Raw genomic sequence first — 57,499 nt, forward strand, 5'->3', positions numbered from 1 at the left:
GGGGGAGAGGGGCGGGGCTTCCGTGCACTTCCGACGCTTCGCCCCTCTCCCTAGCCCTCTCCCATGAATGGGAGAGGGGATTGGTCCGTGCGGACGGTCAGGTCCACGCGGTGCTGCTGGCCGCTTTGCTCCCCTCTCCCATTTATGGGAGAGGGGCCGGGGGAGAGGGCCGGGGCTTCCGTGCACCTCCGACGCCTCGCCCCTCTCCCTAGCCCTCTCCCATGAATGGGAGAGGGGACTGTCCGGTGTTGCGGGTGAGCACTACGGCTGCGCTCACCTCCGTACCGCTTTGCTCCCCTCTCCCTCCGGGAGAGGGGCCGGGGGAGAGGGGCCGGGTTCCGTGCACCTCCGACGCCTCGCCCCTCTCCCTAGCCCTCTCTCATGAATGGGAGAGGGGACTGGCCCGTGCGAACGGTCAGGTCCGCGCAGGGCTACGTGGCCGCGCCCTCCCCTCAAAACAAACTGCTCAACCCCAGGCTCGCCAACGCCGCGCTGGAGGCCTTGGCCGCCAGGCGTTCGCGGTTCTGGTGGTAGACCATGTACAAATGCCCGCCCTTGTCGCCGAAGCCGAGGTCGTTGATGTTGAGCACGCGCATGCCCAGGTTGATGCGCGCGCGGATCGGGTTGAGGTTGACGTCGAAGGCTTCCTCGACGATGGAAAAGTCGGTGATGCGCACCGGCAGCACGCGCTCGCGGCTCCACACGAACAGCGACAGCGGCGCCTGCACCGGGACGATCTCCAGGGTGCCGGCCATGGCCAGGGTGTTGTTGCGGATCAGCGCGCCGCTGTCCGGGTAGACGATGGTTTCCAGCGCCGCCAGTTGCGGGTGGATGCCCACCTCGACGGCGCTGCTGTTCTGCTCGGGGAACGCCAACTGGTCGGTGGCGTCGATCTCGGCGTCCAGCTTGATGGTTTCCACCGGCGGCCCCTTGAGGCGCAGGGGCTCGCTCTGCGTGGCGGTCCCGCCGACGCCCTGAGGTTGCAGGCTGCGGGTCAGCATGTCGGGGTTGTATTGCAGGGCGATCACCCGCTGCACCGCGCCGCTCTCCGGGTCGATGAGGATCAGGCCGCCCTTGAGCACCTTGGGCGACTGGCTGTAGCCGGTCATGCCTCGCGCTCCTCTGTCTTGGCCTTGCCGAACAGGTTGCCGAGCAGGCTCTGCGGGTCCAGGGCGAGCGTGGCGGGTTCGGGCTTGATGTCGGACAGGCTGGGCATGCGGAAGCCCTCGACGCTGTCGTAGTGCAGCGGCATCCGTGCGCCGAAGCGCAGCCCGGTGTCGAACTCGCCGCCGGCCAGCTTCCAGGTCTTCTCGGTGCGCACCTTGAACTTCCACACCCCGGCCTCGGCGTAGACCCGCGCGTTGAGGGCGGCGGCGATGACCACCGCGGCGCCGATGTAGGCGCTGGCGTCGACGCTGAACTTGTCCTTGGAGTAGGCGATCTCGCCGCCCAGCTCGGCCTTGCCCTCCAGGCCGGCGCTGGCCGTGACGTTGAGGCCGCCGCCGATCTCGGCGATGTAGGCGTCGATCACCACGTCGGCGCCGACCTTGCCGCGAATGCCGCCGCCCGCCGGGATGCTGGCCTTGGCCTTGAGGTTGAAGCTGAAGTCGGGGTTGTCCTCGAACGGGCTGAACCTGACCGCCGCCTTGACGCCGGTGAGCTTGCCCGGGCCGACGTAGTAGTAGTAACCGAGGCTGCCCCACAGCCTGACCTTGAGGCCGATGGGGCCGATGGAAGCACCGGGGATGGGGATGCTGCCGGACGCCTTGAAGATGGTGTTGTCCTTCTCCACCTCGGGGAAGCGCTTGAACAGCAGGATGTCGGGGAAGCTCAGTTCGCCGTCGAAGGTGATCCGCTGGTTCTCGTCCACGGTGATGCCGGCGCTGGCCACCAGGTCCTTCTTGATCTCGTAGGAGAGCTTGCCGGTGCCGGTGATCTTCTGGCTGGGATGCAGGACGATGCTGATGCTGCCCTTGGCGCGGCCCTTGTCGATCTTGATGTCGCCCTTGCCGTGGACCGTCTCCTTGTCGCCCTTGCGCTCGTAGGTGGCGTCCAGCGTGCCATCCAGGCCGGAGAAGGCGAAGCCGGCCTTGCCGGTGGCGCGGAACAGTTCGCCGTCGTACCAGATGCCGGCCTCGATCGGCTTGAGGTAGGGACTCTTGACCTTGATCCTGCCGCGCCCGCTGAACACCCAGCGGCTCTGCGCGTACTTCAGCTCCAGGTCCGCCTCGTTGCCGCCCGGCAGCTCCAGCTTGACCTTGCCGCTGGCGTCGATCCGGCCCTTGGCGAGGAACACGTCGACCGAACCGCTCTTCACGTAGGGAATCTTGCCGGCCATCTGCCCGGACTCGATGTGCACCCCGCCGCTCCACTCGCCGCCCTTCCAGGTCACGTTGCCCTTGGCCTCGTCCACGCCGGGCAGGTAGGCGAACAGGTCGCCGCTCAGCAGCAGGCCGTTCTCGTCGGCGCTGACTTCCACCTTGGCGGCGGCCACCTTGCGCGCCCCGCCGAACTCGAAGGCGATGGTGCCCACCGGCTTGAGCTTGGGCGCCAGTTCGAGGGCCAGCGAGGCTTCGGTGAGCTTCGCGCCGGGGAACGGCGGTTGCAGCTTGCTCTTGTCCAGCGGCGCCTTGAGGCGGAAGTACTCCGGCGAGAAGGCCACGTCCAGGCGCTTGAGGAAGGGCACCTTGCTCGGCGTGATGAAGCCCTCGCCGGCCAGCCCGCCGGGCACCAGCTCCAGGCTGGTGAAGCGGCCGGGGCTGAGGTAGTCGTAGGTGAAGGCGACGCCGGCGTTCTTGCGCGCCGCCTCGGACAGTTTCAGGCTGCCGTCCTCGGCGACGTTGAGGATGATCCCGGTGCCCTTGCCCGGCATGCTGATCGGCAGGCGCGAGCGGTCGCGGTTGTCGACCACCGCGCTGATGGTGTCCTTGCCCTTGCCGACCCGGCGCAGGGTCATCAGCAGCAGGCCGGGGATGATCTCCGCGCCGGCCTTGTTCTCCGGCACGTCCGACTCGAAGATCGCCGGGGTCCTGGTCTTCTCGCTGATGCGCAGCACCACGGTGTTGCCGCCGGCCATGATCGGGTAGTCGATGAGGATTTCGGTGGACTTGTCGGCCTTGCCCTCCTGGGTCGGCTTGCCGAGCTTCTGGGCGGTCTTGCAGCAGGCCTCGCAGACCGGTGCGCTGGGCATCCGCGCTTCCTTGAACACCAGGCGGATCTGCTGCGGCAGCGGCTCGCCCGCCTCGTCCATCTTGCCGGCGATGCTCTGCGCCAGGCCGAACACCTGCTGCTTGATCAGGCTGCCGCTCATGCCGTTCTCGGTGCGGTCGAGAATCTGGATGTTGTCCTGGGTGTTGTCGCCGCCCACCTGCAACTCGATGATGTGGTCCATCTCGCAGGCGCGGCCGTTGGCGCGGGGAAATCCGTCGGCATCGGCAGCGGTCTCGCCGGTGGCTTTCTGGAAGGCCTGCTTCCAGGCTTCGTCGAGGGCGTCGCCGGTCTTCCAGCCGCGCTTGTTGACCCAGCGGTTGCGCAGCTCCTCGGAACTCACCCGCACCTGCCACAACCCGGCTTCCTGGGCCTTGGTGCCCTGCATGGTGACGATGGCGCGCAACGCCCTGGCCCGCGCCTTGGCCTGCCATTCCTTGAGCACCGGCCCCTTCACCTCGTGGAGCTCCAGGTAGTCCACCTCGAAGGAAGCCAGCTCGGCGTCCTTGCCCTTCTGCTTGCCGACGAAGGTCTTCTCCGGCTTGACCTGGTGGCCGGTCTCCACCTCGACATCCTTGTAGCGCGCGCCGACCCGGTGTTCCTCGGACTTGCCGGCCTCCTCGCCCGGCTTCGCCGGCTGCCGCGACAGGCGCCGGCCGCCCTGGCTGAGCGCCCCGCCGGGCAGCGGCTGGCCGCGCATCACCCGCTCGGCGGCGTGGTCGGCCTCGCGCTCCAGGCGCTGGTACTCCGGGCCCTGGTCGGCCAGGTTGCTGGTGCCGGCGCGCTGCAAGCCCTGTTGCTGCACGGTGTGCGCCAGCTCGTGGGCGAGCAGGTGGCGGCCATCCGCGCTGTGCGGCCGGTACTGGCCGTCGGCGAAGACGATGTGCTGGCCCACGGTGTAGGCGTGCGCGTCGACCTCCCGCGCGGAGGCCGCCGCGGCGCTGTCGTCGTGGATGCGCACGCCGGAGAAGTCGTTGTCGAAACGCTGCTCCATGAAGCCACGGGTCTCGGCGTCCAGCGGCCGGCCGGGACGCGCCAGGGTGTCGTCGACCGACGTCGGCAGGCCGTCCAGCTTCCGTGCCGGCGCGGCGGCATGGCGTTGCAGGCGCCCGGCCGCGCAGCTCTCGCACTCGCCGCCGGGGCCGGCGTTGCCGCCGCAGGCGCACTTGCGTTGCAGCAGCAGGCCACGCGCGGCGCTCCTGGCGGGCGGCGGCTCGCGCTCGGCTCGCGGGGTGACGGCGCGCTCGACCATGGCCTCAGTCCCCCAACCGTTCGGCGATCAGCCGCGCCAGGCGCCGGCCGGTGAGTTCCGGGCGCTCGCCGGGCTGGCGGCGGAAGCGCGGGATCTGCAACGCCTCGGCGTGGAAGCCCTGGCTCGGCAAGGGTTGCGCGGCCAGCAGGCGGCCCAGCTCGCGCTCGAAGGCGCCGGCCAGCCGTGCGCCGTCGCGGGGCGAGTAGCCCGGCAGGGCCAGGCTGCCGATGTGCAGGGACAGCGACGGCTGGGCCTTCATGACCAGTCCCCCATGTCGGCCGGCGCCAGCGGTTTCTCCAGCTTGGCGAACTCGGCTTCGGCGGCGCAGCGCAGGTGACGCATGGACACCGGGCGGTCCTCGTCGGCGGCCAGGAAGGCGGCGTTCAGCGCCAGGTTGCGGATGTGTCCGCCGGACAGCGACAGGCGCGCCAGTTTGCCGAGGTCCAGCCCGGCCAGCGGCGTGTCGGCCGGGAACACCCGCGCCCAGATCGCGCCGCGCGCCTCGGCGTCGGGGAAGGGAAACTGCACGATGAAGCGCAGGCGGCGCTGGAAAGCGTTGTCGATGGATTGCTTGAGGTTGCTGGTGAGGATCGCCAGGCCCCGGTAGGTCTCGATCCGTTGCAGCAGGTAGCTGACTTCCAGGTTGGCGTAGCGGTCGTGGCTGTCGCGCACCTCGCTGCGCTTGCCGAACAGCGCGTCGGCCTCGTCGAACAGCAGGATCGCGCCGCTGCGTTCGGCGGCGGCGAACAGCCGGGCGAGGTTCTTCTCGGTCTCGCCGATGTACTTGCTGACCAGCGCGGCCAGGTCGATGCGGTAGAGGTCCAGGCGCAGCTCGCCGGCCAGCACCTCGGCGGCCAGGGTCTTGCCGGTGCCGCTACCGCCGACGAACAGCGCGCTGATGCCGAGCCCGCGCGCCCCACGCGCGGCGAAGCCCCAGTCGCGGTACACCCGGGTCCGCTGGCGAACCTGGGCGGCCAGGGTGCGCAGGCTGGCCAGCGCCGGCTCGGGCAGCACCAGGTCGTCCCAGCCGGCGTGGCTGTCGACCCGCTGGGCGAGCTGGTCGAGGTCGCGCCGCGCCTCGCGGCGGCAGGCGTCCCAGAGTTGTTCCGGGGTGCCGTTCCAGTCGCCGGCGATACGCGCGATGCTCGCGGCGGACAACTGGAACTGCTCGGCGATGGCGCCCAGGCGGCCGTTCATGCCCGCGCCCCGCTCGCCCATCGCCTGCTCCCACAGCGCCTGGCGACCGGCCGCGTCGCCGGCCCGCCAGTCCACCCGCCATTGCCCGCGGCGCAGCGCCAGGCTGCCTTCGCCACTGAGCAGCACCAGCCCTTGCAGGCCGTCGAGGAAGTCTGCCAGGCGCCGCGCCCGGTCCGGCTCGGGGTGCTCGACCTCGACCCACAGCAAGGCGCCGCGCAGCAGCGCCTCGCGTTCCCACAGGCGCGCCAGTTGCTCGCGTTCCTCGCGCGCGGCCGGCAACTCGCTGCCGTGCAGGCGGTACAGGCGCAGCTCCAGTTGCGCGGCCAGGGACCTGGCGAAGGCTTCGCCGTCGCCCTCTTCGAGCCGTGCGATGGGTGTCGCGGCCAGGTTCGGCGCGGCCTGCCACTGCTCGGCGAGCCGCGCGATGTCCGGGTCGCCGCCGTTCGCCACGGTGCCCGGCACGGGCCGGAACCAGGGCTCCAGGCGCGGGTCCGGGTAACTCAGCCCGGCCACCTGGTGGAGGATGCATTCGTCCACCACCAGCCGCGCCTGCAACGGCCCGCCGCCACCGGCCAGTTCCAGCAGGCACCAGCGGCGCAGGCGGCCCACCGGGGTCACCGCGCCCCAGTCAGGGTCGGGGAGCAGCGCCAGGGCCAGGTCGAAGCTCGCCCAGGGCTTGCCTTCGTCGCCCTGGGCCTGGGCCAGCAGGATGCGGAAGCGCGCGTCCAGCTCGCTCGCCACGACCAGCAGCAGCACGTCCTGCTCGAAGCGGTTGAGGCCCAGGCGCTGGCTCAGGGCGGCCAGCGCCGGCGGGGTTTCCAGGTAGGTGCCGAGCGGCGTCGGCTCACCGGCCAGGGCCCGCGCCAGGTAATCGGCGAAGGCATCCAGCGCCGTGGCGAGCAGGCGCCGGTTGTCGGCCAGTTCGCGGCGCGTGCTCATGGCTGCACCTCCGGCCCGGCGAAGCGTCCGTCGGCGCCGAGCTGCAAGGGGCTGATGCCGGCGTCCACCTGCACCCGCGCCAGGTAGTTGCCCTGCGCCACGTTGCGGTATTCCACGCTGACCTGGGCGGTGCTCTCGGCCGGCGCGACGATGCCGTTGCCGTCGCTGGCGGAGAAGCTGTAGGCGCGCGCCGGGCGGTTGGCCGGCGGGTCCTTCTCGTTGAGCAGCAGGCGCACCCGCTGGCGAGTGCCGATGCGCGGCACGCAGTCGATGGCGATCGCCCCGCTGCGGTAGGTGACGCCATCCACCACCGTGCTGTTGGCGCCGGGCAGGACGTTGAAGGTCGCCTCGGGGTTGAGCACGAAGGCCGCCAGGTTGGACTCCTGCCCGCCGTGGGGCTGCGGCGGCGAGCCCATCAGTTGCGGATGCACCAGTTGCAGGGTGCAGACGCCGGCGCGCAGGGAATCGGGAATGGCCGGCGGATTGCCGAGGGCGAAGGCGAATTCCAGTTCGTCCTTCTCCAGGCGCTGCACACCGCCGGCGAATTCCTCGCCGTTGACCAGCAGGCGGACCTGCGGCGCCGCCAGGTTGGCGCCGCTGGCCCGCACCAGGCCGCCGGGCAGGATCGGCGCGCCGAGGCCGGCGGCGGACTCCACGCGGTCCAGGCGCGGGGCGCGCAGCGGCACCACGTAGAGGTTGCGCCCCAGCACCGGCAGCGGCGTGCGCTGGCTCTTCGTCGACTGCTGGAGGAGCACGCTGACCAGATAGGCGGCGCTCGGCCGCGCCGGGGTCTGCAAGGCCGCCCAGATGCGCGACACCTCGTCGGTGTTGTGGTTGAGCGGGGTGATGCGCAGTTGCTCGACCTGATCGGCGAGGCCGGCGAGCTGCAACTGGTTGGGCAGGTTGGGCTTGGTCGGCGCCGGCATCAGGGCCTCGCGGATCGCCTCGCGGCCGAGCCCGGGCGTGTCGTGGAGAATCTGCATGGCGGCGCCGAGCATGATCTCGGCATGGAAATCGGCCACCCCGTAGGCGGCGATCAGGAAGTGCAGGTCGAGGGCCAGCGCCGGGTTGGCGATGCGCTCGCCACGGCTGTCGCGGCTCGGCAGGTCGAGGTTGGTCCAGCCGGGGTTGCGGGTCTGGTTGTAGAGGAACAGGTTGAGCTGGCTGGCGGCGCTGTCCGCCGGGATGCGCTCGGGCGGGATGCAGGTGACGGCCACCGCGTTGGCGCCCAGCACGTCCTCCAGCTTGAGGGCGGCGAAACCGCTCTGCAGCAGTTGCTGCAACACCGCGGCGGTGGCGGCGATGCCCAGGGCGGTGCTCATTTCCGCCCTCCCCGTTCGCGCAGGTAGTCGTCCAGCGATTGCGCCGCCTGCCGTCTCGGCGCCTCGTCACGGCGCGGCGCGGCCGTGCCTTCCAGCGGCAGCACTTCGATACGGCCGATGCTGATCTCCACCTTCGGCGCCGCCATCCGCGGCGGCTCCGCGCGGGCGGCGGCCGGCCCAGGCGCGATGCCCGGGACGGGCGCGGCCTGCGGCGGGGTTGGCATGTCCAGCGGGACGAGTCGTTCGATCCGCCGCTCGAGCACTTCCTGCAAGGTCTCCCGGCTTTCCAGGCGTTCCTGGCGCAGCTCGACACGCTCATGCACCTCGCGCTCGCTGTGCAGGCGCTCCACCCACTCCAGGCGCGGCTCGGGCTGGCGTTCGGCGGGAGGCGGTGGCAGCGGCTCGCGGGTCGGGACGGCGGCTTGCGGCAATGGCGGCTCCGCTCGCACTGGTTCGCGCAGCGGGGTTGGCACGGGCGGTGCCGGGGCTGGTTCCCGGCTGCGCGCAAATGGCGGCGGCTCGGCCTGGCGCGGCGTGGGGAGCAGCGGCTCCAGCGGCGCGGGCATGTCCGGCCGGGGCATCACGACGGGCTGTGCCACCACCGGTTCGAGCGGCACGCCGGGCTGTTCGTGCGCAAGCTCCGGGCCGAGCGGCGCCAGTGCGTCGCTCTCGAAGCGCGACTGCCCGCGCGGGCGGATGCGCGCCGGTTGCAGGGCGCGGCGCGCCAGGGTCGCCAGATGGTCGCTCATGCCAGCACCCGCGCCAGGTAGCGGGCCCGCCGCGCCGGGCCGAGGGCGAGGATCTGTGCCTCGCTCCAGCCGTAGGCCGAGGCCAGCAGGTGGACCTGGTCGAACAGTCGCTCGGCCCATTGGCCGAAGGCTTCGTCGAGGTAGGCGCCGATGTCGAACAGCTCGCTCCACTGCTCGCCGCAGGCCGGGCAGCTCAAGGCCAGTTCGGTGGCGGCCTGCGGATCGGCCTCGGCCATGGCGCGGGCCAGCTCGGCCTGCAAGTCGGCCGGCAGGTCATCGGCCCAGTCGCTGCCCAGGCAACGGCGCAACAGCAGCGCGCGGGCCTGGTCGAGGTCGCCGGCGCGGGCCATGGCGGCGAGGTCGCGGCTGTCCGGCAGGCGGTAATGGAAGGTCCGCCCCTGCCAGGCGACGGCCTGCGCCTGCGGGTCCGGCTCCGGCGCGTCCAGGCGCAGCGCGTGGCAATCCAGCGCCAGCTCCAGGCGCTCGCCGCAGGCCGGGCAATCCGCCGTGGCGCTCAGTCGAGGGCCGAACAGGGCGCCGTGCAGCGCCAGCAACTGGCTGTCGCGGCGGCCCAGCGGCAGGCGCTCGGCGGCCTCCGCGCCACCCTCCAGCAGCGGCGCCAGCAGCGCGCAGGGACGCAGGGGTGGCGGCAAGCCCTGGCTGTGTTCCCAGGCCTGTAGCCAGTCGGCGGCGGTGAGTGCGCTCAAGGTCGATCTCCCTGTGGCGCGGGAAGCCCGCGCAGGCCATCAGTCCATGCGGGTCAGCTAGGCTCGGTGAAGCTCGGTTCGCTGGGCTCGGCCACTTCGTAGTCGCGTTCCCAGCCCTCGTTCTCCAGCTTGAGCCGGGCGATGGCCACGGCGTTGGCGTTGGCGTCCAGGTCCGGCAGCGACTGGAACTCGCTGACCCAGCAGCGGAACACCTTGTAGGCCAGGACCAGTTGGCCGGCCTCGTTGTAGAGCTCGAGGATCAGGTCCTTGCGGAAGTCCTTGAGGGAGACTTCCGCGCCCAGCCCGGAGCCGAAGTTCCAGACCTTGTTGGCCCACTTCTCGAACTCGCTGTCGTGGGTCACCCCGCGCTCCAGGGTGATGGCCTCGAACTCGGTGCGCCCCGGCGACTTGCGGCTGGTGCTGGGGTCGCCGCCTTCGCGGTGCTTGACCACCTCGGTGGTGCGCTTGAGGGCCGAGACCTTGCTGATCCCGGCGACGTAGCGGCCGTCCCATTTCACGCGGAATTTGAAGTTCTTGTACGGATCGAAACGCTGGGCGTTGACGGTGAACTGGGCCATCTGTGTTCTCCCTCGAGTGGCTTGCGGCAGGCGTGCCCCGGCGGGGCACGGGTTCTCCTCGCGTTACACCTGGATCTGCCCGGCCAGTTGCTGGATCTTGATCACCACGAATTCCGCCGGCTTGAGCGGCGCGAAGGCCACCAGGATGTTCACCACGCCCCGGTTGATGTCGTCCTGGGTGGTGGTCTCGCGGTCGCACTTGACCAGATAGGCTTCGCGCGGCGTGCGGCCCTGGAACGCGCCCTGGCGGAACAGGCCGTTCATGAAGGCGCCGAGGTTGAGGCGGATCTGCGCCCACAGCGGCTCGTCGTTGGGCTCGAAGACCACCCACTGGGTGCCCCGGTACAGGCTCTCATCGAGGAACAGGGCGAGGCGGCGCACCGGCACGTACTTGTACTCGGAGGTCATCTGGTCGGCGCCGCGCAGGGTGCGCGCGCCCCAGGACACCGCGCCGAACACCGGGAAGGTGCGCAGGCAGTTGACCCCCAGCGGGTTGAGGCTGCCGTTCTCGCCGTCGGTCAGCGCGTAGCCGAGCGCCTGCGCGCCCACCAGGGTCGCCTCGGTGCCGGCCGGCGCCTTCCACACGCCACGGTCGCCGTCGGTGCGCGCGTACAGGCCGGCGATGGTGCCCGAGGGCGGGGTCAGGCGCAGCTTGCCGTTCTTCAGCGGGTCGGCGATGTACATCCAGGGGTAGTAGACCGCCGCGTGGTCGGACTTCGGCAGCGCGGTGCCGGAGACCGCCGCGACCATCTGCTCGGGCGTCACGGCGGCGGGCGGCGCGTCGATGACGAAGAAGGCGCGGCGCTCCTCGCAGTAGGCGGCGGCGTCCATCAGCACGCCGGTGTCGGTGACGCCGGGCAGGCAGAGGATGTTGAACAGGTCCACCGATTCCAGGGCGTAGAGCCCCTTGCGGCTGGCGCGGTCGGCGATGAACGCCGGGTAGACGTCCGCCTCGCCGTAGGGGGTTTCCGTGCCGCCCTGCAGGGTCAGGTTGACCGGCTGGGAAGTGGTCGAGCCGGCCAGCAGGTGCAGTTCGGCGGCGATGCTGTTCAGCGGCGCGGCGGTGACCACGATGCTCGAAGCGCCGCCCTGGGTACCGGTGGCCAGGACCAGGCGGTTGCCGCCCTGCACGCTGGCGGTGAAGTGCTGGTAGGCCGGGTTGGACGGCTTCAGGGCGCGCACCGCGGCTTGCAGGCGCGCCGCCACGTCGCCCAGCTTGGCCGCCAGGTTGGCACCGGCCGCCAGCGCGTCGCCGATGCCGACCACGTCCGGGCCGTAGCCGTCGAGGCTGATGCGCAGGCTGGTGTGGGTGGCGTCGGGCAAGGCGTTCAGGTCGGCGGCGGCGAACACGTCGCTGGTCAGGGTGGCGGGATCGGGCACCGGCCGGGGACGGATCGCGGCCACCCCGTCGATCTCGCTGCCGCCCGCGTCGCTGCCCAACTTGAGCACCACGCTGGCGTTGTTCTTCTGCCCCGGCAGCACCCGCACGCTGGAGAACTCGCCGGCCACGCCGGACTGCATGCGGATGACCTGGGTGCTGGCCGGCCGCTCGCAGACGAAGGTGTCGTAGGCCGCCTGGCTGTTGGCCTGGGCGCGCACCTTGGCCTGGATCGCCGCGCACAGGCTGTCGAGCCGCTGGGTCGCCGTGCCGCCGGCGATGTCCGCCGGCAGCGCGATCACCACCTTGACCGGCGGCAGGCCGTTGACGCTGACGCGCAGTTCGTTGTGGTTGGCGTCCAGCAAGGTGGCGACGTCGGCCAGGCTGCCGCCGAGCGATACGCCGTTGGGCAGGGCGTCGAGAGCCGCCTGGTTCGGCAGGCGGGTCAGCTTGACCAATTGCGACACGCCGTTGACCAGGTCGAGCGCATAGCGGCTGTCCGCCGAGTTCATCGACAGGTTCTCGTAGACCTCGGCGACATTGTCGGCGGCGCGGATGAACGCGATGTTGAAGGTGCTGCCCGGGTTGCCGGTGCGGTGGTCGACGCGCACCTCGATGCCGTTGCCGGCCGTGCCGGCGTCCAGCGCCTCGACCTTCAGCACGTCGACCGCCGCCGCGCTGGCCAGGGTGGCCTCGGCGGCGGTGGCGTCCTTGACGATGCGCACCGCATAGGCCTCGGTGCCGCCGTTCTGGAAGAACTGGCGCACCGCGTAGCCCATCTCGGAATCGACGGCCAGCCCGCCGAAGCGGCGCTCGTAATCGGCAAAGCTGAACAGGCGCACCGCCCTGTCGATCGGCCCGCGCGGCGCCGAGCCGAGGAAGGCCGCCACCGACGTGGCGACCCCGGTGATGGTGCGCACGCCGCTGGGCAGTTCTTCGATATAGACGCCGGGGTAGCTGAGTTGGGCAGGCATGGGGAAGCCTCCTTGCAGGATGAGGCCGCTGTCGGCTGATGGCTGAGTTCCCTTCAGAGGCAAGCAATGACTGCCGCCTTGCCACACGCCCAACGCGACTGCATCCGGAGTGCAACCCGCCCGGAAACTGTTGATGACCACCGAACATATCGCGAAGCGAACGGTGATCCGAGGGATATGAGAAAGCTATAGATCGGTTTGCCGATTACGCCAGTGCGCGGCTTATTAATTTTCATGACTTCGAAGTCCGGAAAATCAATACGCCATTATTGAGCCATTACCTGGCCAGCAGTCGCGACGCAGTGCATGACAGGCCCGAGGCAGAGCAGGAAAACCGGGACTGACGTGCAAGAATCGCCACTTCAGGAAAGATTCAGGACGCCAGAAAAATACAACTTTCCGACATCCAAAAGTGTGAACTACCGGAACTCTTAAAGTCATCTCCCGACAACTTCCAACATATATGCAAACAATCGGAATCCATTGAATCGACAGAGACTAGTAACACTTTCAGCGCATCCCGAAACACCGTCATTCCCGCGAACGCGGGACGGTGCTTGCACCGTACGCCCTTCAGGGCGGCCCGAAGGGTGAGCGAAGCGAGTAACCCAAAAACCAGATTACATCCGGCCGACAAGTACAACCTCGAAGTGCTTCTACAGAGTCTCCCAACGAAGCCGGATCGAGACATCGAAACATCCCCGCATATTCCATAAATGAATATAAATATATAAATCAATTATTTTTTGAAATAACCAATCCCCTCCTATAAAGACCACCTGCCCCGGGTGACCACATCCGCGATCTGTTGCCACGGCAACAGCGAATCAACTGTTCGCCCAGCAACAGCGGATCAACAGATAAGTCCCGAAAGCAACAAGCCGGATTTCTCACGAAAACCCTATCTATCTGATTCATAACGAATTCATGGCTTGGTACGGCGATTGCTCCTGATCCTGCACACCAAGCAACAGGAACACCTCACATGAGCACTCCCCTGAAAGTCGTCGCCGTCTCCGGTGGCACCTCCCGCCCCTCCCGCACCCTGGCGCTGACCCAGGCGCTGGTCGCCGAACTCGGCCAGCACCTGGCGATCGACAGCCACATCATCGAGCTGGGCGACATCGCCCGGCCGCTGGGCGGCGCGCTGTGGCGCAAGGAGTTGCCGGAAACCGTCGAACACGAGCTGCGCCGCATCGAATCCGCCGATCTGCTGGTGGTCGCCGCACCGGTCTATCGCGGCACCTACCCCGGCCAGTTCAAGCACCTGTTCGACCTGATCGGACAGGATGCGCTGATCGGCACCCCGGTGCTGCTCGCCGCCACCGGCGGCAGCGATCGCCACGCGCTGGTGATCGACCACCAGTTGCGCCCGCTGTTCAGCTTCTTCCAGTCGGTCACCCTGCCGCTCGGCGTGTACGCCTCGGAGGCCGATTTCCAGGACTACCAGATCGTCAGCGAAGCGCTCCAGGCACGCATCCGCCTGGCCGCCGAACGCGCCCTGCCGCTGTTCGCCGGGCAGCGGCTGCTGCGCAAGATCGCCTGAGGAGCCGGCATGAGCCACCCCATCTTCCGCACGCAGGCAGCCGCCCCAGGACCAACGAGGATTTCCGCGTGAGCGCCCATCAACAACAACCCGCCGTACTGAATCCCCTGCAGACCGCCCGCCGGCTGGCCGCCGATTTCGCCGAAACCGCCGCCGAGCGCGACCAGCGCGGCGGCACGCCGAAAGCCGAGCGCGACGCCATCCGCAACAGCGGCCTGCTGGCCCTGAGCATTCCCACCCAGTACGGCGGGCTCGGCGCGAGCTGGAGCGAGACCCTGGACATCGTCCGCGAGTTCGCCAAGGTCGACAGTTCCATCGCCCACGTGTTCGGCTTCCAGCACCTGATGCTGGCCACCGTGCGCCTGTTCTCCCGGCCGGACCAGTGGCAGCCCTGGTTCGAGCAGACCGCGCGCAAGAATTGGTTCTGGGGCAACGCCCTGAATCCGTTGGACACCCGCACCGTGGTCAAGAAGTTCGACGGCTGGCGCGAGTTCTCCGGCAAGAAGAGCTTCTGCTCCGGCGCCAGCGACTCGGAGATGCTGATCGCCTCGGCCATCGACGAAAGCGCCGGCGGCAAGCTGCTGATCGCCGCCATCCCCAGCGGCCGCACCGGCATCACCCTGCACGGCGACTGGGACAACATGGGCCAGCGCCAGACCGACAGTGGCAGTGCCACCTTCGAGCGGGTGCGCGTCGAGGAGAACGAACTGCTCCTCGACCCCGGCCCGCTGAGCACGCCGTTCGCCTGCCTGCGCCCGCTGATCGCCCAGTTGCACTTCGCGCATATCTTCCTCGGCATCGCCGAAGGCGCCCTGGAAGAAGCCCGTCACTACACCCTCAAGGAAGGCCGGCCATGGTTCAGGTCCAAGGCCCAGCACGTCAGCGAAGACCCCTACGTCCTGCGCCACTACGGCGAGTTCTGGGTCGGCCTGGAAAGCGTGCGGGCGCTGGTCGAGCGCGCCGCCGAACAGCTCGACGAAGCCTGGCGCAAGGAGCACAACCTGGGCAGCGAGGAGCGCGCGCAACTGGCCCTGTCCATCGCCGCCGCCAAGGTGACCGCCAGCCGCACCGGCCTGGACATCTGTAGCCGGCTGTTCGAAGTGACCGGCGCGCGCTCCACCCACGCCTCGCTGCGCCTCGACCGCCACTGGCGCAACCTGCGCACCCAGAGCCTGCACGACCCGGTGGACTACAAGATCCAGGAACTGGGCGAGTGGGCGCTGAGCCAGACGCGCCCGACGCCCACCTTCTATTCGTAAGGGATGCCCATGCAACTGCTGACCCTCCCCCCATCCCCGACACTGGCCACCTCGATCAGGGCGACCGCACAGGTCTTCGAAGACCCCAGATCGCAGGCGCTTCTCGCTCATCTGCAACAGGTCGCCCCCAGCGAGGCCAGCGTCCTGATCATCGGCGAGACCGGAACGGGCAAGGAGCTGGTCGCACGCCACATCCACAACCTCAGCGGCCGCCGCAACGGCCCCTTCGTCGCGGTCAACTGCGGCGCCTTCTCCGAATCGCTGGTGGAGGCCGAGCTGTTCGGCCATGAGAAAGGCGCCTTCACCGGCGCCCTGGCGTCCAAGGCCGGCTGGTTCGAGGAGGCCGACGGCGGCACGCTGTTCCTCGACGAGATCGGCGACCTGCCGATGGCGATCCAGGTCAAGCTGCTGCGCGTGTTGCAGGAGCGCGAGGTGGTGCGCCTCGGGTCGCGCAAGAGCATCCCGATCAACGTCCGGGTGCTGGCGGCGACCAACGTGCAGTTGGACAAGGCGATCAACGCCGGGCATTTCCGCGAAGACCTGTACTACCGCCTCAACGTCGTCAGCCTGCAGCTCTACCCGCTACGCGAACGGCCCGGCGACATCCTTCCGCTGGCCCGCCATTTCATCAGGACCTACTGCGAGCGCCTGGGCTACGGCGAGGTGCGCCTGAGCCCGGAAGCCGAAAGCAAACTGGTGGGCTACGGCTGGCCGGGCAACATCCGCGAACTGGAGAACGTCATCCACCACACCCTGCTGGTGTGCCGCAACGGCGTGGTGCAGGAGGACGACCTGCGCCTGTCGCACATCCGCATCGAGCGCCAGGAAGCCCAGCCGGTGGTCGAGGAAAGCGCCGATGCCCAGTTGCTGCGCGCCTTCCAGCGGCTGTTCGAGGAACAGGGCGGAGCCCTGCACGAACTGGTGGAAGACAGCCTGCTGCGCGCCGCCTACCGCTACTGCCACTACAACCAGGTGCACACCGCCAACCTGCTCGGCCTCAGCCGCAACGTCACCCGCGCGCGGCTGATCGCCATCGGCGAACTGGTGGTCAACAAGCGCCGCCCCGAACCGACCGGCCGGGACAGCCGGTTGGTGCAACTATCCATATAAAAAAAGCCGAGAAGAGCGCTGGAGGCTGGAAAGCTGGACGAACGGCCTCAAGCCTCCAGCGCTCTTATCGGCTTCACCACCCTTGCGTTGCCATCCCAACAGCAACGAGGAAAAACCCATGAGTCTCGATATCTTCTGGTTCCTGCCCACCTCCGGCGACACCCGCTACCTGGGCAAGTCGGACAGCGGTCGCCCGGCGACCAACGAATACATGCGGCAGATCGCAGTGGCCGCCGACCAGCTCGGCTACGACGGCCTGCTGATCCCCACCGGCAGCAGTTGCCTCGACCCCTGGGTGACCGCCGCCAGCCTGGTGCCGGTGACCCGGCGCATCAAGCTGCTGGTGGCACTGCGCACCTCGCTCGGCAACCCCACCGCCTCGGCGCGCCAGGCGGCGACCCTCGACCAGGCCAGCGGCGGCCGCCTGCTGCTCAACGTGGTGCCCGGCGGCGACGCCACCGAACTGGCCGCCGACGGCGTGTTCCTCGCCCATGACCAGCGCTACGAAGCCTCCGACGAGTTCCTCACCATCTGGCGACGGCTGCTCGAAGGCGAAACCGTCGACTTCGACGGCAAGCACCTCAAGGTGCAAGGCGCACAGAACTTCTTCCCGCCCGTGCAGCAGCCCTACCCGCCGCTGTACTTCGGCGGCTCCTCGCCGGCCGCCCACGAACTGGCGGCCAGGCACGTCGATGCCTACCTGACCTGGGGCGAGCCGCCGGCGGCGGTGGCCGAGAAGATCGCCGACGTGCGCGAGCGGGCGAAGAAACACGGCCGCACCGTGCGCTTCGGCGTGCGCCTGCACGTGATCGTCCGCGAGACCAACGAGAAGGCCTGGGCCGCCGCCGAGGAACTGATCAGCCATCTCGACGACGAAACCATCGCCAAGGCCCAGGCCAACTACTCGAAGATGGACTCCGAAGGCCAGCGGCGCATGGCCGCGCTGCACGGCGGCCGCCGCGACAAGCTGGAAGTCGCCCCCAACCTCTGGGCCGGCGTCGGCCTGGTGCGCGGCGGCGCCGGCACCGCGCTGGTCGGCGATCCCGAGACCGTGGCCGCGCGCCTGCAGGAATACGTCGACCTCGGCGTGGACAGCTTCGTACTCTCCGGCTACCCGCACCTGGAAGAAGCCTACCGCTTCGCCGAACTGGTCTTCCCGCTGCTGCCGGGCAAGGGCCGCGTCACCGTGGACGGCGTGCTCACCGGCGGCGCCTTCGACGTGCGCGCCGGGCGCGACAAGGAGAATGCCGCGTGAAGATCATCGACATGCGCTGCCGGCCGGCGTTCCTGCATCCCTTCTTCGGCGGCGTGCCGGGCTCGCCCGAGCACGCCACCGCGCGCTGGCTGAACCGCCGGGTCGGCACCCGTGGCGCCGACGACCACTTCGAGCGCTCGCTGACCCAGGAAGGCTTCCTCGCCGAAGTTCGCGAGGCCGGGCTGTCCAAGGCGGTGGTGGTCGGCCGCCACACGCCTTCCCAACACCTGCCCAACGAACGGATACACGACATCGTCCACGGCCACGACGAACTGCTCGGCATCGGCGCCATCGACCCGGCGCTGCAAGGCGTGGAGGCGGCGCTGGCGGAGATCGACCGCGCCATCGACCAACTGGGCCTGGCCGGCATCGACCTGGAACCGGGCTTCGGCGAACCGGCCCGGCACCCGGACGACCCGCTCTACTGGCCGATCTACGAGCATTTGCAGAAACGCGGCATCCCGCTGTTCCTGATGAGCGGCCCGACCACCCCCGACCCGGCCCACAACGACCCCAGCCGCCTGGCCGCCGTGGCCCGCGCCTTCCCGGACCTGAAGATCGCCGCCTACCACGGCTACTGGCCCAACGTGCAACAGGCCCTCGGCGTGGCGTTCCGCTACGAGAACATCCACCTGGTGCCGGACATGTACCTGTTCCTGCCCGGCAGCGAAGCCTACGTACAGGCCGCCAACGGCTTCCTCGCCGACCAGTTGCTGTTCGGCTCCTCCTACACCTTCCGACCGATCCGCCAGAGCATCGAGGATGCCCAGCGGCTGGGCTTCAGGGATGAGGTGGTGGAAAAGTTCTTCTACGGCAATGCGGCGCGGGTGCTTGGGTTGTGAGCCAGGGAGAAGGCGACCAGCCGGACGCACATGCGTACCTGCGGGAAGCCCTCCGGCTCGACCGTGCCTCGCGGGAAGGCGAGGCCATCGGGCACTACCGGAAAGCTCTGGCACTGGGCCTGTCGATGGAGGAGCAGGTCCTCGCCACGATCTGCCTGGGCTCATCCCTGCGCAATGTCGGCGAGGCTGAGGAAAGCCACCGCCTACTCGCGCCTCTTGCCGCCAGCAACAACGCCGCCTTCCTGTTCCAGGCGCTGGCCCTGTACGACTGCCGGGAATATCGGCGGGCGAGCGGATTGTTGATGGAGCGGCTGCTGGCCTTGCTGGTCGAACGGGATGATCCGGATGTTCGACCGTTCGCTCGGCCCTTGGCGAGGTATGTGGAACGGGTGTTGGATGATGCACGAGGTGATGTGAACCTGTAGGAGCGGCCCATGGCCGCGATCCGTTGTGGCCTGGGCTTGCCATCGGCGTTGGCAATCAGCTCCGCCCCTCACCCCAGCCCTCAAGCCAAAATCCCAAATACAAACCACAGCTCACAAAACACAATCCCACCGAAGCCCATACAATCCCCTCCCCCATCCCCCAAGAGCCACGACACATGCCAAACCAGATACGCGCCAAGGTGCTCTGCCTGTTCCGCCAGGGAGATCGCATCCTGGTCAACCAGGCTCACGACACCGTCAAGCGACAGGACTACTGCCGCCCGCTGGGAGGTGGAATCGAATTTGGCGAAACCTCGACAGAAGCGCTGGTACGCGAAGTCCGCGAGGAACTGAGCGCCGAGGTCATCAACCTGCGCCAGGTCGGCACGCTGGAAAACCTCTTCATCTACAACGGCACGCCCGGTCATGAAATCGTGGTGATCTACGATGGCGAGTTCGCGGATGCTTCGCTGTACGACGAGCCATTTCTTTCCGGCGTGGAAAGCAACGGCGAACGCTTCCAGGCGCAATGGCGCTCTCTCGACTCGTTCTCGGAGGCGTTGCCGCTGTACCCGAATGGCCTGCTGGCCTTGCTGCGCCCGGCGAAGACGTAGGGTTTGCCTTCAGTGAGGGGCGGACATGAACCCAACACCACGCCCCACCCTACTTGTACGTATCCCCCAACGCACGACGAACATGAACCAGCGCCTCGCGAAACACCCAATGCCACTGCGGCGTCGGCACCTCATCCAATGGATGCCAGAAGAACCTGAAGTCGTGCCCGCCATCGTCGGCGCAGCGATGACTCCAGCCCTCAGGAAGTGGCTCCTGAACCTCGCATAGCTGGAAGGACCAGACCTGATCCCCATATCCCGGCACCCAGGTGCCGAGGTCGGCCAACACGGCCGAGGCACGCAGCCCCGACTCCTCTTGCAACTCACGCACGGCCGCGGCGACCGGTGACTCGTTCGGTTCGATGCTTCCCTTGACCAGTTGGATGCCCGCCAGCGGATGCTCGAAAACCAGAATCCGCTCGCGGGCCGATCCGTTCAGCACCACCGGGCAGGCTTTGTTCGGGATCAATGCCACACCCTCAGATTGCATGCGCCAGGTGCAGTTCGGTCAGCGCCTCGGCCTTCAGGCGTGCCAGTTCGGCGTCGCGGCGGTCGCGCGGGCGGGGCAGGTTCACGGTCAGTTCCTGGCGGATGCCGCTCGGGCGGCTGCCCATCACCAGTACGCGGTCGCTGAGGTACAGCGCCTCGTCCACGTCGTGGGTGACCAGCAGCAGGGCGATGGCGTGACGGTCGGCCAGTTGCAGCAGCAGGTCCTGCAACTTCATGCGGGTGAAAGCGTCAACCGCGCTGAAGGGTTCGTCGAGCAGCAGCACGCGCGGCCGCGAGTACAGCCCGCGGGCCAGCGCCACGCGTTGCGCCATGCCGCCGGAAAGCTGCTTGGGCAGCGCGTCGGCGAAACCGTCCAGGCCCACCTCGCCGATCAGTTGCGCCACCCAGTCGCGGTCGTAGTGGCGGTCGTCGCTGAAGCCGATGTTCTGCTCCACGGTGAGCCAGGGCATCAACCGTGGCTCCTGGAACACGAAGGCCACCTCGCCGCCCTGCCCGCCGCGCTCGACCCGGCCGCTGAACTCGCGTTCGAGACCGGCGACGATGCGCAGCAGGGTGCTCTTGCCGCAGCCGCTCGGGCCGAGCAGGCTGACCACCTCCCGCTCGCCCAGGCGCAGGCCGACGTTCTGCAGCACGGTGGTGCCGGCGAAGCTCTTGCGTTCGACGCGGATGTCCAGCAATGGCTCGCTCATCCTCGACCCTCCTTGTCATTGCCGGTGAAGGCGTCGCGCCAGCCTAGCAGGCGCCGTTCCAGCCTGGCCAGCAGGCCGTCGCTGAGCTTGCCGAGCAGCGCCAGGACGATGATCGAGGCCAGCACGATGTCCGGCCGCGAGGTTTCCCGGCCATCGGTGAGCAGGTAGCCGAGGCCCTTGGTGGCGGCGATCAGTTCGGCGGCGACCAGGAACATCCAGGCCAGGCTGAGGCCGCTGCGCAGGCCGGTCATCAGCCCCGGCAGCGCGGCCGGCAGGAGGATGCGCAAGGCCAGGCGGCGCTGGCTGAAGCCATACATCTGGCCGACCTCGACCAGCTTGCGGTCGATGTTGCGGATCGCCGACACGCCGTTGAGATAGACCGGGAAGAAGGCGCCGATGGCGATCAGCACCACCTTGGAGGTCTCGTCGATGCCCAGCCAGAGCAGCAGCAGCGGCACCCAGGCCAGGCTGGGGATCGCCCGCAGGCCGGCGAAGGTCGGCTCCAGGTAGGCTTCCGCCTCGCGGCTCAGGCCGACCCAGGCGGCCACCAGCAGGGCCAGCCCGGCGCCGATGGCGAAACCGCCGAGCACCCGCGCCAGGCTGGCGCCGATGTGGGTCCACAGCGGGCCATCGGCCAGTTCGCGCAGGGTCAGCACGATCTCGCTGGGCGCCGGCATCTGGTAGGACGGGATCCAGCCGATGCGCACCACCGTCTCCAGCAGCGCGATCAGCAGCAGCGGGATCGCCAGCCCCTTGGCGCGGCGTCGCCAGAGGGCGGCGTTGAAGCCCGGTTTCCAGAGACCTCCGGCGAAGGCCGGCAGGGTCTTGCTCTTGGTCGTCATGGGAAGGTTCCGCTCTCGAAAACGAAGCGTCCAGGCCGGGGCCTGGACTCGGGGAGCGACGGAGAGGACGAAGCACTCGGCCTCTCGCCGGCCATCACTTGCTGGCGATCACCTGCTTGCCGAACGCCGGCTCGATCAGTTGTTCCACCACCGCGTTGACGTCCGTGCCTCGGCGCACCAGTTGCTCGGAGACCAGGATCGGCGCGGCGGCCTTGAGCGCGGCGATGTGCTCGGCGCCGGGCTGGGCGTTGCTGAAGTCGGTGCGCTCCAGTTGCAGCTTGGCCACTTCCAGCGGCAGGCCGGATTCCTGGGAGAGGATCTGCGCCAGTTCCTCGGGGTTCTCCCGCGCCCAGGCGCGCGCCTTCTCGTAGGCGGCCAGCACCTTGTCGATGGCCTGCGGGTATTGCTTGGCGAACTTCTCGGTGACGCTCACCACGCCGTAGCTGTTGAAGTCGAGGTTGCGGTGCAGGATGCGCGAACCGGCCTGCAACTGGCTGGCGGCGAGCAGCGGATCAAGTCCGGCCCAGGCGTCGACGTCGCCTTTTTCCAACGCCGCGCGGCCGTCGGCGTGCTGCAGGTGGACCAGCTCCACGTCATTCTTGTCCAGGCCGACCGTTTCCAGGCTGCGCAGGGTGAACAGGAAGGGATCGGTGCCCTTGGTGGCGGCGATCTTCTTGCCCTTGAGGTCTTCGAGGGTCTTGATCGGCGAGTCCTTGCCCACCACCAGCGCGGTCCACTCCGGGCGGCTGGCGATGTACACGGTCTTGATCGGGCTGCCGTTGGCACGGCTCAGCACCGCCGCCAGGCCGGCGGTGGAACCGAAGTCGACGCCACCGCTGTTGAGGTATTCCAGGGAACGGTTGCTGCCCTGGCTGAACACCCAGGTGACCTTGGTGTCCTTGCCGACGCTCTCCTCCAGCCAGCCGAAACGCTTGAGCACCAGGCTGGTCGGCGAGTAGTAGGCGTAGTCGAGCTTGAGCTCCTTGGGCAGGTCGGCGGCCTGGGCAGGCGCGACCAGGGCGAAGGTGGTGGCGGCGAAAGCCAGCAGCCTGGTCAGCGGGCCGGGTTTGCCGGCGAGAAGAAGATTGCGCATGAAACGCTCCTTGCAGTGATTGGGAGCGGAAGCGTCTTTCCTTATTCCAGAAAACAAGGCTTTGGTCTTCTTCCGCCTTCTACAGGGAATATTGCAGAAGGCGTGCCAGCATCTTGCCCCGCTTTTCCGGGCATTCCGCCTGCGCCAACTGTCACCCTTCGGTCAGACTGCTGATTCGCTGTTCGCTGGCGAACACCTGATCCCTCCCTGGGTGAACGATGTGTGCGGCGAAGCCGGACTGCCCCGGAGCGATGCCCTCGCGCAAGGTCAGCGCCGGGACTTCGTAATCGCCGGCGTTCTGCCGACGGAACGGGATGGGCGCGCGGCTGAAGAGCGTGTCCAGGCGCTCGCCGAGCGCCGCCTGGACATCGGCGTAGCGGGCCTCGTCGACCCGGCTGGTGCGATACACCAGGAACGGCGGCAGCACGTCGAAGCCGGGGTAGTAGAGGACGCCGTGCTGGATGGGGAACAGTAGGTCGTCGATCGGCCCGTTGATGCCCCGCGCGCTGTAGTGCGATTCCCAGCCTCCGGTGGTGACCACCAGCATGGCGCGCTTGCCGGCCAGGTTGCCTTCGCCGTAGCGATTGCCCCAGCGCGCATCCGAATGCTCGCCCACGCCATAGGCGAACCCGTAGGCGTAGACGCGCTCGACCCAGCCCTTGAGGATCGCCGGCATGGAGAACCACCACAGCGGGAATTGCAGGATGACGGCATCGGCCCAGCGCAGCTTGTCCTGCTCGGCGGCGATGTCCGGGCTCTGCCGGCCATTGGCGTAGGCGCGCTTCGAGTCCTGCGCCGGGTCGAAGCGTTCGCCGGCCGCGCCATCCAGGCTGTCGGCGGCGTCGAGGGTGGCCTTCCAGTTCATCGCGTAGAGGTCGGAGACCTGCACGCTGTGCCCGGCGGCCTGAAGGCGCCGGACCGCGAAGTCCTTGAGCGAGCCGTTGAGGGATCGGGGTTCGGGATGGGCGTAGACGATCAGTACATTCATGGCGGGATCTCCAGGGGTGGATGCGCGCAGGATGGAGATCCGCCAGGTATATTTGAAATGAATATCCAGAATTCCAGGTATTGTCATGGCTAATCTCCGCCGTCTGGACCTCAACCTGCTGGTGACCCTCGACGTGCTGCTGGCGGAACACAACGTCACCCGCACGGCGGAGCGACTGCACTTCTCCCAACCGTCGGTGAGCATCCACCTGGCCAAGCTGCGCGAGATCTTCGACGACCCGCTGCTGTTGCCGGGGCCACGCGGCATGCGTCCCACCGCGCGCGCCGAGGCATTGCGCGAGCCCCTGCGCCAGGCCCTCGCCGCCCTGGAGCGCGCGGTGGCGCCGAGCGAACCGTTCGAACCGGCCATGGCGCAGAACACCTGGCGCGTGATCGCCTCCGACTACAGCGAAGCCACCGTGCTGCTTCCCGCCCTGCGCGGCTTGCGCGAAGTGGCTCCCGGCACCCGGCTGGCGGTGCTGCCCCTGGAGCCGCCGCGCATCGTCAGGCAGGCGGAGCAAGGAGAAGCCGACCTGATCCTCCACATCACCGAGGACGCCCCGGAAGGACTGCGCCGCCGCGCGCTGTTCACCGAACGCTACGTGCTGGTCGGGCGCGCCGGTCATCCACGGCTGGAGAAGCGGCCGACCCTGGCGCAGTTCTGCGAGCTGGAACAAGTGATGGTCTCGCCGGACGGCGGCGGCTTCCACGGCGTGACCGACAAGGCCCTGGCCGAACTGGGCGCCGAGCGGCGGGTGGTGCTGTCGGTACCGCACTTCCACTTCGTGCTCTCGGTGCTCGCCAGCACCGACCTGGTAGCCATGCTGCCCGCCCGCCTGGTACGCGCCGACAGCGGGCTACGGGTGGTGGAGGCGCCGGTGGAGGTGCCGGGTTACGAGATGTCCATGCTCTGGCACGAACGCGTCCACCGTGATCCGGGGAATCAGTGGTTGCGGGAATTCATTGCTGCCTGGGTGTGAGATGGGCCCGATGGGTATCGTCGCTGCGCTCCTCGAACCATCCTACTGGTTGGCTCCGGTGTTTAACGCAGCCTCGGCCCCTCACCCCGGCCCTGGCTACGCGCCCCGCTCCGGAGGGAGAGGGAGTTTGCTGGCTCCGAGCCAACCCCGTCCAGCTCCCTCCCCCCCGGGAGAGGGTTGGGGTGAGGGAACATGCGTGGACTCAACTCCGCACCCAACGCCCGGAAACGAAATGGGTCGGGTCGTTGTACCCCGGCGTGGAGGCGTGGCCCGGCGTCACCAGCGCATCGACGAAGGCTTCGTCCTCGGCGGTGATCTTCACCTCCAATGCCTTCACGTAGGTGGCCCACTGCTCCTCGGTGCGCGGGCCGACGATGGCCGAGGAGACCGCGGCGTTGTTCAGTACCCAGGCGATGGCGAACTCGACCACGCCGACACCGCGCTCCCCGGCGTATTGCTTGACCTTCTGGGCGATCCGCAGCGACTCGTCGCGCCATTCGGTCTCGAGGATGCGCTTGTCCTGGCGGCCGGCGCGGCTATCGCTGGCCGGCGCCACGCCCGGCGCGTACTTGCCGCTGAGCACGCCGCGCGCCAGCGGGCTGTAGGGCACCACGCCGAGGCCGTGGAAAGCGGCGGCGGTGATCTGCTCCACCTCGGCCTGGCGGTTGACCAGGTTGTACAGCGGCTGGCTGACGATGGGCCGGTCCACGCCCAGGCGTTCGGCGACGCTGGCGATCTCGGCGATGCGCCAGCCGCGATAGTTGGAAACGCCCCAGTAGCGGATCTTGCCCTGGCGCAGCAGGTCGCCGATGGCCGAGACGGTCTCCTCCAGCGGTGCCTGGTGATCCTCGCGGTGCAGGTAGTAGACGTCCAGGTAATCGGTGCCCAGCCGGCGCAGGCTGGCCTCGGCGCCGCTGAGGATGTGCTTGCGGCTCAGCCCACGGCGATTGGCCGGGCCGTCCGCCGGCCCCATGCCGACCTTGCTGGCCAGCACCCAGTCGTCGCGGCGCGCGGCGATGGCCTGGCCGACGATTTCCTCGGAGCGCCCGGCGTTGTACACGTCGGCGGTGTCGATGAAGTTGATGCCCTGGTCGAAGGCCGTGTCGATGATGCGCAGCGAGGTCTCGGCGTCGGTCTGCCCGCCGAACATCATCGTGCCGAGGGTCAGGGACGAAACCTGCAGGCCGGAACGGCCTAGGGTGCGGTAGCTCATGGGGTTCTCCCGTGGTCGATTGTGGTGGAAGAAGAGACTCGCCCCTCTCCCCCGGCCCCTCTCCCATGAATGGGCGAAGGGAGAAAAATCAAACCGCCTCGGCGGCCTCCTCATGGAACATGCCGTCGGACTGCCGGCTCCACAGGCGGAAATACTGCCCGCGTTTCTTCAGTAGTTCCTGGTGGCTGCCGTCCTCCACCACCCGGCCCTTGTCGAAGACGATGATGCGGTCGAGGTGGGCGACAGTGGACAGCCGGTGGGCGACCACGATAACCGTCTTGCCGACCATGATCTCGTCCAGCTTGTCCTGGATGAAGCGTTCGGTGATCGAATCCAGGCTCGACGTGGCCTCGTCCATCACCAGGATCGGTGCGTTCTTCAGCAGCACCCGGGCGATGGCGATGCGTTGCCGCTGGCCGCCGGACAGCTTGACCCCGCGTTCGCCGACCAGGGAATCGTAGCCCTGCTCCATGGATTCGATGAAGGCGCTGGCACCGGCGCGATGGATGGCCGCCGCCAGTTCCTCCTGGGTTGCGTCCAGGCGGCCGTAGTGGATGTTCTCGCGGATGGTGCGGTGGAACAGGCCGGGCTCCTGGGGAATCAGGCCGATCTGCTGGTGCAGCGAATGCTGGGTCACGTCGCGCACGTCGGTGCCGTCGATCAGCACCTGGCCCTCGTCCACGTCGTACAGGCGCAGCAGCAGGTTGAGCAGGCTCGACTTGCCCGAGCCGGAGGAGCCCACCAGGCCGACCCGCTGGCCCGCCGGGATGACGATGTTCAGGTCCTCGAAGATGCGCTTGTCCGGCGAATAGCCGAACGCCACGTTGCGGAACTCCACCTCGCCGCGCGTGACCTCCAGATTGGCCGCCCCCGGCTTGTCCACCACCTCGTGGGGGCGGATCAGGCTGCGCACGCCGTTGGCGATGTTGCCGGTCGCCTCGAAGAACTCCAGGAAGCGCCGCGACAGGCTGGACACGTCGTTGATGATCAGCAGCGACAGGCTGCTGGACATCACGAAAGTGGCGATGCTGATCTGCCCGCTGCGCCACAGGTACAGCGACAGCAGCAGCACACCGACCTTCAGTACCACGCCGAAGCTGGACTGGAACCAGCGGACCTTCTCCATGTAGCCGAAGGAGCGGTAGGCCGCGCCGACCTCGCGTTCCAGGTAGTCGCCCAGGTAGCCGTGCTCGTAGGAGTGGCGGGCGAACAGGCGGATGTTGGTGAGGTTGGTCACCGCGTCCACCACCTTGCCGGTGCTGGTGCTGCGCGCCGCCGAATGCTGCTGGGCCAGTGGATGGCTGCGCTTGGCCAACTGGTAGCAGACGAGGATGAACAGCACCGACCAGCCGAACATGAGCAGCGCCAGCAGCGAGGAAGCCGTCCACAGCAGCAGCGTCGCCAGGGTCAGGGTGACCACCAGCGGGATCAGGTCGAACAGCAGGATGCTCAGGGTCTGGTTGACCCCCAGGGACACCTCGGAAACGCGGTGCGCCAGGGCGCCGGCGAACTCGTTGCTGATGAAGCGGTGCGAATGCTGCTGCAGATAGGCGTACACCGCATGGGTCACGGTACGGCGCTGCTGCGGCATCACGCGGATGTGGCAACCGGTGGCGCCACGGGTGAACAGCACCTCCAGCAACAACAGCCCGGCGAAGGCCAGCACCGGCCATTGCAGCACCGCGAACGCCTGCTCGCTGCTCAGTCCCTCGCTGACCAGCCGGGTGATCTGCCCCAGGCCCCAGGGCACCAGGATGGTACAGACCACCGCGCTGATCTGCAGGAGCAGGATCGCCAGGTACCAGCCCTTGTAGTTGCCGACGAAGAACAGCACGAACTTCAGCGGCGAGTCCGGCAGGTAGCGGACGTTCCAGTTGAGCAGGGTGCGCGGTGGACGGGGGGTCAGGCTGGGAGCGCTCATGAGCGGGGGGATATCCTTGCGGGAGATGATGGATCAGGGGTTTCGCCGGCCGCGTCGAGCGCGATCCGGAAGCGAGTCAGGGGAAGGGGTTCGCCGTTTTCCTCGAAGGTCCTCTGGCTCGCGCCATCGGCCGTGAAGCCGATCCTCCGGTAGAAGCGGGTCGCCCGGACGTTGCCGTCCAGCACCCAGGCCGTGGCGCTGTGGAAGCCGGCCTCCTCCAGGCCACGGCGCGATTCCAGCCAGAGCCGGTTGCCGATGCCCAGGGTCCAGGCTTCGGGTATCAGGTAGATCGACATGAGCTCGCCCGTGCCGGGCGGTACGTCGTCGTCGCGGCTGGCGCCGAAGGAGCTCCAGCCGACGATCTCGCCATCGACTTCGGCCACCCGGATCGTTCTCGGACCGCCGGCGATCGCGTCGACCAGGAAGGCCACGCGGCGCTCGATGCTCTGCTCCAGGCCGGCGAGAAAACCGGGGGACAGCAGGTCCCGGTAGGCCGACTGCCAACTGCGCACGTGGACCTCGGCGATGGGCCGGGCGTCCTCCTCCCTGGGGAGCCTGATCAGGACCGTCGAACCATCGGCTTGACTCTTCATTCCGTGCACTTCCTGGCAACGCATGGGGACTCGCCATCAAGCACGCCCCATGCCAAATAAATTTCCCTTCAGAATCAATAGGATGACGAAACCACCCAACACCCGCGAAGCGCTCCGGCAGGGCAATCTGCTGGACCGCTGTCGCCCCCGGAACAGTGGCGCCGGCTCATCCGGTCACCGCCCGCCCCGCATTCCTCCCCAGGCGCCGGAACACCAGCCAGGAGGTGGCGCACAGCAGGCCGCAGATCAGCATGGTCAGGCTCAGGTCGGCGGCCTGCGGTTGCCCATGGCCACGCAGGTTCACGATCAGCCCGAGCAGGCTCGCGGCCAGGCCCACGGCGAGGCTCATGGTCAGTTGCAGGGACATCGCCGACAGGCTGCTGGCGCGGCTGGCCAGTTCGATCGGCACGTCGGAATAGGTCAGCGCGCCGAGGGTGCTGAACTGCAGCGAACGGATGACCCCGCCGACGTACAGCAGCAGCACGATCACCCAGTACGGGGTCTGCGCATCGAAGGTCGCGCACAGGGCGATGGAGAAGCCGGTGAGCAGCGAATTGCCCATCAGCGTGCGGCGAAAGCCGAAGCGCTGGACGATGCGCACCGAGAGGAACTTCATGGTCAGCGCCCCCGCGCCGCCGGCCAGGGTCAGCAGGCCGGCCGCCAGCGGACTGAGGCCGAAGCCGACCTGGAACAGCAGCACCAGCAGGAACGGCTGCGAGGCGCTGCCCAGGCGGAACAGGTTGCCGGCCCAGATGGCCGTGGAGAAGGTGGGAATCTTCAGCAGGCGCAGGTCGATCAGCGGATGCTCCGTGCGCCGCGCATGGCGCACGTAGAGGATGCCGCCGAGCAAGCCCACGACCAGCAACGCCGCCACCCAGGCTCCCGGCAGCAGGCCATGGCCGAACGCCTCGAAAGCGAACACCAGGCAGGCCAGGCCGATGCCGCTGAGCAGGAAGCCGCGCACATCCAGCGCCGCGCCCCGCTGTCCCGGATAGTCCGGCACGTGGCGGAGGATCAGGACGATGCCGAGCGCGCCGATGGGCAGGTTGATCAGGAAGATCCAGTGCCAGGACAGCGCGGTTACCAGCAACCCGCCCAGCGGCGGACCGAGCACCGGGCCGATCAGCGCCGGCATGGTCAGGAAGGCCATGGCGCTCAGCAGGTTCTCGCGGCCCGCCCAGCGCAACAGGATCACCTGCCCCACCGGCACCATCATCGCCCCGGCCGCACCTTGCAGCAGCCGCGCCAACGACAGTTGCAGCAACGAGGTGGAAGCAGCGCAGGCCAGCGAAGCCAGCACGAACGACACGATGGCGACCACGAACACCCGGCGCGGTCCGAAGCGGTCGGCGGCCCAGCCGCTGACCGGCACGAACAGCGCCAGCGCTAGCAGGTACAGCGACACCACCAGGTTCATGCGCACCGTCGGCTCGCCGAACTCTACGGCCATCTGCGGCAGCGCGGTGAGCACGGCGGTGGCGTCGAGCAGTTCCATGAACAGCGCGCAGCCGATGATCAGCGGCACCGTGCGGCCGGCCTGCGGCGGGTGGAGCTGGACTGCGTGGCTGCCTGGAAGGTCTTCCGGACGGCCCACTCAGAACAGCCCGGACGTCGGCGGCTGGGTGCCTTTCAGCCGATAGGCGCCGACCACCGCGGCCTTCCAGTGGCGCGGGTTGTGGTTGGCCACGGTGCGTGCGTTGCGCCAGTGGCGGTCGAGGTTGTGCTGGCGGGCGGTGGTCGAGGCGCCACCGACGTCGAACAGCAGTTCGGCGGCCTTCAGCGCCGCTTCCACGGCCAGGTACTGGGCCTGGGCCACTTCCACCGCCGCGCGGTTCACCGCGTCGTCGTCGAGCCCCGCCGCCCAGGCCGCGTCGATGGTTTCCGCGGCACGCAGCACCACCGCTTCGGCGGCGTAGGCGCGGGCGGAAATCTCGCCCACCGAAAACTCCACGTAGGGGTCGTCCACCGAACGGCTGGCGCTGCTGTGCTTGATCGGCCGCGCATGTTCGCGGGCGAACGCCACGGCATCGTTCAACGCATTGCGCGCGATACCCGCCTCCACCGCCGCCAGGTAGAGCTGCAGGAACGGCGTGACGATGGAGCGCTTACCGTCCTCGCCGATGCGGGTGCGGATCTCGTGGGGATGGACCAGCACGTTGTTCAGCCGGGTGGTGCCGCTGGCGGTCAGGCGCTGGCCCATGGCGTCGAAGTCGTCGACCAGTTCCAGCCCCTCGCGGTCGCGCGGCAGAACGAAGGACACCGGCTGTTCGTCCTCGTCCAGCGCCACCGCGCTGACCCAGTCGGCGTACAGCGAGCCGGTGCTGTAGTACTTGCTGCCGGTGGCGCGGAAGTGGTCGCCCTCGCGGACGATGCGCGCGCTGACCGAGCCGTTGGCGCCGCCGATCTCCCAGCCGGCGTTGCCGAACACTTCGCCGGCCAGGTAGCGCGGGAACCAGCGTTCGCGTTCGCTGGCACTGCCGCGCGCCAGCAGTCCCTCGATGAAAGAGAAGCTCGGGCGCAGCGACTGGGCGATGTTGGAGTCCGCCGCCGCCAGGTCGATGATGAATTCGATCACCTCGCGCACGCTGGCGCCGGTGCCGCCGTAGGCCATGGGAATGCGGAAGGTCAGTAAACGGTCGGCGGCCAGTTGGCGAATCTGTTCGTAGGGCAACTGGCGCGAGCGCTCGCGCCCGGCGGCGCCCTCGGCGATGCTCGCCAGGCGGATGGCGGCGCGCTTGCGCAGTTCGCCGAGGCTCAGGCGGGAAAAGGAGGCGGGGTTGGATTGAATACTCATGGGGCTGATCCTGGACGGTTGGGCCAGCAGCGCGGCGACGGTGCGCTGCGTGCCGGGACGGAATTTCTTCATGGTTCTGGACTCCTGCCGGCGATCAGGCCGACACCACTTCGGCGGCATCGTGGTACGCGGCCGGCCGCAGTTGGGGAATGGCGCTCAGCAGCGCGTGGGTGTAAGGGTGTTGCGGGCGGTCGAAGACCTCGCGCACCGGGCCGCTCTCCACCACCACGCCGTCCTTCATCACCAGCACGCGGTCGCTGACCCGGTTGATCACCCCCAGGTCGTGGGAGATGAACAGGCAGGCCAGGCCGAGGCGGCGCTTGAGGTCGGTGAGCAATTCGAGGATCTGCGCCTGCACCGACACGTCCAGCGCCGACACCGGCTCGTCGCACACCAGCACCTCAGGCTCGGGCGCCAGGGCGCGGGCGATGGCGATGCGCTGGCGCTGGCCACCGGACAGCTCGATGGGCCGCCGCGCCAGCACGCTTTCGTCGAGGCGCACCAGGTGCAGCAGCTCCAGCATGCGCAGGCGCCGCGCACCACGCGGACAGCCGGCCACCGCCAGCGCCTCGTCGAGCACCCGCTCGACGGTGTAGCGCGGGTCGAAGGAGGCCTGCGGGTCCTGGAACACCACCTGGATGCGCCGGCGCTCCTCACGCTGCTGCTTGCCGCCAAGGCTGCTCCAGGGCCGGCCGCGCAGGCGCACCTCGCCGCTGTCCGGACGCTCCAGGCCGAGCACTAGGCGGGTCATGGTGGTCTTGCCGGAACCGGACTCGCCGACGATGCCCAGGGTCTCGCCGGCGCGCAGCTCGAAGGACACCCCGGCCACCGCCGTGCGGGACCTGGCGTCGGGGCCGACGAAATCCTTGCGCAACGCAGCGGCCTCGATCAGCAGCGGCGCGTCGGCCGGAATCCCGGCCGGCGGCGGTTCCTGGACGTCGTCACGGCGGATGTGCACCGTGGCCGCGGCCCTGAGCAATGACCTGGTGTAGGCGTGCTGCGGGTCGTAGAGCACCTGCTCGACCGGTCCCTGCTCGACCACCAGGCCCTGGTGCATCACCGCCACGCGATCGGCCAGGCGCGCCACCACCGCCAGGTCGTGGCTGACCACCAGCATCGCGCTGTCGCTGCGCCGCAGGGACTCCAGCAGCGCCAGCACCTGCGCCTGCACCGTGGTGTCCAGCGCGGTGGTCGGTTCGTCGGCGATCAGCAGGTCCGGCCCGCAGGCGATGGCCGAGGCGATCAGCGCGCGCTGGCGCAGGCCGCCGGACAACTGGTGCGGATACTGACGGGCGCGCAGCTCCGGCTCGGGCACGCCGACCGCGCGCAGCAGCTCGATCACCCGTGCCTCGCGCTGGCGGCGATCCAGATCGGTGTGCAGGCGCAGCGGCTCGTCGATCTCCTTGCCCACCTGGCGCAGCGGATCGAGCGAACCGAGGGCGTCCTGCATGACGAAGCCGATGCGTCCGCCACGGATGTCACGCCAGGTGCGCGCATCGAACTGGCGCAGGTCGCGGCCGTCGAACGACAGGCGCTCGGCGGTGATCCGCGCGCCCTGCCCGGTCAGCCCGGCCAGGGTCCGCGAGGTCACGCTCTTGCCCGAGCCGGACTCGCCGACCAGCGCCAGGCACTGGCCACGGAACAGCTTGAAGGACACCCCGGCGACCACCTCGCCGGTCTGCCCGAAGGACACGTGCAGGTCGCTCACCTCGACCAGCGGGCGATCCGGTGCGATCAACGTGGTCATACGTTCTTGCCCTCGCTACGGCGCAGCAGGGCGCGGCCCAGTGCGGTGATGGCGACCACGGTAAGCGTCACCGCGACACCCGGCGCGGCCACCAGCCACCAGGCGTTGGCCAGGAAATTGCGTCCCACCGAGAGCATCGCCCCCCACTCCGGCGCCGGCGGCGGCGCGCCGAAGCCGAGGAAGCTCAGCGAGGCTCCGGCGGCGATGTTGCCGCCGATGCCGATGGTGGCGAGGATCAGGATCGGCTTGATGGCGTTGGGCAGCACGTGGCGCAGGATCACCAGCGGCCGGGCGATGCCCAGGGTGATCGCCGCCTCGACGTAGGCGGCGCCACGCACCACGCGGGTCTGCGCGCGGACCATGCGCGCATAGCGCGGCACCCCGGCGATGCCCACGGCGATGATCGCGTTGAGCGTGCCCTGGCCCCAGAAGGTGATGATCACCAGCGCCAGCAGCAGGTCGGGAAACGCCAGCAGAACGTCCACCGAACGCATGATCGCCGAATCGATCCAGCGATGACCGAGCCCGGCCAGCAGGCCGAGGGCGATGCCCGCAACCAGGCCGATGGCGGTGGCCGCCAGGCCCATCACCAGCGAGGCACGCACGCCGTATACCAGGCGGGTCAGCACGTCGCGGCCGTTCTCGTCGGTGCCCAGCCAATGCGCGGCGCTCGGCGCCTGGAACGCCTCGCGGGCGTTGGCCGCCAGCGGGTCGCCCCTGACCAGCAGCGCCGGCTCGATGGCCGCCAGTACCAGCAGGCCGACGAACAGCCCGGCCAGCAGCAGGCCGGGGTGACGGGTCAGCGGCGGCAGGCGCAGCCAGGTGGCCCAGCCTCGCCGCCCGTCGGCCAGGGTCAGCGCCGTGGTGCCGAGCAGGGTCTGTTCTCGAATGCTCATCGCACGTCCTCCAGACAGGCTCATGGCGCCGGGTTCGGCAGCCGTGCATGGACCGCCTCGATGTCGGCAAGCACTTCCTCGCCCAGCTCCAGATCGACGCTGGCGAGGTTTTCGCGCAACTGCTCCAGGCTGGTCGCGCCGCTCAGCGCGCTGGCGACGAAGGGCCGGCTGGCGACGAAAGCCAGCGCCAGTTGCGCCGGCGACAGATCGTGACGGCGCGCCACCTCGACGTAGCCGCTCACCGCCTGCCCGGCTTCGGCGCTGGCGTAGCGGGCGAAGCGTCCGTAGGCCGAACCGGCCGACAGGCGCGCGCCCTCGGGCTGGGCGCCGTTCAGGTATTTGCCGGAGAGCACGCCGAAGGCCAGCGGCGAATAGGCCAGCAGGCCGACCCGCTCGCGGTGGCTGAACTCGGAAAGCCCCAGCTCGTATACGCGGTTGAGCAGGCTGTAGGGGTTCTGGATGCTGACGATGCGCGGTAGCCCAAGGCGTTCGGACTGCTTGAGGAATTCCGCCACGCCCCAGGGCGTCTCGTTGGACACGCCGATGTGGCGCACCTTGCCGGCCTTCACCAGCTCGGCCAGCGCCGTCAGGGTTTCCTCGATGGAAGTGCTCTCCTCCCCCTCCACCCAGGGGTATTCGCGGCGGCCGAAGAAGTTGGCGCTGCGCTCCGGCCAGTGCAACTGGTAGAGGTCGAGGTAGTCGGTCTGCAGGCGGTCGAGGCTGGCGTCCAGCGCGGCGCCGAGGAACTTGCGGTCGAAGCGCGTCCTGCCGTCGCGGATGTGCGCCATGTGCCCCGCCTGGCGCGGCGGCCCGACGATCTTGCTGGTCAGCACGATGTCCTGGCGGCGCTTGGTCCTGGCCAGCCAGGAGCCGATGAAACGTTCGGTGTCGCCCCAGGTCTCGGCGCGCGACGGCGTCGGGTACATCTCCGCGCTGTCCACCAGGTTGACGCCCCGGGACAGGGCGTAATCGAGTTGCGCGTGGGCATCGGCCTCGCTGTTCTGGTGACCCCAGGTCATGGTCCCGAGGCCGATGACGCTGACCTGGAGGTCGGTGTTGCCGAGTGGGCGGTATTTCATGTGGTTGGTCTCACGCAAGAGCGGTTATTTCGTGTCGTAGGAGCCAGCTTGCTGGCGATCCATCGCCAGCAAGCTGGCTCCTACAGGTTGTCGGGGCGCTCAGGCCGAGGCGGCCTGGCCACCCTGTTCGAACTGGCTGCGCGGGTACGGCAGGCCGAGGTGGTCGCGCAGGGTGCTGCCGCTGTATTCGTGGCGGAACACGCCGCGCTTGCGCAGCAGCGGCACCACTTCGTCGACGAAGACCTCGACGCCCGACGGGAAGCTGTCCGGCATGATGTTGAAACCGTCACCGGCGCCAGCCAGGAACCACTCCTCGAGGGTGTCGGCCACCTGCTCGGGAGTGCCGACCAGCAACCGGTGGCCGACCAGGATGCGCCGCGACAGCTCGCGCACGGTCAGCTTCTCGCGGCGCGCCAGGTTGATCTGCGCTTCGAGGAAGCCATGCGAGCCCCGCTCGAATTCGTTGACCGGGCCGATGCGGTGCCAGGGCAGCTCGGCGTCCAGGTCCAGCTCCTCCACCGGGATGCCGACCCGCTGCGCCACCTGGCGGATCAGCCCGCCTTCGCCGAGGTACGAGTTGAGATGGTCGAAGCGTGCCTGGGCCTCGGCCTCGGTGCTGCCGATCACGGTGGACAGGCCGGGCATGATCTTCAGGTGCTCGGGGTTGCGGCCCCAGGCGCGGGCGCGGCTCTTCATCTCCTGGTAGAACGCCTGGCCGTCGGCCAGGGTGGTCTGGGTGGTGAAGATGGCATCGGCCCAGCGCGAGCCGAGCGCCTTGCCGCCCTCCGACGAGCCGGCCTGCACCAGCACCGGGCGGCCCTGGGGCGAGCGCGGCACGTTGAGCGGGCCCTTCACCGAGAAATACTTGCCGACGTAGTCGAGGGTGTGGACCTTGGCCGGGTCGGCGAACACGCCCCGGGCGGCGTCGCCGATGATCGCGCCGTCCTCCCAGCTATCCCACAGCTTGACGGCGATATCGAGGAACTCGTCGGCGCGCGCGTAGCGGTCGACGTGCAGCGGCGCGCCGGCCAGGCCGAAGTTCTGCGCGGCGGCGTCGCCGGCATTGGTCACCACGTTCCAGGCGATCCGGCCGCCGCTGATGTGATCGATGGAAGCGAAGCGGCGGGCCAGGTTGAACGGATCGTTGTAGGTGCTCGAGCAGGTGGCGATCACCCCGATGTGCTGGGTGGCGAGGGCCACGGCGGTGAGCAGCACGGTGGGCTCCAGGCGCCCGGCCGGGCTCTTCTCCACGTCGCCCTGCAGGGCTGGGCCGTCGGCGAGGAAGATCGCATCCAGGGTGCCACGTTCGGAGATGCGCGCGATGTTGCGGAAGTATTCGACATCCAGGTAGGCGGTCGGCGGCACTTCGCCCAGCCGCCAGGCGGCCGAGTGGGAACCGAAGCCGAGGATGTTCATGCCGATGCTCATTTGCCGTTTGCTGCTGCTCATGCTTGTGCCTCCTGGAGATGTGGGGACTGCTCGGACTGGCGGGCGGCGTCGAAGCGCTCCGCCCAGGCCTGGCTGGGAACGGTGCCGTTGAGGTAGTAATCGCCCAGATAGGCCTCGCGCAGGATTGCCGGGTTGTGCGAGGAAAGGGTTCGCGCGTTGCGCCAGTGCCGGTCGAGGCGCCGCGTGCTGCTGGTGGCCGACGCACCGCCGACCTCGAACAGCAACGTGGTGGCCTCCAGCACCTGCTGGATGACGATCTGCTGGCCCTGGTAGGCCTTGATCTCCGCCTCGACATACAACTCCGGCGCGGCCTCGCCGGCCTGCCGCGCCTGCCAGACCCGCTCGACGGCGGCGGACACGCCCTCCACCAGCGACTCGGCGGAAAACGCCAGGCTCGACAGGCGGCCGACGACGCGCTGCACCAGCGGGTCCTGGCGCGGGCTGGACTGGCCGGGAATGCCGAAGGTGCGGGTGCGCCCCTGGACGAAGGCGATGCCGTCGCGCAGCACCGCGCGGGCGATGCCGGCCAGGGTGGCGAGGTGCACCAGTTGGTAGAAGGCGACGATGTAACTGTCGCCGCGCCCCTCGGCGCTCTTGAAACGGCGGAACAACTGTTCGGCGGGCACCCGCACATCGTCGAAACGGGTGGTGCCGCTGCCGGTCAGGCGCTGGCCGAAGCCGTCCCAGTCGTCGAGACGGGTGACGCCCGGCGCGCGGGTGGAAATGGCGACGCTGACGTGCTCGTCGCCATCGCTGGCGGACGCGGCGATCCAGTCCGCGTACAGGGTACCGGTGCAGTAGTACTTCTCGCCGTTGACCAGCCAGTCCTCGCCGTCGCGGGTCAGCGTCACCGTGTTGCGGGTGGCCTCGGTACGCTCGGCCATCGCCGCGCCGAACAGCTCGCCGGCGACGATGCGCGGGAACCAGAGCTGCCGGTTGTCCTCCTCCTCGTCGTTGAGGCGGCCTTCGACGAAGCCGAAGTGGGCACGGAAGATCTGCGGCAGGTTGGAGTCGGCTTCACCGAGCAGGACGATCAGCCGGAACAGTTGCGGCAAGGTGGCGCCGAGACCGCCGTACCGCTGCGGAACGCGCAGCGTGCCGAAGCCGGCGTCGCGCAGCCAGGCCACCGGTTCGTAGGGCAGCTCGCGCTTTTCCTCGCGGGCGATGGCGCCCTCGGCGATGCGGGCGAAGACCGGCGCGAAGCGGGCCTTGAGTTCCTCGTCACGCGGCGGCGTGTGCAGCTCGCGACTGTCGGCGCGAGTCGGATCAGGTTCGAAGACCATCGTGGAATCCTTGTGTGTCGCGGTGAATTGAAGGTGCGGCGTGGCGCTGTTCTCATCGAACAGGGCACGAAGCTGGGTGAGGACGGCGCTCATGCTCATCGGTCGGCCACCCGTGGATCGACCAGCGTGTTGAACAGGTCGACGAGCAGGTTGACCACCACGTAGACCAGCGCCGCCAGCAGGGTGATGCCAAGCACCATGGGCACATCCTTGGTGTTGGCGGCTTCGAGCATCAGCCGGCCGACGCCCTGGCGGGCGAACAGGGTCTCGGTGATAACCGCGCCGCCGAGGAGGCTGGCGAGGATGAAACCGGACAGGGTGACCAGCGGGATCAGCGCGTGGCGCAGCGCATGGCCCAGGCGCACCCCGGCCTCGGACAAGCCCCGAGCGCGGGCCATGACGATGAAGGGCTGTTCGAGGATGTCCTCCAGCTCCTGGCGCAGCACCTGGGTCAGCACCGCGGCCACCGGCAGGGCCAGGGTCAGGGTCGGCAGCAGCATGGTCTTCCAGCCGCTGGAACCGGTCGGCGGCAGCAGGCGGAAATGGAAGGAGAACACCAGCAGCAGGAGGATGCCGAGGACGAACGAGGGCATCGACGACAGCACCAGTTCGCTGCCCGACGACAGCGAGCCGATCCAGCGCGCCCGCTTGGCGGTCAGCACCGCGAGCAGGACCGCCAGGCCAACCGCCAGCAGCGCCGCCCACAGGGCCAGCTTCACGGTGGCGCCGATATGCGCGCCGATGGCCTGGCTAACCGGGATGCGCAGGCGGTAGGACTCGCCGAGGTCGCCCCTCGCCAGCCGCCCCAGGTACTGGCCGTACTGCACGATCAGTGGCTGGTCGAGGCCGTATTCGCGGCGTACCTGGGCCAGCACCTCGGCGGTGGGCATGGCTTCCGGTCCGCCGAGGATCGCCAGGGCCGGGTCGCCGCCGCTGACGTTGAGGCCGACGAAGGTCAGCGTCGCCGCGCCCCAGAGCACGACCAGGCCGGCCAGTAGTCGCAGGAGGATGCGCCGCAGGATGTTCATGGCTGCTCCTTGTCCAGCCAGACGCTGGTGAAGAAAGGCGTGTTGTGCGAGGTGTCGAAGACCACGCCCTTCACGTAGCGGTGGTAGGCGACGATGTGGTGGCTCTCGTAGGACGGCGACGCCGGGACCAGCTCGGTGAGGCGCCGCTGGGCCTGGCCGTAGAGCGTCCTGAGCTCTTCCGCGTCGGTGCTGCGGCGGGCCCGCGCGAGCAGGTCGTCCAGCTCCGCATCGCGCAGGCGCGAGGAGTTCTGGCCGATCAGCTTGTCGGTGGTGATCGAGTCGCTGTGGTAGAGGATGAACAGGCCGTCCGGCGTGTTGGTGTGCCAGTAGCCACCGCCCAGTACCTGGTAGTCCCCGGCGTAGCGGCGGTCGGTCACCTGGGCCAGGGGCAGCACTTCGAGATCGATGTCGAAGCCGACCTTCCTGGCGTCGGACTGGATGGCCACCGCGACGCTGCCGGGAAACGCCGGGTTCTCGCTCATCAGCAGGCGCGCGGCCAGGCGCTTGCCGTCCCTGACGCGGTAACCCTCGGCGTCGCGGGCGGTCCAGCCGGCCTCGTCGAGCAACCGGTTGGCAGCGTCCACGTCGTAGCCCAGGGCGTCCTTGAACGACGGGTCGTAGAAACGCGTGTTGGCGGCGAGGAAGTCGCTCTTCGGCTGGTATTCGCCAAAGCCGGTGATCCAGGCCAGGCCATCGCGGTCGACGGCCCTGGTCAGCGCCTTGCGCACGCGCACGTCGTCGAACGGGAAGCGCTCGGTATTGAAGGTCAGGCTGCGGAACGGGTTGCCCTTGCGGATGCGGCTGCGCAACACCAGGTCGGGATTGCCGCGGATCGTCACGGCGTTTTGCGTGGGCGCGTCCAGGGTGAAGTCGTGCTGCCCGGACAGCAGCGAGCTGTAGCGGATCATCGCCTCGGGGACGAAGGTCAGCTCGATGCGTTCCAGATAGGCCGGCCCCTGGTGGCGGATCACCGGCGGCGCCCAGGCGTAGTCCTCGCGGCGAACGAAGGTGGCACCCTGCTCGCGGGTGTAGCTTTCCAGCACGAAGGGCCCGGAGCCGATCGGCCGCTCGGCGATGGACCTGGGGTCCTCCTTGATCTGCCGGGGCGAGATCATACTCAGCCAGGATTGCGCGAGCACGTCGAGGAACGGCGAGTACGGCTCGCGCAGGGTCGCCTGGAAGGTGTACTCGTCGAGCACCTTGCCCTCGACGTAAGGCGCGATGTAGGCGGCTGCCAGCGGCGACTTGGTGGCCGGGTCGCGCATGTGTTCGAGGTTGACCAGCACCGCCTCGGCGTTGAACTTCTCGCCGTCGCTGAAGGTCACGTCGTCGCGCAGGTGGAAGGTGTAGGTCTTGCCGTCCTCGGAGATCTCCCAGGACTTGGCCAGCCAGGGCGAGATGCCGCCCTGCTCGTCCTGGTAGACCAGGCCGTCGTAGATGATCCGCCCCAGCCACTGGACGTTGCCGTGGGCGATCGAGTGTACGTCGAAGGTGCCGGTATCCAGCGTCACCGAGGCGCGCAGGGTGCCGCCGGGCTTGCCCCGCTCCTGTTCGTGGTAGTCGGTCGTCGAGTAGCTGAGACGGCCATCGGCGAGCTGTCCGTCGCCGCGGGCGGCGTTCGTCGGAGAAGCGCCGGACGAGGCTGGCGGGTCCTCCGCCGGCGAGCAGCCGGCGAGCGAGAACAGGGTGCCCAGCACGACGCCCAGCCAGCGCCGCCTCTCGCCGGTTCCCGTGCCGCCCCGTACCCCGTTTTCGATTCGTTGCATGACGCGATTCCTGATGTTCCTGGGTTGGCGAATGCGGGACTCACGCGCCCCGCATGTCTTTCCTGCTCGTGTTCAGAACCGCAGCTCGACCCCGGCGAACGCGCCGAAGCCGTCGCCCGGGAAGAAGTTCCGGCTGTTCTCGTTGCCCCTGGTGTCGAAGGCGGCGGTGACGGTCGTCACGTAGTCCTCGTCCGTGAGGTTCTTGAGGTCGAGGTAGACCTTCCAGTCCTTGCTCGGCGCCTCGTAGCCCGCGGTGGCGCCCCAGATCGTGTAGGACGGGGCGTAGAGCGTGTTGGTGTAGTCCACGGCGGTGCGCGAGGCGGCCTGCACGTTCACCCCGCCGTAGAAGCCCGACGGATGCAGATACTCGAGCTTGGCCTGGTAGATGTGCTCGGGGATGCCCGGCAGGCGGTTGTCGCCGAGGCGCGGGTCGTCGCGGTAGCGGAAGTCGTTGTAGGTGTACACCTGGCGCAACACGATCTGCTCGCCGCCAGGGCTTTCCCAGAGCCGGCCATCCAGGCCGAGCTCGACGCCCTGGTGCAGGGTCGGCGTGCTGCTGTTGAAGGTGGCGGTGACGATGTTGCCCTGGCGCGCGGTTTCTTCCTCGTCCACCACGGTGAGCAGTTCATCGCGTATCCACGAGCGATAGATCGCCAGGCTGCCGTCGAAGATCCCGGCCCGGCCCTTGATGCCGACTTCCAGGGTGTTGGCCTTCTGCTCCACCAGCGGGGTGATCTGGTCCCGGCTGTTGGCGTAGCGCCAGTCCAACGGCGGATCGATGGAGCGGGTGAAGTTGCCGAACACCTGCAGCTCCGGCGTCAGCTCGTAGCGCAGGCCGATGCGCGGCACCAGGCTCCAGTTGTCGTAGTCGGTCTCGCCCGGCGTGGTCGTCTGGTTGCTGTAGGCGATGTCGATGTTGCGGCGCACGTAGACCGCCGACACGCCGCTGGTCAGCCACAACCCGTCCACCAGCTCCAGGTCGTTGCCCACCGTGAAGGTGCGGTCCATCGAGCCCTTGAAGAACTTCTTGTTGACCACCTGGCTGCGGTCGTTGCCCTTGAGGGTGGTGACCTGGCCGATCAGATGTTCGGTGGAGGTGAAGGACAGGCTGGTGCGGCTCTCGTGGCCGCCCCAGAAATCAGTGCGTGCATAGCGCAGCGAGGCGTTCAGGTCGTGCCAATCCCAGAAGCCCGGGTTGCCGACCGTGTTGTCCTTGTTATTGGCGTGCGGATACTCGTGGTAGGCCAGGCCGAACTCGAACCCGGAGCCATCGTCGAAGGTGTAGTTGGTCTTGCTGCCCAGCCAGATGGTGCCCTTGCGCCGGCCGCTGGAGCGGCTGGCGAGCGACGTCGGGCTGGCCTGGGAGGAGTCGTGCTCCAGTTCGGGCAGCGTCAGGGCACCGGGGTCCTGGTGGAATTCGTCGCGGTAGCGCAGCAGCAGGCGCGACTCCAGTTGCGGGCTGAAGCGGTAGCCCAGGTTGACCACCGTGCCGTAGCTCTTGGACAGGCTGTAGTCGCGGCGATAGCCATCGCTGCGGTAGTTGTCGACGTTGACGTAGTAGTCGAAGTCGCCCTCGGCGCCGCCGGTGCTGAACAGGGCCTTCTGCAAGCCCCAGCTCCCGGTCTCGTAGCGCAGCCGGTGGCCGGGCGCGGTGTGGCCGGTGTGGGTGACGAAGTTGACCGCGCCGCCCAGCGCCAGGGCACCGTAGTCGAAGGCATTGCCGCCGCGCAGGATCTCGGTGTAGTCCACCCCGGAGGCGTTCAGCAACTCGTAGGTCGTGCCCCCGGTGCCGGTCAGCGCGATGCCGTCGTAGAGGAACTTGATGCCCTCGCGGAAATAGCCGGGCGAGTTGACGATCCCGGAGCCGCGAATGGAAATCTTCACCGAATCGTTGCCGCCGACCGACTGCACGAACACGCCGGGCTGGTAGGCGAGCACGTCGCCCAGGGTGGTGTTGCGGCCACGCGCCAGCTCCTCGCTGTCGACCACGCTGGTGCCGCCCGCCACCTCCTGGAGCCGGGTCCTGGCCTGCTGCGCCGGCGTGGCCTTGTCCGCCTGGACCACCACCGTGCTCAGCCGGGTATCGTCGGCCGTGTCATCGGCGCTCGTCCGGCGGGCGGCCTGTTCGTCCCCCAACGAAGCACCGCTTGCCAACAGCAGAGCGGAGCCCAGGCCTACCACCGGCAGGAATGGAACGCGCCGCGCCCCGCCCCTCGCCTCGTTTTTCCCCCATACGCTTGATGTCATTCTTGTTGACCTTCGGATAGAACGTTGCAAAAGACGCCCCGGACCTTCCCCCGCCCGGGGCGCCGCCTCAGAAACGGAAAGCCACCCCGGTGAACGCGCCGAACCCGTCACCCGGATAGAGCGCGCGGACATCGCTCCCTCGGGCGTTGTAGATAGGGCTGATCGCCGTGGCGTAGTCCTCGTCCGTGAGGTTCTTCAGGTCCAGGAACACCGACCAGCGCTGGCCCGGTGCCTCGTAGCCGGCCCGGGCGCCGAAGATCGTGTAGGACGGCGCGTGGAACGAGTTGGCGTAATCCACGGCGGTGCTCGATGCCGAGCGCACGTTCACACCGGCGTAGAAGCCGCTCGGGTGCTGGTACTGCAACTCGGCCTGGTAGATGTGCTTGGGCAGGCCGGGCAGTTCGTTGGAATCGAACTCATCGTCGTTGCGGTAGTAGAAATCGTTGAGGGTGTAGGCCTGGCGGAGGATCAGCTTCTCGCCGCGCGCGCCCTGCCATAGCTGGGCATCGAGGCCCGCTTCGATACCCTGGTGGATGGTCGGGCTGGCGTTCGAGGTGGAAGTCACCGCCGGGCTGGTCGGCGTCGCCGGGATGATCTCGACGTTGAGCAGTTCGTCATGCACCCAGGAGCGGTACACCGCCAGGCTGCCGTCGAAGATGCCGTGGCTGCCGCGAATGCCGAACTCGACGGTATTGGCGGTCTGCTCGACCAAGGTCTTGGCGTAGTTGTTGGTCACCCCGGAGCCGGAGGAAGACCAGGTGCTCGGCGGATCGATGGAGCGACTGACGTTGCCGAAGAGCTGGATCTCGGGTGTCAGGTAGTAGCGCAGGCCGATGCGCGGCGCGAGGCTCCAGTTGTCGTAGTTGTAGTGGTCCGGATAGGGGCTGGTGTTCGCCCGGTCGGAGAACACCACGTCGATATCGCGACGGATGTTGATGAGCGACAGGCCGCTCGACAGCCACAGCCTCTCGGTCAGCTCCAGCTCGTTGCCGAGCGCGAAGACGCTGTCGAGGGAGCCGTCGTAGCGGGCGTCCTTGAGCAGCTCGCGACTGACGCCGTCGTAGGTCTTGACGCCCGCCCGGTCGTGCCAGGTGTTGCTGAGGCTCAGCGTGGTGTTGCTCTGGCGCCCGAACAACTGGTCGCTGCGCAGGTAGCGCAGGGAGGTATTGATGTCCCTCCAGCTCCAGTGGTTGGGGTTGACCGAGCTCTTCTTGCTGAGGATCTGCGGATAGTTGTGGTAGACCAGCCCGAATTCCAGCTTCGAGTCGTCATCGAAGGTGTAGGTGGTCTTGCTGCCGATCCAGGTCGAGCCTTCCTTGGTGGAATCGCCGCGCGACAGTTCGGTCGCCGGGTTGGTCTGCGACGAGTCGTCCTTCAACTGCGCGCGGGTGAGCGTGCCCGAGTTCTCGTGGTACTCCTCGCGGTAGCGGATCAGCAGACGGGTCTCGAGCTTGGGGCTGAACCGATAGCCGAAGTTGGAGACCACGCCCTTGGCCTTGGTGAAGGTGAAATCCTGGTAGCCGTCGCGCTCGGAGTTGGCCAGGCTGACGTAGTAGTCGGCGTTGTCCACTACGCCACCGGTGCTCGCCTGCTGCTTGCGCCAGCCGAAGCTGCCCGCCTCGAAGCGCGCGTAGTTGCCCGGCGCGGTGTACCCCGAGTGGGTGACGAAGTTGATCGCCCCGCCCAGCGACAGCGCGGTGTAGTCGAACGCGTTGGCACCACGCAGGACCTCGGTGTAGTTCACCCCCGACATCTCCAGCAGCTCATAGGGCGTACCGCCCGGCCCGGTCAGCGCCAACCCGTCGAAGAGGAACTTGGTGCCTTCGCGGAAATAACCGGGCGAGGCATTCGCCCCCGAGCCCCGGATGGAAATCTTGATGGCGTCGTTGCCGCCCGCCGATTGCGCGATGACACCGGGCTGGAACGCCAGCACATCCTCCACGGTGGCCGCACGACCCCGCTCGACGTCCGCATTGCGCACCAGGCTGGCGCCGCCAGGAATCTCGTCCAGCTTTTCCTTTGCCTGTTGCTCCTCGCTTTTCTTTTCCCCCCTTACAACCACGGTCTCCAACTTCGGAGCCGAACTATTCGTCAACTCCTCGGACTGCGCGAAGTTCCCCGCGCACATCATCAGGATCCCCAGACCCACGGCTACCCATAGCGGACTTGGCACGCCCACGGAAACACCATCATTCCCCGTCAAAGACAACAAACGCACTGGATTAACTCCTATTTCAGGCAGATTCATTCATGAGCGTTTTTGTTGTCTTTGTCGCGCCCTTTGTCACCATTGAGCAATCTTCATTCCAAAAATAAAAAACCATTAAAAACAATAAGTTGAGCACAAATAAAAACACCTGAAGCCAATCACTCGCAGACATTCTGCTGAACAGATGTTTCGCCACGGACAGCGAATCTGGTTATATCCTTGTCACCATATGAAATGAGCGGCATGAACGATGAAAGCAGCGAGCCAAGGGCCGAGTCTATTTCAGCTATGGATAATGAAAAACGAAGATCCTGGAAGTTGCCGATAACTTGACCTGCAGCTCCAGAAAGAGCCGACCGAGCTGCCGGAAAGACAACTTTCCCGGCCAACCCTCAAGTTGCCGGGAACATCCTTTGCGGATCATGTCGACCAGGAACTATCCACCATCATTCCCGTGCGCGGGACGGTGCTTGCACCGAACGCCCTTCAGGGCGGTCCGAAGCGAGTAATCCAATGGTTGTTCATTGGGTCCCCGCGTGCGCGGGGGCGACGGTTTGCTGCCAGTGCCTTACGGCGCCTCGCCCAACCAGGCACCGGTGAACACCGGCGTGTTGTGCGAGGTGTCGTAGACCACGCCCCGCACGCGGGTGTTGCGGGCGGTCAGTGTGTAGTTCTCGTACAGAGGCACGGCCGGCACCAGTTCGGTCAGGCGCTGCTGGGCCTGACTGTAGAGTTGCCGACCGAGCTGTTCGTCGCGGGACTGGCGCGCCCGGCCGAGCAGGTCGTCCAGCTTCGAGTCGCGCAGCCGCGCAGTGTTCTGGCCGATGCGCCGAGGCGAAATGATTTCGTTGCTGTGATAGAGGATGTACAGACCGTCCGGCGTATTGGTGTGCCAGACTCCGGAGCCGGTAGCCTGGTAGTCGTTGGCGGCGCGCCGGTCGAGGATATGCAGCGGCGGCAACTGGACGATGCGCAACTCGAAGCCGATCTTCTTCGCATCGGACTGGATTGCCACCGCGTCGGTCAACGACGAAAGTCCCTCGGCCAGCAGCACCTCGGCGCCCAGGCGCACTCCGTCCCTGGTGCGGTATCCCTCGGCATCGCGCGCGCTCCAGCCGGCCTCGTCGAGCAGACGATTGGCCTCTTCCGGGTCGTAGCGCAGGGCATCCTGGAACGAAGGGTCGTAGTAACGGGTATTGGCGGCCAGGTAGTCGCTCTTCGGCCGGTACTCCCCGAACCCACTGATCCGCACGATACCTTCGCGGTCCACCGCCAGGGCGACGGCCTTGCGCACGCGTACGTCGTCGAACGGGAATTTCTCGGTGTTGAAGGTGATGCCCCGATTGGGATTGCCCTTGCGGATACGGCTGTCGAACACCAGGCGGTCGTCGGCGCGAATGGCGGCCGCGTTCTGTGTCGGCGCATCGGTGGTGAAGTCGTACTGGCCGGCGGACAGCGACGTGTAGCGGATCAGTGGCTCGGGGATGAAGTCGATCTCTAGCCGATCGAGGTAGGCGGGCCCCTCATGGCGCAGGAAATCCGGCGCCCAGCGGTAATCCTCGCGGCGCACCAGGCGAATTCCTTGTTGGCGATCGTAGCGTTCCACCACGAAGGGCCCGGAGCCGACCGGCCGCTCTGCGAGCGCCTTGGGGTTTTCCCGGATGGCCTTGGGCGACTGGATAGACAGCCAAGACTGCGCCAGCACGTCGAGGAAAGGTGCGTAGGGCTCGCGCAGGTTGGCCTGGAAGGTGTATTCGTCGATCACCTTGCCGTCGATGTAGGGCGCGATGTAGGCGGCGGCCAGGGGCGACTTGGTGGCCGGGTCGCGCATGTGTTCGAGGTTGGCCAGCACCGCCTCGGCGTCGAATCTCGCGCCGTCGCTGAAGGTCACGTCGTCGCGCAGGTGGAAGGTGTAGGTCAGGCCATCCGGGGAAACCTCCCAGGACCTGGCCAGCCAGGGCGTGATGCGGCCCTGGTCGTCGAGGTAGACCAGGTTGTCGTAGATCAGCCGCCCCAGCCATTGCGCGTTGGTGTGGGAAATGGCGTGCAGATCGAGAGAGCCGGTATCCATGGCCACGGACACCTTCAGCGTACCGCCGCGCTTCCCCGGCGCCTGCTCGAAGTAGTCGCTGGCCGGGTAGACGAAATCGTTGCGCGCCGTGGTGTCCCTACCCGCCTGTCCGGACGGTTCCTCGCCGCAGGCCACCAGGGCCAGCAGCACGACCAGTACGGCGAGCCGCAGCAGCGCACCGTGCAAGGTGGCGAACGAGGGAACACGCCTTGGGAATACTGCGATGTCTAGCATGTCGGTCTCTCTGTCAACGCGTCGGCGCAACCGGCCCTTGGGTTTTCAAGGCACTGGCGGCCCGAACGTCGCCGGGCCGCCGGTGCGGCTTCATTCGAAGCGATACGACACCCCGGCATACACGCCGAAGCCATCGCCGGCATAGAAGTTCGGCGAGTCCACGCCCTTCAGGTCGTAGGCGGTGTTCGCCGCCGTCACGTAGTTCTCGTCGGTGAGGTTCCTGGCGTCGAGATACACGCTCCAGCGCTCGCCCGGATCGTCGTAGCCGACCTTGGCGCCCCAGATGGTGTAGGACGGTGCCTTGAGGGTATTGGCGTAATCAACGTAGTAGCTGGAGGCCGAGCGCACGCTGATGCCGGCATAGAACCCCTGCGAATGCCGGTACTGCAATTCGGCCTGGTAGTAGTGCCGGGGTAGGCTGGGCAGTTCGTTGTCGCCGAACTCGTCGTCGTTGCGGTAGTAGAAATCATTGAAGGTGTAGGCCTGGCGCAGGACGATGCTGTCGCCGCGCGAGCTTTCCCAGAGGCGGGTATCCAGGCCGGCCTCGATGCCCTGATGGATGGTGTCGCTGGCATTGGCGTTGGCCGTGACCGCGTCAGAGGTCGGGGTCGCCGGGCTGATGACCACGGTCAGCAGCTCGTCGGTGATCCACGAGCGATAGATCGCCAGGCTGCCGTCGAAGATTCCGGCGGAACCGCGCACGCCGAACTCCACCGTGGTGCCCTTCTGCGGGTCAAGCGGCCGCAGGTAGGGGTTCGCGGTGCTGCCGTGCTGCCAGGTCACCGGCGGGTCGATGGAGCGGCTGACGTTGCCGAACAACTGCACCTCGGGGCTCAACTGGTAACGCAGCCCGATGCGTGGCGCGACGTGCCAGTCGTTGTAGCTGACGTTGTCCGGGAAGGTGCTGGTGTTGGGGGTGATCGAATACTGGATGCGCGCCGTGCGGTCGATGTTGATCAACGACAGCCCGGTGGACAGCCAGTACTGGTCGTCCAGTTGCAGCTCGTTGCCCAGGGCAAAGACGGTGTCCCGCGAGCCGGTGTAGTCGGTGTGGCGGACCTTCACCCAGTCGGATTGCCGATAGCCCGTGACGTCGCCATCGATGAGCCGGGTATCGCTGAAGGTCAGGGTCGTGTCGCTCGGCAGGCCGAATAGTCGGTCGCCGGTGCGCAGGTAGCGGATCACCGTGTTCAGGTCGGTGGAGTGCCAGTCCTGAGCCGTGGCAGCGTAGCGCCAGCCGTTGTGCAGCGGGTAGTTGTTGTAGCCGAGGCCGACTTCCAGCTTCGAGTCGTCGTCGAAGGTGTAGGTGGTCTTGCTGCTGATCAGGGTCGTCCCGTTCTTGCGGCGGTCGGAGAGCAGCCGGTTGTGGGTCGGGTCGTGTTCGATCTGCTCCTTGGTCAGGGTGCTGCCGTTGAGGAGCTTTTCCTCGCGGTAGCGGACGATCAGGCGGGTATCCAGCTTGGGGCTGAACGCATGGCCGAAGTTGGCGATGAAGTCCTTGCCCCGGTTGGGCGTGTCGTCCTGGAAACCGTCGCGCTCATTGTGCAGCACTGCGACGAAGTAATCGCTGTCTCCCGACACGCCGCCATAGCTGAGTTCCTGCTTGCGGTAGCCGAACGACCCGACGTCCAGGCGCACGCGGGCACCGGGCGAGGTGTATCCGGTGTGGGTGACGAAGTTGATCGCGCCGCCCAGCGACAACGCCGTATGGGCGAACGCGTTGGCGCCGTAGAGCACTTCGGTGTAATCCACGGCGGCCATGTTCAGCATGTCTTCCTGGGTGCCGCCCGGCCCGCTGATGGGCATCCCGTCGTAGAGGAATTTGATCCCCATGACGTAGCCCTGGTAGAAGGTGTTCAGGCCCGAGCCACGGATGGAAATCTTGTTCGCACCAGTCCCGCTGGTGGCCTGGGCGAAGACGCCGGGCTGGTACGCCAGCACGTCTTCCGCGTTCTGTGCCCTGCCCCGTTCCACTTCCTTGTTGTCGATCACCCGGACGGAGCCAGCCACCTTGTCGAGCTCGGCCCTGGCCTGTTCAGCCTCCGAGGCCTTATTGCCCGTCACCACGACGGTAGCCAACCGAGGGTCGACACCCTCCTCTGCCTGCACCGCGCCGCCCATGCAGGCCAGCAAGGTCCCCAAGGCCCATACGACAGGCTTGCCTCCTCCTGGCGGCAACTGCTCCACACTTCCCCCGAAATCGACTTTCACCTACCAATCCCCTATGTCTGGCCAAGTATCAGGGCACGCTTCTATTAGGTTCTGTACGAAAAGTCGCCGAGCGAAGGTCAGGCAAGGCAAAAAGAGGCGAGGAAGCGGAGTTTACGGCTGTAAATGAGCATTCCGAGTCTCTTTTTAACGCAGCATCACCGAGCGCAGGCACTTTTCGTACAGAACCTAGTTATGCCCGACACTCGTTTAGCAGCCTCCATGCCACACTTGAAAACCAATCAAAAATAACAACTTGCGAATTCTAGAAAACACTTCACGAGAATCTTTCCGAAACAATCTGCTGAAAAGATGTTTCGCCACGAACAACACTCACAGAAATAGAAGTCACAAGCAACGCACTGAAAACCAAGAGAAATCCACAATAGAAAAATGGACATCCGAAAACTCACGAATGCACCAAAAGCAATTCGAGGACACTCACAGGCGAGTGTTTAAAGACGAACATCCGAGGTTCGCCAAACAACATTCAGCAAACCTCCCGGCGAGCGTCATCACTCCACCCGGATAAGGAAGTAAAAGTTATCAGTTTATGAATAAGCAGCATGCCGTTAATGTTCTCGGCATCCATGACCGGCCCTTGCGACCGGCCCCTGTGCATCGTTCTTGACAGCCCACCCCGCAGGGTGCGCCGTGCGTACCGAAAGATCGACGGCGCGGGCGTTCCGGCGGAACGCCTAGAGCAACCCTTCCGCCTGAAGCGCCGAGCGCACCGCCGGGCGTTGCAGCCATTGCTCGCGCAGCCGCTGGACGTTGCGCAGCTCGTTGAACGGGCCGCCGATACGGGTGATCCAACTGGCGAACACGCCGAGGTAGGCATCGGCCAGGGTGTAGCGGTCGGCCACCAGCCACTGGCGTCCGTCGAGGCGCCGTTCGATATGCTCGAAGGCTTGCAGCAATTGCACCTGGGCCTGGGCGCGGATGCCCGGGTGGGCAGACTCGTCGGCGGAGTAGCGCTCCGGCCGGTTCAGTGGGCGGAAGGCGGCGGTGTGTACCTCCGACGCCAGGTAACCCAGCCAGCCCTGGATCTGCGCGCGCTCGACGCTGCCGGCCGGGGCGAACAGCGGGGTGTCCGGCACCTGGTCGGCCAGGTAGGGCAGGATCGCGCTGTTCTCGGTCAACACGGTGCCATCGTCCAGTTGCAGCGCCGGCACCCGCCCCAGCGGGTTGATCTGGCGGATCGGCGAGTCCGGGGTACGCAGCGCGACCCGCTCGACCTGGATCGGCAATGCCAGTTCGCGCAGCACCACATGGGAGGCCAGCGAGCAGGCGCCTGGAGAAATGAACAATGTGGCCATGGACCTACCTTGAATAAAAAGGGCCGCCCCCTCCCTGCCTGAAAGGAGGCGACCGGAAGACTCCGGTCGCCCCGCGCCGACGAACCTCGCGCGGGGCCGCGAGGCGCCGCGCGGTATGCCGGGGGCCTCGTCGTGGAGCTATGATTGGTAATCCATGCTTATCCTGAAAAGTTATTTTTTATTATCTTTTTATTCCAAACAGAAACATAAAAATCATAACCTTCTGTTTTTGTTGATATTTATCAAGGCCGGCCAATTCAAGGCATGGAAAATATGCCGCGAAGGCATTGGCCGACCAACGACAACGGTTCTCCATGCAGACACTCCCTCCCCTGGCGGCCTACCGGCTGGCCATCGACCAGTCCGGCTTCCAGCCGGACCCCGCCCAATGGCAGGCCGCCCAGGAGCTGGAACGCTGCCACCAGGCGCTGCACGCGAACGGCGGACAGCGCGCGACGGTGCCCGGCGTCTACCTGTGGGGGCCGGTCGGACGTGGCAAGACCTGGCTGATGGATCGCTTCCAGCAGAGCCTGCACGTGCCATCCCGGCGCCAGCACTTCCACCATTTCATGCGCTGGGTGCACCAGCGCCTGTTCCAGTTGAGCGGCACCGCCGATCCGCTGAGCGCGCTGGCCCGTGAACTGGCCGAGGAAGTGCGGGTGCTGTGCTTCGACGAACTGTTCGTCAGCGACATCGGTGACGCCATGCTGCTCGGCCGCCTGTTGCAGGTGATGTTCGAGCACGGCGTGGTACTGGTCGCCACCTCCAACCAGCCGCCGGACCAGTTGTACGCCGATGGCTTCAACCGCCAGCGCTTCCTGCCGGCGATCGCCGCCATCGAGCGGCACATGCACGTCGCCTGCGTCGATGGCGGCCAGGACCACCGCCTGCACCCTGGTGCGCCGCAGCAGCGTTATTGGGTTGGCCAGCCCAGCGCCTTCGAAGACGTGTTCCAGCGCCTGACCGCCGGCCAGCAGGTGGTCACCGAGCCCATCGAACTCGGCCACCGCGCCATCGCCGTGGTACGGCGCGGTGAGGACGTGGTCTGGTGCCGCTTCGCCGATCTCTGCCTGCAACCGCTGGCGGCCCTGGACTTCATCGCCCTGTGCGACCGTTTCTCGGCGATCCTGCTGAGCGAGGTGCCCAACCTGAGCGCCCGCCAGCGACCGGCGAAGATCGCCCGGGGCACCGAGGACGGCGTCGAGCGCGTGGTGGCCGGCGACCGCCAGTTGCCCGAACTGTCCGTGCACGACGACAGCGTGCGGCGCTTCATCGCCCTGGTCGACGAATGCTACGACCGCCGCGTGCCGCTCTACCTGGAGGCCCGAGTACCGCTGGAGGAGTTGTACACCGAGGGCTACCTGTCCTTCGCCTTCCGCCGCACCTTGAGCCGCCTGCGGGAGATGCAGTTGCAGCGGTTCCTGGCGCAGTGATGAACGCCCCTACCCGTCCCTGCATGCCGGAGCATCCGGGCTACGGATCCCTCCGCTCCGGCTCTTCCGCTGGTTCCGCCTTCCAGCCGCCCACCTCGTTCCAATCCTCGCCGAGCATTTCGACCGGGTGCATGGTGCGGTCCGAGCCATTGCCGCAAGCCATCGAGTTCGCCGGGCAATAGCGGTCGCATCCCCAGCAGATGCGCTCGGGATGCTTCGGGTGCAAGGGAAACTTCTTGGCCATGGGCACGCGCCCGTTCACAGAGAGACAGGCACCAGGCTAGACGAGAACCGAGCCAGGCATCTTGATCCTGCTCAAGTTCGCAGGCTGCGCCCTGTCCGCCCCGTATGCCCGCGATGCTCTTGTGGTCATCGACCGGTCTTGCAGACAGCGGTGGCATCTCAAATGCCGGGATGATGGCTGAACTCCGCCCCTCTCCCCCGGCCCCTCTCCCATGAATGGGAGAGGGGTGGCTCAACGCTCACTCCCGTAGGCTGGGCTACGGCCCTGCGCCCTGTCCGCCCCGTAGGAGCGGGCCATGCCCGCGATGCTTTGCACAGCAGCACTACCGCCCCCTCGCTCCGGCATGCCGCAGCAGGTTCTCGCGCAGCGCCCGCGCCGCCGGGCCGAGGGGATCATCGATTCGGTGTGCGAGGTAGGCGAGCACCGTGGTTTCGCCCTGTTCGCCCAGCGCCGTCGCCGGCACGCGCACCAGGCGTCCTTCGGCGAGGTCGCGCTCCACCGCCCACAGCGGCAGGCGCCCCCAGCCCACGCCGCCGAGGATGAACGCCAGCTTGGTGTCCTGGCCGCTCACCCGCCAGGTTCGGGGCGAGAGGACGCCAAAGTCGCGCCCTTCCGACAGCGGCGACGGGTCTTCCAGGACGATCTGCAGATGCTCGGCCAGTTCCGCCGAGCGCACCGCCTCCCGCTCGCCGGCGCGCTGGCCCAGCGGATGACTGGCAGCCACCACCGCCACGAACCGCAACGACATCAGCGTCTCCAGCTCGATGCGCGGGTCGCGGAAATCCCCGCCTACGGTGATGGCCAGCTTGCAGGCGCGCTCCTGCAACGCGGCCAGCGGCGCGCCGAGCGGCGCCACCGACAGGCGCACCCGGACGGCGGGCAACTCCTGGCTCAGTTCGCGCAGCGCGGCGGCGGCCAGGGGCAGCGGGAACAGGGTGTCCACCACCAGGGGCAGCTCGAGCTCCAGCCCCTCGCCGAAGCCGCGCGCGCGGGCACGCATGAAGTCCACCTTGAGCAGGATCGCCCGGGCGTCTTCGAGCAGCACGCAGCCTTCCGGGGTGAGCGTGGGCCGGTGGCCCGAACGGTCGAACAGGGTCAGGCCAAGCTGCGCCTCCAGCGTGGCGATGGCATGGCTCACCGCGGACTGCGCGCGCAGCAGGCGGGCCGCCCCCGCACGAAAGCTGCCCGCTTCCGCGATGGCCACGAAGGTGCGGATCTGTCCCAGGGTCAGTGCGTCCAGCATGATCTACTCCATCGATCAAGTTGACCGAATTTTTGTCACTTATATCGATCAAAGCATAGCGCCATAGTTCGCTCATCCCCATCCCGGAGGCGCACGAACATGGTCAAGATCCTGGTTCTCTACTATTCCTCCTACGGCCACGTCGAGGCCCTGGCCCACGCGGTCGCCGATGGCGCCCGGCAGGGCGGCGCCGAGGTCGTGGTCAAGCGCGTGCCGGAGCTGGTACCGCACGAGGTGGCCGTGCAGTCCGGCTATCGCCTCGACCAGCAGGCGCCGGTCGCCACGCCGGCCGAGCTCGCCGACTACGACGCGATCGTCTTCGGCACGCCCACGCGCTTCGGCAACATGGCGGCGCAGATGAAGAACTTCTTCGACCGCCTGGGCGGCCTCTGGGCGCGGGACGCGCTGGTCGGCAAGGTCGGCAGCGTGTTCACCTCGACCGGCAGCCAGCACGGCGGACAAGAAGCCACCCTGCTCTCCAGCCACGTGGTGCTGCTGCACCTGGGCATGCTGATCGTCGGGCTGCCCTACACCTTCAAGGGCCAGAACCGCATGGACGAAGTCACCGGTTGCAGCCCCTACGGCGCCTCGACCCTGGCCGACGACGGCCAGGGCGGCGACCGCCAGCCGAGTGCCAACGAACTGGCCGGGGCGCGCTTCCAGGGCCGCCACGTGGCGGAAGTGGCCAACCTGCTGGCGCTGGGCCGCCACCGCCTGGAGAGCGCGACGGCATGATCGCCCAGCGCAACTGGCGAACCATCCTGCTGGTGGTCGGGGCGGGCATCGTCTCGGCCTTTCAGGTCGGCAAGGCACCCGCCGCGCTCGGCATCGTGCAGGCGGACCTGGCGCTCGACCTGGCCACGGCGGCGTGGATGCTCTCGGCGTTCGGGATAGTCGGCGCGCTGGGCGGGATCGTTACCGGCGTGATCGTCGATCACCTGGGCGCCAGGCGCCTGGCGGTCGGCGGCCTGGTGCTGCAGGGGCTCGCCTGCGGCCTCGGTGCGATGGCTCCCGACGCCGCCTGGCTGCTGGCCAGCCGCGCGGTCGAGGGCCTGGGCTTTCTCGCCGTGGTCGTGGCGGCACCGGCCCTGATCGACGCCACCGCCACGCCGAACCAGGCGCCACGCGCCTTCGCGGCCTGGAGCACGTTCATGCCGGTGGGCATCACCCTGGTGCTGCTGGGCGCCCCGTTGCTGGAGGCCATGGGCTGGCGCGGCTTCTGGCTGCTCAACGCGGCGATCCTGCTCGGCTACGCGGTTCTGCTCGAACGGGGCACCCGCGCCATCGCCAGGGCAAGGGAAACGCGCTCGCGGCTCGTCGGCGATATCGTCGAAACCCTCGGCTCGCCAGGCCCCTGGCTGCTGGCGGGGCTGTTCGCCGCCTTCACGGCGGTCTATTTCGCGGTGTTCGGCTTCCTGCCCACGGTGCTCGAAGAGCGCTGGTCGCTGGCCCCCGCCACGGCCAGCCTGCTGACCGCCATCGCGGTGCTCGTCAACGCCGGCGGCAACCTGGCCGGCGGCGCCCTGCTGGCGCGCGGTCATTCCGCCGCGCGAATCCTGCAGGTGGCCTTCGCCGCTCTGGCGGTCTGCGGGCTGGGCATTTTCATCGAGGCCGCTCCCGCCCTCCTCGCCTATGGCCTGTGCGTGGCATTCTCGTGCATCGGCGGCCTGATCCCCACCGTCCTGTTCAACCTGGCCCCGCGCGAAACCCCTCGGCCCGAGCTGCTGGGCGCCACCACCGGCTGGCTGATGCAGGGCAACAACCTGGGCCTGACCCTCGGTCCCGTCGCCGCGGGCTGGCTCGCCGCCCAGTGGGGCTGGCCGGCGATCTCGCTGCTGGTCGCCGCGCTCTCCGTGGCGGGCTGCCTGCTCGCGCTCGGGCTGGGTAGGCGGGCGACGTCAGCATCGACACCCGGCATGGCGGCAGGATCGTCTACTGGAACGAGCCGGACGGCCACCAATGGGAAATCCTGACGGTCAGCCACGCGCGCCAGGCGTAGCGATGACAGCGCCCCCGGCTCCATCAGCGGCCGTCCATCATCCCGATTCATCTCGCTGATCGTACTTCCGAGCGATATTCGCCCCGCCCTCCTCGACCTAATCTTCCTGCTCACGAGTCATTGCCACCGATGGCGCCAGGAGAGAGCCGCGCTCCATGGCGAGAGCGGCCGTCCCTCCATTCCGCCCGGGCCATCATGGACACGGGCGTTCGACAGCCGCGCCGATGGGCTCCGCGCCCCACAACTCCGAGGAAGTACCATGTCCAAGACCCATCTGCTCGACCTCGACGGCAAGATCGCCTTCGTCTCCGGCGCCAGCCGTGGCATCGGCGAAGCCATCGCCAAGTTGCTGGCCCAACAGGGCGCCCACGTGATCGTTTCCAGCCGCAAGATCGACGGCTGCCAGGCGGTCGCCGACGCGATCGTCGCCGAGGGCGGCAAGGCCACCGCCATCGCCTGCCACATCGGCGAGATGGAGCAGATCCAGAACGTGTTCGCGCAGATCCGCGAGCAGTTCGGCCGCCTCGACATCCTGGTCAACAACGCCGCCACCAACCCGCAGTTCGCCCATGTGCTGGAGACCGACCTGTCGGCCTTCCAGAAGACCGTCGACGTCAACATCCGCGGCTACTTCTTCATGTCCATCGAAGGCGCCAGGCTGATGAAGGAGAACGGCGGCGGCAGCATCATCAACGTCGCGTCCGTCCATGGCGTCACCCCTGGCGAGTTCCAGGGCATCTACTCGGTGACCAAGGCGGCGGTGATCAGCATGACCAAGGTGTTCGCCAAGGAGTGCGCGCCGTTCGGCATCCGCTGCAACGCCCTGCTGCCGGGCGCGACCGACACCAAGTTCGCCTCGGCGCTGGTGAAAAACGATGCGATCCGCAATGCCCTGCTCCAGCGCGTGCCGCTCAAGCGCGTAGCCGAGCCGGGCGAGATGGCCGGCACCGTGCTGTACCTGGCCAGCGATGCTTCCAGCTACACCACCGGCGTGGCGTTGAACGTCGACGGCGGCTACCTGCTCTGAGCCCGGAGCCCTCTCCGGCGCCATGCCACGCCGGGGGTGGCGCCTCCCGATGGAAACCAGCCATGTCGAAAACTCCATCGCGACCAGCCCTGCCGACCAGGCTCCTGGGCCAGCTCCAGTCCAGGCAACCCTTCCTGTGGCTCAACCCCGGCCTGGGCGACGCACTGCCGGAAACCGGCATCGGCCTCGCCGAGGTGGACGCCGCGCAAGCGCGCCTGGCGCGCTGCGCCGGCCTGCTGGGCAGCCTTTTCCCGGAGCTGGCGGTGAGTCGCGGGGCGATCGAATCGGCGCTGCTGCGCACCGCCAACCTGCAGCGCGCCATGAGCAGTGTTGCCGCCTGCGACGGCGTCTGGTTCGTCAAGGCGGACCATGCCCTGCCGGTCGCCGGCTCGATAAAGGCGCGTGGCGGTTTTCACGAGGTGCTGGCGCTGGCGGAGTCCATCGCCCTGCGCGAAGGGCTGATCGGCGCTGACGACGACCGCCTGCCGCTCGCCTCTGCGGAGGCGCGCGCCCTGTTCGCCCGGTACAAGGTCGCGGTCGGCAGCACCGGCAACCTCGGCATGAGCATCGGCCTGATGGCCGCCGCCCTGGGGTTCAGGGCCGAAGTGCACATGTCCAGCGATGCCAGGGAGTGGAAGAAGACGCGCCTGCGCAGACACGGTGTGACGGTCGTCGAGCACGACGGCGACTACGCGGCGGCGGTGGCCGCCGGGCGGGAGCAGGCGCTGGCCGATCCCCATGGCTATTTCGTCGACGACGAGCACTCGCCGCTGCTGTTCGCCGGCTACGCGGTCGCGGCCCGTGGCCTGGCCGCGCAACTGGCGGCGGCCGGCAGGATCGTCGATGCCGACCACCCGCTCTTCGTCTACCTGCCCTGCGGGGTCGGCGGTGCGCCGGGCGGCATCACCTTCGGCCTCAAGGCGCTGTTCGGCGACCACGTGCATTGCTTCTTCGCCGAGCCGGTGGCGTCGCCGTGCATGCTCGTGCAACTGGCCGCTGGCTGCGAGCAACCGGTCTCGGTGTACGACGTAGGCCTCGACA

The 57,499-nt window shown here is 67.9% G+C and carries 46 protein-coding genes (1 of these 46 cut by a window edge); 13 read left to right on the plus strand and 33 right to left on the minus strand.

The genetic code is table 11. The features are described from left to right. Positions 1 to 452: 452 nt before the first annotated feature. The 9 genes from PSEWESI4_RS13320 to PSEWESI4_RS13360 all read right to left on the minus strand — a co-directional run bounded on the left by PSEWESI4_RS13320 (position 453) and on the right by PSEWESI4_RS13360 (position 12,303). Positions 453 to 1,109 carry a hypothetical protein gene (locus tag PSEWESI4_RS13320; RefSeq protein ID WP_187671693.1) on the minus strand — a complete coding sequence of 219 codons (657 nt, stop codon included), beginning with the start codon at positions 1,107 to 1,109 and terminating at the stop codon, positions 453 to 455. Then, entirely contained in the window at positions 1,106 to 4,459 is a 3,354-nt protein-coding gene (locus PSEWESI4_RS13325; protein WP_187671694.1) for an eCIS core domain-containing protein, read from the minus strand. Before PSEWESI4_RS13325 ends, PSEWESI4_RS13320 begins: the two co-directional genes overlap by 4 nt. 4 nt (positions 4,460 to 4,463) lie before the next feature. Then, positions 4,464 to 4,718, minus strand: coding sequence for a hypothetical protein (locus tag PSEWESI4_RS13330; protein ID WP_187671695.1), 255 nt, complete (start codon positions 4,716 to 4,718; stop codon positions 4,464 to 4,466). Further along, a complete protein-coding gene (locus PSEWESI4_RS25290; protein ID WP_187671696.1) occupies positions 4,715 to 6,595 on the minus strand; it encodes an AAA family ATPase in 1,881 nt (626 codons plus the stop codon). Before PSEWESI4_RS25290 ends, PSEWESI4_RS13330 begins: the two co-directional genes overlap by 4 nt. Next, positions 6,592 to 7,917 (minus strand): DUF4255 domain-containing protein, encoded by a 1,326-nt coding sequence (locus PSEWESI4_RS13340; RefSeq protein ID WP_187671697.1) that lies wholly within the window; start codon positions 7,915 to 7,917, stop codon positions 6,592 to 6,594. Before PSEWESI4_RS13340 ends, PSEWESI4_RS25290 begins: the two co-directional genes overlap by 4 nt. Next, positions 7,914 to 8,666 carry a hypothetical protein gene (locus PSEWESI4_RS13345; protein ID WP_187671698.1) on the minus strand — a complete coding sequence of 251 codons (753 nt, stop codon included), beginning with the start codon at positions 8,664 to 8,666 and terminating at the stop codon, positions 7,914 to 7,916. Before PSEWESI4_RS13345 ends, PSEWESI4_RS13340 begins: the two co-directional genes overlap by 4 nt. After that, positions 8,663 to 9,373: a hypothetical protein gene (locus tag PSEWESI4_RS13350; protein WP_187671699.1), complete on the minus strand. Its 711-nt coding sequence runs from the start codon at positions 9,371 to 9,373 to the stop codon at positions 8,663 to 8,665. The genes PSEWESI4_RS13345 and PSEWESI4_RS13350 overlap by 4 nt, the downstream gene beginning before the upstream one ends. A 53-nt stretch (positions 9,374 to 9,426) precedes the next feature. Beyond that, positions 9,427 to 9,951: a phage tail protein gene (locus PSEWESI4_RS13355; RefSeq protein WP_187671700.1), complete on the minus strand. Its 525-nt coding sequence runs from the start codon at positions 9,949 to 9,951 to the stop codon at positions 9,427 to 9,429. Positions 9,952 to 10,014: 63 nt separating this feature from the next. Continuing rightward, positions 10,015 to 12,303 carry a phage tail sheath family protein gene (locus PSEWESI4_RS13360; RefSeq protein WP_187671701.1) on the minus strand — a complete coding sequence of 763 codons (2,289 nt, stop codon included), beginning with the start codon at positions 12,301 to 12,303 and terminating at the stop codon, positions 10,015 to 10,017. Positions 12,304 to 13,288: 985 nt separating this feature from the next. Between PSEWESI4_RS13360 and msuE the strand changes: the two genes are divergently transcribed. The 7 genes from msuE (at position 13,289) to PSEWESI4_RS13395 (ending at position 19,354) form a co-directional block, all read left to right on the plus strand. Next, positions 13,289 to 13,849 (plus strand): FMN reductase, encoded by a 561-nt coding sequence (gene msuE / locus PSEWESI4_RS13365; protein ID WP_187671702.1) that lies wholly within the window; start codon positions 13,289 to 13,291, stop codon positions 13,847 to 13,849. A gap of 68 nt (positions 13,850 to 13,917) precedes the next feature. Continuing rightward, complete coding sequence (locus PSEWESI4_RS13370; RefSeq protein WP_408004312.1) at positions 13,918 to 15,108, plus strand: acyl-CoA dehydrogenase family protein; 1,191 nt, start codon at positions 13,918 to 13,920, stop codon at positions 15,106 to 15,108. Positions 15,109 to 15,117: 9 nt separating this feature from the next. Continuing rightward, complete coding sequence (locus PSEWESI4_RS13375) at positions 15,118 to 16,218, plus strand: sigma-54 interaction domain-containing protein (protein ID WP_187671703.1); 1,101 nt, start codon at positions 15,118 to 15,120, stop codon at positions 16,216 to 16,218. Positions 16,219 to 16,336: 118 nt separating this feature from the next. Next, positions 16,337 to 17,473, plus strand: coding sequence for an FMNH2-dependent alkanesulfonate monooxygenase (gene ssuD, locus PSEWESI4_RS13380; RefSeq protein ID WP_187671704.1), 1,137 nt, complete (start codon positions 16,337 to 16,339; stop codon positions 17,471 to 17,473). Further along, on the plus strand, positions 17,470 to 18,315 hold the full coding sequence (locus PSEWESI4_RS13385; protein WP_187671705.1) for an amidohydrolase family protein: 846 nt from the start codon (positions 17,470 to 17,472) through the stop codon (positions 18,313 to 18,315). The genes ssuD and PSEWESI4_RS13385 overlap by 4 nt, the downstream gene beginning before the upstream one ends. Next, entirely contained in the window at positions 18,312 to 18,740 is a 429-nt protein-coding gene (locus PSEWESI4_RS13390; RefSeq protein WP_187671706.1) for a tetratricopeptide repeat protein, read from the plus strand. The genes PSEWESI4_RS13385 and PSEWESI4_RS13390 overlap by 4 nt, the downstream gene beginning before the upstream one ends. Before the next feature lie 176 nt (positions 18,741 to 18,916). After that, positions 18,917 to 19,354, plus strand: coding sequence for an NUDIX hydrolase (locus PSEWESI4_RS13395; protein ID WP_187671707.1), 438 nt, complete (start codon positions 18,917 to 18,919; stop codon positions 19,352 to 19,354). Between the two features lie 49 nt (positions 19,355 to 19,403). Here PSEWESI4_RS13395 and PSEWESI4_RS13400 read toward each other — a convergent pair whose 3' ends face one another. The 5 genes from PSEWESI4_RS13400 to PSEWESI4_RS13420 form a co-directional block, all read right to left on the minus strand. Further along, positions 19,404 to 19,844 carry an NUDIX hydrolase gene (locus tag PSEWESI4_RS13400; RefSeq protein WP_328821887.1) on the minus strand — a complete coding sequence of 147 codons (441 nt, stop codon included), beginning with the start codon at positions 19,842 to 19,844 and terminating at the stop codon, positions 19,404 to 19,406. Beyond that, positions 19,834 to 20,553 carry an ABC transporter ATP-binding protein gene (locus PSEWESI4_RS13405; RefSeq protein ID WP_187671708.1) on the minus strand — a complete coding sequence of 240 codons (720 nt, stop codon included), beginning with the start codon at positions 20,551 to 20,553 and terminating at the stop codon, positions 19,834 to 19,836. The genes PSEWESI4_RS13400 and PSEWESI4_RS13405 overlap by 11 nt, the downstream gene beginning before the upstream one ends. Further along, entirely contained in the window at positions 20,550 to 21,395 is an 846-nt protein-coding gene (locus PSEWESI4_RS13410) for an ABC transporter permease (protein WP_187671709.1), read from the minus strand. Before PSEWESI4_RS13410 ends, PSEWESI4_RS13405 begins: the two co-directional genes overlap by 4 nt. 94 nt (positions 21,396 to 21,489) lie before the next feature. Then, positions 21,490 to 22,488, minus strand: a complete 999-nt coding sequence (locus PSEWESI4_RS13415; RefSeq protein ID WP_187671710.1) for an aliphatic sulfonate ABC transporter substrate-binding protein — start codon at positions 22,486 to 22,488, stop codon at positions 21,490 to 21,492. Positions 22,489 to 22,639: 151 nt separating this feature from the next. Next, the gene (locus PSEWESI4_RS13420) at positions 22,640 to 23,476 is read right to left on the minus strand and encodes an NAD(P)H-dependent oxidoreductase (protein ID WP_187671711.1); all 837 of its coding nucleotides are present in this window, start codon (positions 23,474 to 23,476) and stop codon (positions 22,640 to 22,642) included. A gap of 85 nt (positions 23,477 to 23,561) precedes the next feature. Between PSEWESI4_RS13420 and PSEWESI4_RS13425 the strand changes: the two genes are divergently transcribed. Beyond that, positions 23,562 to 24,455 (plus strand): LysR family transcriptional regulator, encoded by an 894-nt coding sequence (locus tag PSEWESI4_RS13425; RefSeq protein WP_187671712.1) that lies wholly within the window; start codon positions 23,562 to 23,564, stop codon positions 24,453 to 24,455. 202 nt (positions 24,456 to 24,657) lie between these two features. Here the strand turns inward: PSEWESI4_RS13425 and PSEWESI4_RS13430 are convergent, their stop codons facing one another. The 17 genes from PSEWESI4_RS13430 to PSEWESI4_RS13510 form a co-directional block, all read right to left on the minus strand. Further along, positions 24,658 to 25,668 carry an aldo/keto reductase gene (locus tag PSEWESI4_RS13430; protein WP_187671713.1) on the minus strand — a complete coding sequence of 337 codons (1,011 nt, stop codon included), beginning with the start codon at positions 25,666 to 25,668 and terminating at the stop codon, positions 24,658 to 24,660. Between the two features lie 88 nt (positions 25,669 to 25,756). Then, entirely contained in the window at positions 25,757 to 27,589 is a 1,833-nt protein-coding gene (locus tag PSEWESI4_RS13435) for an ABC transporter ATP-binding protein (RefSeq protein WP_187671714.1), read from the minus strand. Beyond that, positions 27,586 to 28,182, minus strand: a complete 597-nt coding sequence (locus PSEWESI4_RS13440; protein ID WP_187671715.1) for a GNAT family N-acetyltransferase — start codon at positions 28,180 to 28,182, stop codon at positions 27,586 to 27,588. The genes PSEWESI4_RS13435 and PSEWESI4_RS13440 overlap by 4 nt, the downstream gene beginning before the upstream one ends. A gap of 166 nt (positions 28,183 to 28,348) precedes the next feature. After that, positions 28,349 to 29,677, minus strand: coding sequence for an MFS transporter (locus PSEWESI4_RS13445; protein ID WP_187671794.1), 1,329 nt, complete (start codon positions 29,675 to 29,677; stop codon positions 28,349 to 28,351). A gap of 99 nt (positions 29,678 to 29,776) precedes the next feature. Next, on the minus strand, positions 29,777 to 30,976 hold the full coding sequence (locus PSEWESI4_RS13450; RefSeq protein WP_187671795.1) for an acyl-CoA dehydrogenase family protein: 1,200 nt from the start codon (positions 30,974 to 30,976) through the stop codon (positions 29,777 to 29,779). 94 nt (positions 30,977 to 31,070) lie between these two features. Continuing rightward, positions 31,071 to 32,723 (minus strand): dipeptide ABC transporter ATP-binding protein, encoded by a 1,653-nt coding sequence (locus PSEWESI4_RS13455; RefSeq protein WP_187671716.1) that lies wholly within the window; start codon positions 32,721 to 32,723, stop codon positions 31,071 to 31,073. Continuing rightward, positions 32,720 to 33,619, minus strand: coding sequence for an ABC transporter permease (locus tag PSEWESI4_RS13460; protein ID WP_187671717.1), 900 nt, complete (start codon positions 33,617 to 33,619; stop codon positions 32,720 to 32,722). The genes PSEWESI4_RS13455 and PSEWESI4_RS13460 overlap by 4 nt, the downstream gene beginning before the upstream one ends. 20 nt (positions 33,620 to 33,639) lie before the next feature. Further along, positions 33,640 to 34,698, minus strand: a complete 1,059-nt coding sequence (locus PSEWESI4_RS13465; RefSeq protein WP_187671718.1) for an NADP(H)-dependent aldo-keto reductase — start codon at positions 34,696 to 34,698, stop codon at positions 33,640 to 33,642. A 99-nt stretch (positions 34,699 to 34,797) separates the two neighbouring features. Next, positions 34,798 to 36,147, minus strand: coding sequence for an LLM class flavin-dependent oxidoreductase (locus tag PSEWESI4_RS13470; RefSeq protein WP_187671719.1), 1,350 nt, complete (start codon positions 36,145 to 36,147; stop codon positions 34,798 to 34,800). Then, entirely contained in the window at positions 36,144 to 37,430 is a 1,287-nt protein-coding gene (locus tag PSEWESI4_RS13475; RefSeq protein ID WP_235978934.1) for an acyl-CoA dehydrogenase family protein, read from the minus strand. Before PSEWESI4_RS13475 ends, PSEWESI4_RS13470 begins: the two co-directional genes overlap by 4 nt. Before the next feature lie 95 nt (positions 37,431 to 37,525). Continuing rightward, positions 37,526 to 38,458, minus strand: a complete 933-nt coding sequence (locus tag PSEWESI4_RS13480; protein ID WP_187671721.1) for an ABC transporter permease — start codon at positions 38,456 to 38,458, stop codon at positions 37,526 to 37,528. Continuing rightward, complete coding sequence (locus PSEWESI4_RS13485) at positions 38,455 to 40,224, minus strand: ABC transporter substrate-binding protein (RefSeq protein WP_187671722.1); 1,770 nt, start codon at positions 40,222 to 40,224, stop codon at positions 38,455 to 38,457. The genes PSEWESI4_RS13480 and PSEWESI4_RS13485 overlap by 4 nt, the downstream gene beginning before the upstream one ends. Before the next feature lie 72 nt (positions 40,225 to 40,296). Further along, positions 40,297 to 42,360, minus strand: coding sequence for a TonB-dependent receptor family protein (locus PSEWESI4_RS13490; protein ID WP_235978935.1), 2,064 nt, complete (start codon positions 42,358 to 42,360; stop codon positions 40,297 to 40,299). A gap of 178 nt (positions 42,361 to 42,538) precedes the next feature. Continuing rightward, positions 42,539 to 44,602: a TonB-dependent receptor family protein gene (locus tag PSEWESI4_RS13495; RefSeq protein WP_187671796.1), complete on the minus strand. Its 2,064-nt coding sequence runs from the start codon at positions 44,600 to 44,602 to the stop codon at positions 42,539 to 42,541. 646 nt (positions 44,603 to 45,248) lie between these two features. Beyond that, a complete protein-coding gene (locus PSEWESI4_RS13500) occupies positions 45,249 to 46,985 on the minus strand; it encodes an ABC transporter substrate-binding protein (RefSeq protein ID WP_187671724.1) in 1,737 nt (578 codons plus the stop codon). A 90-nt stretch (positions 46,986 to 47,075) separates the two neighbouring features. Further along, complete coding sequence (locus PSEWESI4_RS13505; RefSeq protein WP_328821889.1) at positions 47,076 to 49,196, minus strand: TonB-dependent receptor family protein; 2,121 nt, start codon at positions 49,194 to 49,196, stop codon at positions 47,076 to 47,078. Positions 49,197 to 49,891: 695 nt separating this feature from the next. Beyond that, positions 49,892 to 50,512, minus strand: coding sequence for a glutathione S-transferase N-terminal domain-containing protein (locus PSEWESI4_RS13510; RefSeq protein ID WP_187671725.1), 621 nt, complete (start codon positions 50,510 to 50,512; stop codon positions 49,892 to 49,894). Between the two features lie 314 nt (positions 50,513 to 50,826). Between PSEWESI4_RS13510 and zapE the strand changes: the two genes are divergently transcribed. Continuing rightward, a complete protein-coding gene (zapE, locus tag PSEWESI4_RS13515) occupies positions 50,827 to 51,945 on the plus strand; it encodes a cell division protein ZapE (RefSeq protein WP_187671726.1) in 1,119 nt (372 codons plus the stop codon). A 40-nt stretch (positions 51,946 to 51,985) separates the two neighbouring features. On the opposite strand, the gene PSEWESI4_RS13520 is transcribed toward zapE, so the two are convergent. Both PSEWESI4_RS13520 and PSEWESI4_RS13525 read right to left on the minus strand, forming a co-directional pair. Continuing rightward, positions 51,986 to 52,189 (minus strand): DUF3079 domain-containing protein, encoded by a 204-nt coding sequence (locus tag PSEWESI4_RS13520; RefSeq protein WP_187671727.1) that lies wholly within the window; start codon positions 52,187 to 52,189, stop codon positions 51,986 to 51,988. Between the two features lie 322 nt (positions 52,190 to 52,511). Next, a complete protein-coding gene (locus PSEWESI4_RS13525; RefSeq protein ID WP_187671728.1) occupies positions 52,512 to 53,432 on the minus strand; it encodes a LysR family transcriptional regulator in 921 nt (306 codons plus the stop codon). 99 nt (positions 53,433 to 53,531) lie between these two features. On the opposite strand from PSEWESI4_RS13525, the gene wrbA reads away from it, so the two are divergent. The 4 genes from wrbA to PSEWESI4_RS13545 all read left to right on the plus strand — a co-directional run. Further along, positions 53,532 to 54,167, plus strand: coding sequence for an NAD(P)H:quinone oxidoreductase (gene wrbA / locus PSEWESI4_RS13530; RefSeq protein ID WP_187671729.1), 636 nt, complete (start codon positions 53,532 to 53,534; stop codon positions 54,165 to 54,167). Then, complete coding sequence (locus PSEWESI4_RS13535) at positions 54,164 to 55,405, plus strand: MFS transporter (protein ID WP_187671730.1); 1,242 nt, start codon at positions 54,164 to 54,166, stop codon at positions 55,403 to 55,405. Before wrbA ends, PSEWESI4_RS13535 begins: the two co-directional genes overlap by 4 nt. Before the next feature lie 285 nt (positions 55,406 to 55,690). Beyond that, positions 55,691 to 56,458 (plus strand): SDR family oxidoreductase, encoded by a 768-nt coding sequence (locus tag PSEWESI4_RS13540; RefSeq protein WP_187671731.1) that lies wholly within the window; start codon positions 55,691 to 55,693, stop codon positions 56,456 to 56,458. Positions 56,459 to 56,520: 62 nt separating this feature from the next. After that, positions 56,521 to 57,499: the 5' portion of a D-serine ammonia-lyase gene (locus tag PSEWESI4_RS13545; protein ID WP_187671732.1), read on the plus strand. Its footprint extends 377 nt past the window's final position; 979 of the gene's 1,356 nt are visible here — the first part of the coding sequence; it begins with the start codon at positions 56,521 to 56,523; its stop codon lies beyond the right edge, outside the window.

The sequence above is a fragment of the Zestomonas carbonaria genome (assembly GCF_904061905.1).
Lineage (GTDB): Bacteria > Pseudomonadota > Gammaproteobacteria > Pseudomonadales > Pseudomonadaceae > Aquipseudomonas > Aquipseudomonas carbonaria.

Coding starts and splice junctions, on each gene's coding strand:
- PSEWESI4_RS13320 (WP_187671693.1), bottom strand. CDS start 1,109: ATGACCGGCTACAGCCAGTCGCCCAAGGTGCTCAAGGGCGGCCTGATC.
- PSEWESI4_RS13325 (WP_187671694.1), bottom strand. CDS start 4,459: ATGGTCGAGCGCGCCGTCACCCCGCGAGCCGAGCGCGAGCCGCCGCCC.
- PSEWESI4_RS13330 (WP_187671695.1), bottom strand. CDS start 4,718: ATGAAGGCCCAGCCGTCGCTGTCCCTGCACATCGGCAGCCTGGCCCTG.
- PSEWESI4_RS25290 (WP_187671696.1), bottom strand. CDS start 6,595: ATGAGCACGCGCCGCGAACTGGCCGACAACCGGCGCCTGCTCGCCACG.
- PSEWESI4_RS13340 (WP_187671697.1), bottom strand. CDS start 7,917: ATGAGCACCGCCCTGGGCATCGCCGCCACCGCCGCGGTGTTGCAGCAA.
- PSEWESI4_RS13345 (WP_187671698.1), bottom strand. CDS start 8,666: ATGAGCGACCATCTGGCGACCCTGGCGCGCCGCGCCCTGCAACCGGCG.
- PSEWESI4_RS13355 (WP_187671700.1), bottom strand. CDS start 9,951: ATGGCCCAGTTCACCGTCAACGCCCAGCGTTTCGATCCGTACAAGAAC.
- PSEWESI4_RS13360 (WP_187671701.1), bottom strand. CDS start 12,303: ATGCCTGCCCAACTCAGCTACCCCGGCGTCTATATCGAAGAACTGCCC.
- msuE (WP_187671702.1), top strand. CDS start 13,289: ATGAGCACTCCCCTGAAAGTCGTCGCCGTCTCCGGTGGCACCTCCCGC.
- PSEWESI4_RS13375 (WP_187671703.1), top strand. CDS start 15,118: ATGCAACTGCTGACCCTCCCCCCATCCCCGACACTGGCCACCTCGATC.
- ssuD (WP_187671704.1), top strand. CDS start 16,337: ATGAGTCTCGATATCTTCTGGTTCCTGCCCACCTCCGGCGACACCCGC.
- PSEWESI4_RS13395 (WP_187671707.1), top strand. CDS start 18,917: ATGCCAAACCAGATACGCGCCAAGGTGCTCTGCCTGTTCCGCCAGGGA.
- PSEWESI4_RS13400 (WP_328821887.1), bottom strand. CDS start 19,844: ATGCAATCTGAGGGTGTGGCATTGATCCCGAACAAAGCCTGCCCGGTG.
- PSEWESI4_RS13405 (WP_187671708.1), bottom strand. CDS start 20,553: ATGAGCGAGCCATTGCTGGACATCCGCGTCGAACGCAAGAGCTTCGCC.
- PSEWESI4_RS13410 (WP_187671709.1), bottom strand. CDS start 21,395: ATGACGACCAAGAGCAAGACCCTGCCGGCCTTCGCCGGAGGTCTCTGG.
- PSEWESI4_RS13415 (WP_187671710.1), bottom strand. CDS start 22,488: ATGCGCAATCTTCTTCTCGCCGGCAAACCCGGCCCGCTGACCAGGCTG.
- PSEWESI4_RS13420 (WP_187671711.1), bottom strand. CDS start 23,476: ATGAATGTACTGATCGTCTACGCCCATCCCGAACCCCGATCCCTCAAC.
- PSEWESI4_RS13425 (WP_187671712.1), top strand. CDS start 23,562: ATGGCTAATCTCCGCCGTCTGGACCTCAACCTGCTGGTGACCCTCGAC.
- PSEWESI4_RS13430 (WP_187671713.1), bottom strand. CDS start 25,668: ATGAGCTACCGCACCCTAGGCCGTTCCGGCCTGCAGGTTTCGTCCCTG.
- PSEWESI4_RS13435 (WP_187671714.1), bottom strand. CDS start 27,589: ATGAGCGCTCCCAGCCTGACCCCCCGTCCACCGCGCACCCTGCTCAAC.
- PSEWESI4_RS13440 (WP_187671715.1), bottom strand. CDS start 28,182: ATGAAGAGTCAAGCCGATGGTTCGACGGTCCTGATCAGGCTCCCCAGG.
- PSEWESI4_RS13445 (WP_187671794.1), bottom strand. CDS start 29,677: ATGGAACTGCTCGACGCCACCGCCGTGCTCACCGCGCTGCCGCAGATG.
- PSEWESI4_RS13450 (WP_187671795.1), bottom strand. CDS start 30,976: ATGAGTATTCAATCCAACCCCGCCTCCTTTTCCCGCCTGAGCCTCGGC.
- PSEWESI4_RS13455 (WP_187671716.1), bottom strand. CDS start 32,723: ATGACCACGTTGATCGCACCGGATCGCCCGCTGGTCGAGGTGAGCGAC.
- PSEWESI4_RS13460 (WP_187671717.1), bottom strand. CDS start 33,619: ATGAGCATTCGAGAACAGACCCTGCTCGGCACCACGGCGCTGACCCTG.
- PSEWESI4_RS13465 (WP_187671718.1), bottom strand. CDS start 34,698: ATGAAATACCGCCCACTCGGCAACACCGACCTCCAGGTCAGCGTCATC.
- PSEWESI4_RS13470 (WP_187671719.1), bottom strand. CDS start 36,147: ATGAGCAGCAGCAAACGGCAAATGAGCATCGGCATGAACATCCTCGGC.
- PSEWESI4_RS13475 (WP_235978934.1), bottom strand. CDS start 37,430: ATGGTCTTCGAACCTGATCCGACTCGCGCCGACAGTCGCGAGCTGCAC.
- PSEWESI4_RS13480 (WP_187671721.1), bottom strand. CDS start 38,458: ATGAACATCCTGCGGCGCATCCTCCTGCGACTACTGGCCGGCCTGGTC.
- PSEWESI4_RS13485 (WP_187671722.1), bottom strand. CDS start 40,224: ATGCAACGAATCGAAAACGGGGTACGGGGCGGCACGGGAACCGGCGAG.
- PSEWESI4_RS13495 (WP_187671796.1), bottom strand. CDS start 44,602: ATGATGTGCGCGGGGAACTTCGCGCAGTCCGAGGAGTTGACGAATAGT.
- PSEWESI4_RS13500 (WP_187671724.1), bottom strand. CDS start 46,985: ATGCTAGACATCGCAGTATTCCCAAGGCGTGTTCCCTCGTTCGCCACC.
- PSEWESI4_RS13510 (WP_187671725.1), bottom strand. CDS start 50,512: ATGGCCACATTGTTCATTTCTCCAGGCGCCTGCTCGCTGGCCTCCCAT.
- zapE (WP_187671726.1), top strand. CDS start 50,827: ATGCAGACACTCCCTCCCCTGGCGGCCTACCGGCTGGCCATCGACCAG.
- PSEWESI4_RS13520 (WP_187671727.1), bottom strand. CDS start 52,189: ATGGCCAAGAAGTTTCCCTTGCACCCGAAGCATCCCGAGCGCATCTGC.
- PSEWESI4_RS13525 (WP_187671728.1), bottom strand. CDS start 53,432: ATGCTGGACGCACTGACCCTGGGACAGATCCGCACCTTCGTGGCCATC.
- wrbA (WP_187671729.1), top strand. CDS start 53,532: ATGGTCAAGATCCTGGTTCTCTACTATTCCTCCTACGGCCACGTCGAG.
- PSEWESI4_RS13535 (WP_187671730.1), top strand. CDS start 54,164: ATGATCGCCCAGCGCAACTGGCGAACCATCCTGCTGGTGGTCGGGGCG.
- PSEWESI4_RS13540 (WP_187671731.1), top strand. CDS start 55,691: ATGTCCAAGACCCATCTGCTCGACCTCGACGGCAAGATCGCCTTCGTC.